The organism is Sediminibacterium ginsengisoli (assembly GCF_900167075.1).
Classification (GTDB): domain Bacteria; phylum Bacteroidota; class Bacteroidia; order Chitinophagales; family Chitinophagaceae; genus Sediminibacterium; species Sediminibacterium ginsengisoli.
Genome location: NZ_FUWH01000003.1, coordinates 1 through 57,671 on the forward strand (window position 1 = coordinate 1; position 57,671 = coordinate 57,671).

General features: G+C 47.2%; 49 protein-coding genes (1 of these 49 running past the window's edge). 27 read left to right on the plus strand and 22 right to left on the minus strand.

Translation table 11 applies throughout. The features are described from left to right. Together B5D42_RS05715 and B5D42_RS05720 are read left to right on the plus strand one after the other, a co-directional pair. A partial coding sequence (locus B5D42_RS05715; RefSeq protein ID WP_078830516.1) for a DUF8696 domain-containing protein occupies positions 1-3,520 on the plus strand: 3,520 nt, incomplete at its 5' end. Then, on the plus strand, positions 3,517-4,551 hold the full coding sequence (locus tag B5D42_RS05720) for a PorP/SprF family type IX secretion system membrane protein (RefSeq protein WP_078830517.1): 1,035 nt from the start codon (positions 3,517-3,519) through the stop codon (positions 4,549-4,551). The genes B5D42_RS05715 and B5D42_RS05720, both read left to right, overlap by 4 nt. Positions 4,552-4,557: 6 nt before the next feature. Here B5D42_RS05720 and B5D42_RS05725 read toward each other — a convergent pair whose 3' ends face one another. Beyond that, positions 4,558-5,208: a hypothetical protein gene (locus tag B5D42_RS05725; RefSeq protein WP_139367007.1), complete on the minus strand. Its 651-nt coding sequence runs from the start codon at positions 5,206-5,208 to the stop codon at positions 4,558-4,560. 10 nt (positions 5,209-5,218) lie between these two features. Then, positions 5,219-6,709, minus strand: coding sequence for an RNA polymerase factor sigma-54 (rpoN, locus tag B5D42_RS05730; protein WP_078830519.1), 1,491 nt, complete (start codon positions 6,707-6,709; stop codon positions 5,219-5,221). A gap of 140 nt (positions 6,710-6,849) precedes the next feature. Here rpoN and B5D42_RS05735 point away from each other — a divergent pair, with 140 nt between their 5' ends. Beyond that, a complete protein-coding gene (locus B5D42_RS05735; protein ID WP_139367008.1) occupies positions 6,850-7,104 on the plus strand; it encodes a hypothetical protein in 255 nt (84 codons plus the stop codon). A gap of 2 nt (positions 7,105-7,106) precedes the next feature. Here the strand turns inward: B5D42_RS05735 and B5D42_RS05740 are convergent, their stop codons facing one another. Continuing rightward, the gene (locus B5D42_RS05740) at positions 7,107-8,309 is read right to left on the minus strand and encodes a DegT/DnrJ/EryC1/StrS family aminotransferase (protein WP_078830521.1); all 1,203 of its coding nucleotides are present in this window, start codon (positions 8,307-8,309) and stop codon (positions 7,107-7,109) included. 2 nt (positions 8,310-8,311) lie between these two features. On the opposite strand from B5D42_RS05740, the gene B5D42_RS05745 reads away from it, so the two are divergent. The 8 genes from B5D42_RS05745 to B5D42_RS05780 all read left to right on the plus strand — a co-directional run bounded on the left by B5D42_RS05745 (position 8,312) and on the right by B5D42_RS05780 (position 17,905). Continuing rightward, positions 8,312-9,100 (plus strand): DsbA family protein, encoded by a 789-nt coding sequence (locus B5D42_RS05745; protein ID WP_245825581.1) that lies wholly within the window; start codon positions 8,312-8,314, stop codon positions 9,098-9,100. A 74-nt stretch (positions 9,101-9,174) separates the two neighbouring features. Then, a complete protein-coding gene (locus B5D42_RS05750; RefSeq protein WP_139367009.1) occupies positions 9,175-9,813 on the plus strand; it encodes a DUF1579 domain-containing protein in 639 nt (212 codons plus the stop codon). 107 nt (positions 9,814-9,920) lie between these two features. After that, a complete protein-coding gene (locus B5D42_RS05755; protein WP_176112916.1) occupies positions 9,921-10,334 on the plus strand; it encodes a DUF5606 family protein in 414 nt (137 codons plus the stop codon). A 182-nt stretch (positions 10,335-10,516) separates the two neighbouring features. Beyond that, a complete protein-coding gene (locus B5D42_RS05760; RefSeq protein ID WP_078830522.1) occupies positions 10,517-13,414 on the plus strand; it encodes a serine hydrolase domain-containing protein in 2,898 nt (965 codons plus the stop codon). A 39-nt stretch (positions 13,415-13,453) separates the two neighbouring features. After that, on the plus strand, positions 13,454-15,187 hold the full coding sequence (locus B5D42_RS05765; protein WP_176112917.1) for a DUF4836 family protein: 1,734 nt from the start codon (positions 13,454-13,456) through the stop codon (positions 15,185-15,187). A gap of 96 nt (positions 15,188-15,283) precedes the next feature. Continuing rightward, complete coding sequence (locus B5D42_RS05770) at positions 15,284-15,931, plus strand: ATP-binding cassette domain-containing protein (RefSeq protein WP_176112918.1); 648 nt, start codon at positions 15,284-15,286, stop codon at positions 15,929-15,931. Positions 15,932-15,941: 10 nt separating this feature from the next. Beyond that, positions 15,942-17,123, plus strand: coding sequence for a transporter (locus tag B5D42_RS05775; RefSeq protein WP_176112919.1), 1,182 nt, complete (start codon positions 15,942-15,944; stop codon positions 17,121-17,123). Between the two features lie 287 nt (positions 17,124-17,410). Next, positions 17,411-17,905: a hypothetical protein gene (locus tag B5D42_RS05780; protein ID WP_078830526.1), complete on the plus strand. Its 495-nt coding sequence runs from the start codon at positions 17,411-17,413 to the stop codon at positions 17,903-17,905. Positions 17,906-18,023: 118 nt separating this feature from the next. Here B5D42_RS05780 and B5D42_RS05785 read toward each other — a convergent pair whose 3' ends face one another. Continuing rightward, a complete protein-coding gene (locus tag B5D42_RS05785; protein WP_139367010.1) occupies positions 18,024-18,251 on the minus strand; it encodes a hypothetical protein in 228 nt (75 codons plus the stop codon). Positions 18,252-18,673: 422 nt separating this feature from the next. On the opposite strand from B5D42_RS05785, the gene B5D42_RS05790 reads away from it, so the two are divergent. Both B5D42_RS05790 and B5D42_RS05795 read left to right on the plus strand, forming a co-directional pair. Further along, complete coding sequence (locus tag B5D42_RS05790) at positions 18,674-19,315, plus strand: sensor histidine kinase (RefSeq protein WP_176112920.1); 642 nt, start codon at positions 18,674-18,676, stop codon at positions 19,313-19,315. A gap of 8 nt (positions 19,316-19,323) precedes the next feature. Beyond that, positions 19,324-19,974: a response regulator transcription factor gene (locus B5D42_RS05795; protein ID WP_078830529.1), complete on the plus strand. Its 651-nt coding sequence runs from the start codon at positions 19,324-19,326 to the stop codon at positions 19,972-19,974. Between the two features lie 165 nt (positions 19,975-20,139). On the opposite strand, the gene B5D42_RS05800 is transcribed toward B5D42_RS05795, so the two are convergent. After that, positions 20,140-20,421: a hypothetical protein gene (locus B5D42_RS05800; RefSeq protein ID WP_078830530.1), complete on the minus strand. Its 282-nt coding sequence runs from the start codon at positions 20,419-20,421 to the stop codon at positions 20,140-20,142. 126 nt (positions 20,422-20,547) lie between these two features. Between B5D42_RS05800 and porZ the strand changes: the two genes are divergently transcribed. Beyond that, a complete protein-coding gene (porZ, locus tag B5D42_RS05805; protein WP_176112921.1) occupies positions 20,548-22,884 on the plus strand; it encodes a type IX secretion system anionic LPS delivery protein PorZ in 2,337 nt (778 codons plus the stop codon). Position 22,885: 1 nt separating this feature from the next. Here the strand turns inward: porZ and B5D42_RS05810 are convergent, their stop codons facing one another. The 3 genes from B5D42_RS05810 to B5D42_RS05820 form a co-directional block, all read right to left on the minus strand. Continuing rightward, positions 22,886-23,431 carry a hypothetical protein gene (locus B5D42_RS05810; RefSeq protein WP_217698792.1) on the minus strand — a complete coding sequence of 182 codons (546 nt, stop codon included), beginning with the start codon at positions 23,429-23,431 and terminating at the stop codon, positions 22,886-22,888. A 136-nt stretch (positions 23,432-23,567) separates the two neighbouring features. Beyond that, the gene (locus tag B5D42_RS05815) at positions 23,568-26,912 is read right to left on the minus strand and encodes a methylmalonyl-CoA mutase family protein (RefSeq protein ID WP_078830533.1); all 3,345 of its coding nucleotides are present in this window, start codon (positions 26,910-26,912) and stop codon (positions 23,568-23,570) included. Positions 26,913-27,097: 185 nt separating this feature from the next. Then, positions 27,098-27,484 carry a RidA family protein gene (locus B5D42_RS05820; protein WP_078830534.1) on the minus strand — a complete coding sequence of 129 codons (387 nt, stop codon included), beginning with the start codon at positions 27,482-27,484 and terminating at the stop codon, positions 27,098-27,100. 82 nt (positions 27,485-27,566) lie between these two features. On the opposite strand from B5D42_RS05820, the gene B5D42_RS05825 reads away from it, so the two are divergent. From B5D42_RS05825 to B5D42_RS05840, 4 genes are all read left to right on the plus strand, one after another. Next, positions 27,567-28,193, plus strand: a complete 627-nt coding sequence (locus tag B5D42_RS05825; protein ID WP_078830535.1) for a 3-hydroxyacyl-CoA dehydrogenase family protein — start codon at positions 27,567-27,569, stop codon at positions 28,191-28,193. An 8-nt stretch (positions 28,194-28,201) separates the two neighbouring features. Next, entirely contained in the window at positions 28,202-28,888 is a 687-nt protein-coding gene (tsaB, locus tag B5D42_RS05830) for a tRNA (adenosine(37)-N6)-threonylcarbamoyltransferase complex dimerization subunit type 1 TsaB (RefSeq protein WP_078830536.1), read from the plus strand. 111 nt (positions 28,889-28,999) lie between these two features. Next, on the plus strand, positions 29,000-29,335 hold the full coding sequence (locus tag B5D42_RS05835; protein WP_078830537.1) for an ArsR/SmtB family transcription factor: 336 nt from the start codon (positions 29,000-29,002) through the stop codon (positions 29,333-29,335). 98 nt (positions 29,336-29,433) lie between these two features. Then, positions 29,434-30,849 carry an MBL fold metallo-hydrolase gene (locus B5D42_RS05840; RefSeq protein ID WP_078830538.1) on the plus strand — a complete coding sequence of 472 codons (1,416 nt, stop codon included), beginning with the start codon at positions 29,434-29,436 and terminating at the stop codon, positions 30,847-30,849. 61 nt (positions 30,850-30,910) lie between these two features. On the opposite strand, the gene B5D42_RS05845 is transcribed toward B5D42_RS05840, so the two are convergent. The 7 genes from B5D42_RS05845 to B5D42_RS05875 form a co-directional block, all read right to left on the minus strand. Next, complete coding sequence (locus tag B5D42_RS05845; RefSeq protein WP_078830539.1) at positions 30,911-31,795, minus strand: lysophospholipid acyltransferase family protein; 885 nt, start codon at positions 31,793-31,795, stop codon at positions 30,911-30,913. A 10-nt stretch (positions 31,796-31,805) separates the two neighbouring features. After that, on the minus strand, positions 31,806-33,401 hold the full coding sequence (nadB, locus tag B5D42_RS05850; protein WP_078830540.1) for an L-aspartate oxidase: 1,596 nt from the start codon (positions 33,399-33,401) through the stop codon (positions 31,806-31,808). Between the two features lie 33 nt (positions 33,402-33,434). After that, positions 33,435-35,459, minus strand: a complete 2,025-nt coding sequence (gene ispG, locus B5D42_RS05855) for a (E)-4-hydroxy-3-methylbut-2-enyl-diphosphate synthase (RefSeq protein WP_078830541.1) — start codon at positions 35,457-35,459, stop codon at positions 33,435-33,437. 102 nt (positions 35,460-35,561) lie between these two features. Further along, on the minus strand, positions 35,562-36,413 hold the full coding sequence (locus B5D42_RS05860; RefSeq protein ID WP_078830542.1) for a penicillin-binding transpeptidase domain-containing protein: 852 nt from the start codon (positions 36,411-36,413) through the stop codon (positions 35,562-35,564). Between the two features lie 9 nt (positions 36,414-36,422). Further along, the gene (kbl, locus tag B5D42_RS05865) at positions 36,423-37,613 is read right to left on the minus strand and encodes a glycine C-acetyltransferase (RefSeq protein ID WP_078830543.1); all 1,191 of its coding nucleotides are present in this window, start codon (positions 37,611-37,613) and stop codon (positions 36,423-36,425) included. Positions 37,614-37,764: 151 nt separating this feature from the next. Continuing rightward, positions 37,765-38,448, minus strand: coding sequence for a response regulator transcription factor (locus tag B5D42_RS05870; RefSeq protein WP_078830544.1), 684 nt, complete (start codon positions 38,446-38,448; stop codon positions 37,765-37,767). Between the two features lie 14 nt (positions 38,449-38,462). Continuing rightward, a complete protein-coding gene (locus B5D42_RS05875; protein ID WP_078830545.1) occupies positions 38,463-40,436 on the minus strand; it encodes a sensor histidine kinase in 1,974 nt (657 codons plus the stop codon). Between the two features lie 176 nt (positions 40,437-40,612). On the opposite strand from B5D42_RS05875, the gene B5D42_RS05880 reads away from it, so the two are divergent. Next, positions 40,613-41,431, plus strand: coding sequence for a GLPGLI family protein (locus tag B5D42_RS05880; RefSeq protein ID WP_139367012.1), 819 nt, complete (start codon positions 40,613-40,615; stop codon positions 41,429-41,431). A gap of 73 nt (positions 41,432-41,504) precedes the next feature. Here B5D42_RS05880 and B5D42_RS05885 read toward each other — a convergent pair whose 3' ends face one another. From B5D42_RS05885 to B5D42_RS05895, 3 genes are all read right to left on the minus strand, one after another. Beyond that, positions 41,505-42,584 (minus strand): ABC transporter permease, encoded by a 1,080-nt coding sequence (locus tag B5D42_RS05885; protein WP_078830547.1) that lies wholly within the window; start codon positions 42,582-42,584, stop codon positions 41,505-41,507. A 225-nt stretch (positions 42,585-42,809) separates the two neighbouring features. Further along, positions 42,810-43,958 (minus strand): glycosyltransferase family 2 protein, encoded by a 1,149-nt coding sequence (locus B5D42_RS05890; RefSeq protein ID WP_078830548.1) that lies wholly within the window; start codon positions 43,956-43,958, stop codon positions 42,810-42,812. Between the two features lie 27 nt (positions 43,959-43,985). After that, positions 43,986-44,795, minus strand: a complete 810-nt coding sequence (locus B5D42_RS05895) for an alpha/beta hydrolase (protein WP_078830549.1) — start codon at positions 44,793-44,795, stop codon at positions 43,986-43,988. A 78-nt stretch (positions 44,796-44,873) separates the two neighbouring features. Here B5D42_RS05895 and B5D42_RS05900 point away from each other — a divergent pair, with 78 nt between their 5' ends. From B5D42_RS05900 to B5D42_RS05910, 3 genes are all read left to right on the plus strand, one after another. Next, positions 44,874-45,314, plus strand: a complete 441-nt coding sequence (locus tag B5D42_RS05900) for a MarR family winged helix-turn-helix transcriptional regulator (RefSeq protein ID WP_078830550.1) — start codon at positions 44,874-44,876, stop codon at positions 45,312-45,314. Between the two features lie 35 nt (positions 45,315-45,349). After that, positions 45,350-47,128 carry an acyl-CoA dehydrogenase FadE gene (locus tag B5D42_RS05905; protein WP_078830551.1) on the plus strand — a complete coding sequence of 593 codons (1,779 nt, stop codon included), beginning with the start codon at positions 45,350-45,352 and terminating at the stop codon, positions 47,126-47,128. A gap of 218 nt (positions 47,129-47,346) precedes the next feature. Beyond that, the gene (locus tag B5D42_RS05910) at positions 47,347-48,516 is read left to right on the plus strand and encodes an N-acetylmuramoyl-L-alanine amidase family protein (RefSeq protein ID WP_078830552.1); all 1,170 of its coding nucleotides are present in this window, start codon (positions 47,347-47,349) and stop codon (positions 48,514-48,516) included. A gap of 46 nt (positions 48,517-48,562) precedes the next feature. Here the strand turns inward: B5D42_RS05910 and B5D42_RS05915 are convergent, their stop codons facing one another. Beyond that, the gene (locus B5D42_RS05915) at positions 48,563-50,716 is read right to left on the minus strand and encodes a S9 family peptidase (protein ID WP_078830553.1); all 2,154 of its coding nucleotides are present in this window, start codon (positions 50,714-50,716) and stop codon (positions 48,563-48,565) included. 85 nt (positions 50,717-50,801) lie between these two features. On the opposite strand from B5D42_RS05915, the gene B5D42_RS05920 reads away from it, so the two are divergent. Further along, on the plus strand, positions 50,802-51,149 hold the full coding sequence (locus B5D42_RS05920; protein ID WP_078830554.1) for a carboxymuconolactone decarboxylase family protein: 348 nt from the start codon (positions 50,802-50,804) through the stop codon (positions 51,147-51,149). A gap of 43 nt (positions 51,150-51,192) precedes the next feature. After that, complete coding sequence (locus B5D42_RS05925) at positions 51,193-52,236, plus strand: 2-oxoacid:ferredoxin oxidoreductase subunit beta (protein WP_078830555.1); 1,044 nt, start codon at positions 51,193-51,195, stop codon at positions 52,234-52,236. Between the two features lie 26 nt (positions 52,237-52,262). Here the strand turns inward: B5D42_RS05925 and B5D42_RS05930 are convergent, their stop codons facing one another. Beyond that, complete coding sequence (locus B5D42_RS05930; RefSeq protein WP_078830556.1) at positions 52,263-52,910, minus strand: response regulator transcription factor; 648 nt, start codon at positions 52,908-52,910, stop codon at positions 52,263-52,265. A gap of 296 nt (positions 52,911-53,206) precedes the next feature. Further along, entirely contained in the window at positions 53,207-54,091 is an 885-nt protein-coding gene (locus B5D42_RS05935; RefSeq protein WP_078830557.1) for a cupin-like domain-containing protein, read from the minus strand. A 112-nt stretch (positions 54,092-54,203) separates the two neighbouring features. Here B5D42_RS05935 and B5D42_RS05940 point away from each other — a divergent pair, with 112 nt between their 5' ends. Continuing rightward, positions 54,204-54,815, plus strand: a complete 612-nt coding sequence (locus B5D42_RS05940; RefSeq protein WP_078830558.1) for an L-threonylcarbamoyladenylate synthase — start codon at positions 54,204-54,206, stop codon at positions 54,813-54,815. A gap of 5 nt (positions 54,816-54,820) precedes the next feature. Here B5D42_RS05940 and rnhB read toward each other — a convergent pair whose 3' ends face one another. Further along, entirely contained in the window at positions 54,821-55,435 is a 615-nt protein-coding gene (gene rnhB, locus B5D42_RS05945; protein WP_078830559.1) for a ribonuclease HII, read from the minus strand. Positions 55,436-55,536: 101 nt separating this feature from the next. On the opposite strand from rnhB, the gene B5D42_RS05950 reads away from it, so the two are divergent. Both B5D42_RS05950 and B5D42_RS05955 read left to right on the plus strand, forming a co-directional pair. Then, on the plus strand, positions 55,537-56,595 hold the full coding sequence (locus tag B5D42_RS05950; protein WP_078830959.1) for a COX15/CtaA family protein: 1,059 nt from the start codon (positions 55,537-55,539) through the stop codon (positions 56,593-56,595). 55 nt (positions 56,596-56,650) lie between these two features. After that, positions 56,651-57,671 carry the start of a hypothetical protein gene (locus tag B5D42_RS05955; protein WP_078830560.1) on the plus strand. 1,202 nt of this gene lie beyond the right edge of the window, so only the first 1,021 of its 2,223 coding nucleotides appear in the window; it begins with the start codon at positions 56,651-56,653; its stop codon lies beyond the right edge, outside the window.

The window sequence follows — 57,671 nt, forward strand, 5'->3', positions numbered from 1 at the left end:
TAATCCAGTTGTGGGTACAGGTGCATGGACGCAGGTGTCTGGACCAACTACTGCTTCCTTCAACAATGCTGCTCAATACAATACAACTGTTACAGGACTGTCTTCCGGAACTTATCAGTTCAGGTGGACCATCAGCAACAGTCCTTGTGCCAGTTCAAACGATGTGGTTACGGTGAGCATCGATCCGGCTACTGTACCGGGAACACTCTCTTCTAACAACACCGTTTGTGCAACTTCAAACAATGGAACTATTAATCTTTCAGGTTATACAGGCACAATCGTAAGATGGGAATCTTCAACCGACAATGGCAACACCTGGAATACTATCGCAAACACAACTGCAGCTCACACTTACAATAACCTGAACACAACTACCCAGTTCAGGGCCTTTGTGAAAAGCGGCGTTTGTGCAGAAGCTGCTTCCAATATCGTAACCATCACAGTTGACCAGCCTGTTATCCCCGGAACCTTAACCGGCGATAATACGATCTGTGCCGGAACAAACTCGGGCAGCATCAGCCTGTCGGCCAGCAGTGGCAATGTATCACATTGGGAATATTCAACCAATAACGGCAGCAGCTGGAACATCATTGCCAACACCGGCCTATCACTTACTTACCAGAATCTTTCCACAACAACACTTTACAGGGCTTTGATCGTAAACGGAACCTGTGCATCTGTTTATACAAACATTGTAATGATCAACGTTGCGCAACCCGTTACAACTGCCAATGCGGGCCCGGCACAGGTTATCTGTGGCTCTTCTTCTGTTATGCTCGCCGCCAACCAACCAGCTTCAGGAACCGGCACGTGGATATCACTGTTAGGTCCGTCTGCTGTTTCATTCAATAATAATACACTTGCGAATGCAACAGTATCCGGACTGATCCCTGGTCAATACCAGCTGGCCTGGATCGTTTCAAATGGCGTTTGCCCTTCTTCTATCAGCAGCACAGTCATCACCATTGATGCGGCAACTGTGGGCGGGACCGTTGCAGGAAGCACTACCGTTTGTGAAGGTGCTTCAGGTTCAGTTTCTCTCTCTGGCTATACGGGCAATGTTACTGCATGGCAAACATCAACCGATCTGGGACAGACATGGAATACCATTTCAAACAATACATCCGTATTTACTTACACCAACATCACAACAACAACACAGTTCAGGGCCATTGTGCAAAACGGCAGCTGTAACATCGCTTATTCAGGAATCGCTGCCATTACTGTAAACAGCAAACCTGACGCCGGCACTCTGGCTGCCGGCAATACAGTATGTGTAACCGGCAACCAGGGTAAGCTGCAGCTCTCTGGTTATAACGGAATCATCAGCCACTGGGAATCTTCAACGGATAATGGCAATTCCTGGTCTGCGATTCAGCATACAGTTTCTGAATACCAGTTCAATAATCTGACCAATACAACGCAATACCGCGTACAGGTTCAGAATGGAGTTTGTGCACCTGCTTATTCAAATCCTGTTACCATTGCAACGGATGCAGCAACAGTAAGCGGTACGCTTAAAGGAGACGCTGCTGTTTGTGCCGGCAAAAACAATGGCAACATCACACTCTCAGGTAATACCGGCGCTGTGATGCACTGGGAAGTTTCTGAAAACAATGGCGCAACCTGGCGTGTGCTGAATCTTCAGAGTAATGTTTATGCTTATTCAGATCTTTCTGTGACATCCGTATTCAGAGCCCTTGTTCAGAATGGCGTATGTGCTGCGGCTTATTCAAATCCTGTTACCATTACTGTTTCCCAGGTTCCTACACAGGCAAATGCAGGTGCTGATCAGCTGTTTTGTAATGGCACACAGACTGCGCAGCTGATAGCCAATATCCCTGCGGACGGAAACGGAAGATGGTCAATGATCTCCGGTCCTGCGAATGCCTTTATTGTAAACAGGAACCTGTCTGCAACAACTGTTAACGGCCTCAGGGCAGGCACTTACCAGTTTGCATGGACCATCAGCAACGGCAGCTGTGTCGCATCCGTTGATACTGTAAAGATCACGGTGGATACCATCCGTGCCGGCTTCAAACTCACCAGCATTTTCGATTGCGGAAAAACAACATTTAACTTTGCCGATACCACGCAAACCGTATCACGTATCGCATCCTGGAAATGGTCGCTCACTCCGGGTGATACCGTTACTACAAAGAATCACAACGTTTCCTTTACACAGCCAGGCGATCATTCTGTAAGCCTTACAACAACCAGCATCAACGGCTGCAGCAATACCATCAAGGCCGACTTTAAAGTGGACATCTATGAATTCCCTAAAGTAGATATCAATATGATCGGCGATGCATGTAAGGATCAGCTGCTGCAGTTAACGCCTTCTGTTAATTCAAAAGATTCGATCGCCTATATGCTGTGGAAGCTGGGCAACGGTGTAAATGCGAACGACATGGTGGTGAATGCCCAATACACAAGTGAAGGAAGTTACACGGTAAGACTGATCGTTTCAACCATTAACAATTGTTTCGATTCAGCTTACAAAAGCATCAATATTCACCCTACGCCATCCATTACCATCAGCAAAGACCAGCAGATCTGTAAGGGCGATACCGTTCGTTTAACGGCAAGCGGTGCTGTTAATTATATCTGGATGGATCAGAACAACAATGTCGTATGTAACGGTTGCAGCGAAACATCTATTAAACCAGCACTCAGCGGGCAATACAAAGTGGTTGGATATAACCAGTTCGGCTGCAGTGAAGTAAAAACGACCAGCGTTCGTGTGATACAGCCTTTCCGTATGAATGCAATTCAGGGCGATACGATCTGTGTTGGACAGAGCCGGCGTCTTTCCGCAACAGGCGCATCCAATTACAAATGGTATCCGGAAACAGGTCTCAGCAATACCACCATTGCTACGCCGGTTGCACAGCCGCTCGAAACCACCACTTATAAGGTTATCGGAAAAGACAATTACAACTGCTTCACCGATACAGCCGAAGTGAAGATCGTGGTTGGCAGGCCTACACCGTTCAGCCTTGGTAAGGACACAATCGTTACAGCCGGAAATAATTACCAGCTGAAGATCCTGTCCGGCGCAAAGGATATCGTGAAATGGCGCTGGAGCGGTTCCCCGGCCATCACTTGCCCTACCTGCCCCGAACCGCAGATCCGCGTTTCAGAAGATGCATGTATTACCTGTACCGCTATCAACATATATGGCTGCGCAAGTACGGATACCGTTTGTATCAAAACATTCTGTCCTGCCACAGAACTCTTTGTTCCCAATGCCTTCTCTCCGGACGGCGATGGTATCAATGACCTGCTGATCGTTCAGGGTAAAGGTATCAAGATGATCAGGAGCTTCAGGATTTTCAACCGTTGGGGACAAGTCGTTTTTGAAAAGAGTAATTTCTTACCGGGCGATGCGGCCAGTGCCTGGGATGGAAAGATCATGGGCCGTCCGGCTAACGCCGATGTATTTGTATATGTATGTGAGGTGATCTGTGAAAAAGGTCTGCCTTCCATTTTTAAAGGAAACGTAACTATTTTGAAATGATAAAGAACTTTACCCGCAACCTGCTTTTTACTGCACTGATCCTGCTGCCCGCTGCAGTGACCAACGCACAGGATTTCAGTTTCTCGCAGTTCTATGAACAACCATTGCTGCGCAACCCCGCGCTGGCCGGTATTTTTACAGGCGATCTCCGCGTGTCGATGGCTTACCGCGATCAGTGGGGGAGTGTAACCGTTCCTTTCCGTACCACATCGCTTAGTATCGAACACAAAATACCTGTGGGTTCAGGAAATGACGTACTGACCATCGGTTCTCAGATGAGTCTCGACGGCGCAGGTGATCTGCGGCTCAAAAGAACAATGATCCAGCCTGCGATCAATTTTCATAAATCGCTGAGTGATGACAAAGACACTTATTTATCCTTTGCATTTATGGGCGGGCCTGTAAACAGCCAGTTCGATGCCACACAACTGAAAATGGGTGATCAGTACCAGGGTGGTTCTCTCTCGGGCACAACTGCACAACCGATCAGGTCTACCGGTTATTCTTACTGGGATCTCACTGCAGGCGTAAGTTTCAGCAGCACGCTCGGCGATAAGACCAACTTCTATGTGGGCGCGGCACTTGCGCATGTAACCAAACCGGTGATCAAATCCGTAACAGGCAGCAGCACGAATGATGTACTCGCACCAAGGCTTTCACTCAATGTGGGCATCAACGCGCCATCGGGCGACAACGGGCATTTCATTGCTTTTGCAGATTATTTCAAACAGGGTGAACACAAGCAGTTGCTGGGTGGCATCATGTATGGCATGAATCTGCAGCAGTACGATTATGGGTCCCAGCCCGACATCCTGTATATCGGAAGTTTCATGCGCTGGGATGATGCACTGATCCCAACCGTCAAAATGGAGTTTGAACATTTCAGTGTTGGTGTGAGCTACGATATCAATATCTCCAAACTGAAAGTAGTATCCAACTGGCGCGGCGGACTTGAACTGACCGCTACCTACCGTGATTTCTTAAAGATCAGGAATTCAACACTTGATAAAGTAAGATGCGTTAAATTTTAACCGCACTTACATGATAAAGAAATAAGCAGCCACCTGGCAGATAATTCCAACCAGCAAACCGGCGTATACTTCTTTTTCAGAATGATCGCTTACGAGCAAACGGCTGGTGCAGACAAGTCCGGTGAGTAAAATAGCAATGCTGATGGAAAATCCCATCGGCGCCTGGTAATGGAACGCAAACAATATAACTGCAGCAACAGCGCCTCCTACACCCATTCCGTGCATACTGATCTTCATGTAATTGTTAATGATCAGTCCGAATACGGTTGCAGCAAAAATGCCCATATAGAAAAACTTCAGTACTGCAGGCTGGTCTGTAAAATTACGGCTCAGGTAATACATCCACCAGTAAAAGAACATAGTGATCACATAAGGAACGATCCGTTCTTTCTGCGTGCGGAGAAAAATACTTTCACTGAATTTCAGGCGCCATAACAGGAAAACCGCAAAGGCAGGGAAAAATGCGGTGAGCCAGAATACACTGAAAAAGCGCATTTTCAGCTGCCATACAGTGATGCCCGCAAATTCATAAGGGAACTGGAAAACCAGCAGGAGGAAAACATAAGTAGGTATGAACAACGGGTGGAACAGGTAAGAAATAAACTTAGCCGGCCATGTAAGCGCTGCGGGGTACCGAATACTGTTATTTTCCTGCATGTTATTCATTTTATAATTCTTTCCGCAACCTCGCTACCGGGATATTCAGCTGCTCCCTGTATTTGGCAACGGTTCTGCGTGCAATATTGTATCCTTTTTCCTGCAGCATATCAGTGAGCACTTCATCGCTGAGCGGTTTGCGCTTGTCTTCTGCATCGATGATATCATTCAGGATCTTTTTCACTTCCCTCGTACTTACTTCTTCCCCGCTCTCCGTACTCAGCGATTCGCTGAAAAAGAATTTAAGGCGGTATGTTCCGAATTCTGTCTGTACGAATTTGCTGTTGGCAACACGGCTCACCGTAGAGATATCGAGCCCGGTTATTTCAGCCACATCTTTAAGGATCATGGGTTTCATAGTGGTCTCATCGCCCGTAAGGAAAAATTCGCGCTGGTGTTTCATGATGGCACTCATCGTACTGATCAGCGTATCCTGGCGCTGTTTGATCATATCGATGAACCATTTGGCCGCATCTATTTTCTGCTTGATGAACAGCACTGCTTCTTTCTGGCGTTTGTCTTTCTTGCTGCCCTTATCGTAATCTTTCAGCATATCGCGGTAACCTTCGCTGATGCGCAGATCGGGAGCATTCTTGGCATTCAGTGTGAGTTCCAGTTTGCCATTATTATTGATCACAAAAAAATCGGGAACGATATAACTCTCCGCTTTGTTGATCTCACCGATATTACCTCCGGGTTTCGGATTGAGTTTGATGATCTGGCTGATCACATCGCGGATCTGCTCATCGCTAAGGTTCAGGCTCCGCCGGATCTTTTCGTAATGCTTCTTGGTGAACTCGTCGAAATATTTACTAAGGATCTGGATAGCCAGTTCAACGCTTTTTCCTTCCGCCAGCTTACGTTTCAGTTGTATCAGCAGGCATTCCTGCAGGTTGCGGGCGCAGATGCCGGGCGGATCGAACTGCTGTATCTGCTGAATGATCGATTCAATTTCTTTTTCATCTACCGTTAAGCCCTGCCTGAAAGCAAGATCATCCGCAATGGATGATAATTCGCGTCGGAGATAACCATCATCATCCAGGCTACCCACGATCTGCTCTGCAATTTTGAAACGCCGTTCGTCCATTTCCAGCATACCCAGCTGATCGCGCAGCATATCATGAAAACTCGATTCCACTTTGATGGGCATCACTTTCTGATCGTCCATCTCGGGATAGTTATCGTCTTTGAGTTTATAATCAGCGATCTCGCCGTCATCATCCATTACATAATCGCTGATGTCCACGCTGTCGTAATCGTCGGCGCTTCCATCAGGATCCATATCATCATCGCTGCTGTTATCGAATTCGTCTTTCAGATCATCCCCGAATTCATCTTCATGTCCCTCTTCATCCATTTCCAGCGCCGGGTTCTCTTCCAGCTCTTCCTTGATCCGCTCTTCCAGGTTGGCAGTAGGCACCTGCAGCAGTTTCATCAGTTGAATCTGCTGAGGCGAAAGCTTCTGTAATAATTTTTGTTGTAATGACTGACTTAACGACATTTTTTTAAATGCTGTTTACCTTTCTGAAACTCACTCACAAAACCATGCCTGATTTTTCTCAACGCGCTTTCCAAACGGGAATCGGCGTAAATTTACATACAAATGAAAGCATAGTGCATGTGAAAGCAATTTGTTTGTTTGTGAATTTATTCCTAATAACGGCCCTTACAACGTATGGGCAGCAATTCAGACTACCCGGAACATCCGGCCAGGCACAGACGGACAGCCTCAGGAAAAAGCCTCTACAACTAATTCCCGGAAATTATTATTCCAGCCGGCTTGCATTTTTCTGTAAAAAAGAACTGCAGCTGGAAAAGCTCACAAAGGTTTCAATAAAAATACGCCTGGGCAGCACAGATTATGTAGATCGCCTGGAAGGCAAACGTAAGAACTGATCTTACGCCTGCAATGCTTTCCTGATAGCTGCTACCATCTTCTCTCCTTTCTCCCTGATCTGATCTTCTGTCCACAACAGGCTGATCGCAGTAGAGATGCATCGACTCATGATCGCGTCACTTGCAGGAAAGCTGGTGGTACTCAGTTTGAGCAATGCTGCTTTCTGTTCATCTGAAACAGCATGCAGTGTTGTTGCAGTTTTCAGGTGATCCCATTGTTTGATATAATGCCAGTTGTTGGCGTACCAGTAAAAATTACCCGGGAGGACTCCCTGTGCTTTCATTTCTGCAACAAATGCTTTTGTATGTGCTTCCGTTGGCAGGAACCAGCTCAGATGCGTGCAGGTATCTCCCGCCGGATCAGGGATCTGCCTGAAGCTCACTTCCGGAACTTCCGCCAGCATAGAACGCAGCAGTGAATGGTTTTTACGTTGTATTTCCAGGAATTTATCCAGCTTCCTGATCTGCGCCAGGCCCACTGCTGCATGCAGTTCGCTGATCCTGTAATTGTAGCCCAGGAAAGGATGCTGGTCTGCACCGCGGTCGAGATTCAGGTGATCATGACCATGGTCTGTATAACCATCACATTTGGTATACACAGATTCATCGTTCGTTAATACCACACCGCCTTCACCGCAGGTAATGATCTTTACAAAATCGAATGAGAATGTTCCTGCATCGCCGATGGTACCAACATGGCGGCCTTTATAAGTAGCGCCGATACTCTGGCAGGCATCTTCCAGGAAGATCAGTTTATGTTCGTCGCAGATCTGCTTTAATGCATCTATATCGGCCATACTGCCGCACATGTGTACCGGCATGATGCAGCGTGTGCGCGGGGTGATGGCAGCGCGCACTGCAGCGGGATTTAAAGTAAGGGTTTCATCGATATCCACCAGCACAGGTATCGCGCCAACACGCAGTACTGCTTCGAAGCTCGCTACGAATGTGAATGCAGGCATGATCACTTCGTCGCCGAAGCCGATGCCCAGTGCTGCAAACGCAGTGGTAAGGGCAGAGGTTCCGCTGGAAGTAAGTTGTGCATATTTACTGCCAAACACTTCAGTGATGGCTTTTTCCAGTTCTTTGGCTTTCCAGACCCCTTTACGCGGGCCATCGAATCCATAACGCATGATAATACCCGTTTCGAGTACATCGTTTACTTCTTTTCTCTCTTCTGCACCAAAAAATTCAAAGCCTGGCATATATGATCGTATTAAGTATTGATAAAATTGCAGGCAAAAATAACAAGTTCAGTTTAAATGCACATGCCGTTCATCGTGATTCCAGGCAGGGAAGCCTCCGGCCATTCACCGGTTCTTCGTATTTTTACAGTAAATCTCCCAAGATGCGGTTATATTACTGTTACGATGCATACTGCGGCTGGTGTTACGGGTTCAGCACCGTGATCAGGAAAATACAGGAAACAAATCCCGCCCTGCAGATAGAGGTATTGTCGGGCGGCATGATCCTTCCCGAAAAACCGGTACATATTGGCGCTACCGCAGGTTATATCCGCAAAGCATACAAAACGGTGGAAGAATATACCGGTATTCAGTTCGGGGAAGATTATCTCTGGCATATCGAACATCCGGATCTCAGCGACTGGTACCCCAATTCGGAAAAACCAGCCATAGCGCTCTGCATTTTTAAAGAATTGTTCCCCGGAAAACAGCTGGATTTTGCTTCCGATCTTCAGTATGCATTGCATTATGAAGGCCGCGATCTTACAGACGATGAAGCTTATCGTCATATCCTGGAAAAATATGGTATCGATGCTGATGATTTCTACAGCAAGCTGAAAAGCGATCAGTATAAAGACCAGGCGCACTATGAGTTTTCACTGGTAAAGCAATTGCAGGTAACCGGCTACCCTACCGTACTGCTGCAGGTGAGCGATCACAAATTCCATCTTCTCGCACGCGGTTATACAGATTACGATACACTGCAGGCAAGACTGCAGGCCGTCCTCGCCGAACAAGCTCAGCAGCAATAATATTAAAACCGCGCAGAAAACTTGCACCAGCGGGGCAGATTGGTTATTTTCATAGTTAACAAAAATGCTTCGCTATGAAAAAAAACCACCTTTTGCTGGCAGGCTTATTTATGCTTGCAGCAGCCTGCAACAATGAATCCAAAAAAGAAGCGGATACTGCGGCTAAAAAAGATACCACATCGCAGTCCGCAGCCACCCCTGCCCCCGATTCCGCTACCATGATGAAAAACTGGGAAGCCTATATGACGCCCGGTGAAATGCATAAAATGATGGCTTCCTGGAATGGAAAATGGACAGCCGATGTAACCAGCTGGATGGCAGAAGATGCACCGCCCACCAAAAGTACCGGCACCGCTGTGAACAGTATGGCACTCGGAGGCCGCTACCAGGTATCCTCTTTTAAAGGTAATTTCAACGGTATGCCGTTTGAAGGCATGGGAACGCTCGCTTATGATAACGCGAAGAAAACCTTTATCAGCACCTGGCTCGACAATATGGGAACCGGTGTGATGAAACTGGAAGGAACCTGGGATGCAGCTGCCAAAACCATGGATATGAGAGGAAAAATGGTTGATCCGGGAACCGGCAAGGAAGTAGATGCACATGAGACCTTTGTTGTTAAGGATGATAAAACACAGGTAATGACCATGTATGCTCCGGGCGCCAACGGGAAAGAATTCAAGACGATGGAAATCGTTTTTACCCGTAATTAATTTAATAGCTGCCGGGCCTGTAATCGTTAAAAAATAGGGGGATACAGTAAGCCGCACGCTTCGTACTTCATTTTCCCTTTACTTTGCACCTCTTAATTCAGAATTATATGGAGTATAGTAAACTGATCTCTGTTACCGGCATGGGCGGTCTGTTTGAACTGGTAGGCAGCAAAACAGATGGCGCGATCGTTCGTTCACTCGACGATAAAAGCACCAAATTTGTAAGCAGCCGCATTCATAATTTCTCGCACCTCGAAAGCATCGAAGTATACACGGTTCGTGAGAACGTTAACCTCGTGGAAGTTTTCCAGGCGATGAGCAACAGCAAGGAAGCTCTTCCTTCAGACAAAGACGCTGCAGCCGTGAAAGCTTATTTCCAGAAAGTATACCCGGACATGGATTTTGCCCGCGTTTACAGCAGTGATATGAAGAAAATGGTTAAATGGTTCAGCATCCTGGATGCCAATAAGGTAGAACTGAAGATCTCGGAAGCCGAGGAAGAAGCAGAAGAAAACGCCTGATATTACAGGATAATATAATCAAAGCCCCGCATGCATGCGGGGCTTTTTCATGCCCATACATGAATTGTACCGTTTTCGAACTTGTTAAACTCCAAATATCCGCACAAAACCCAGCCCAAAAGCGCAAAAAGCCGCATCTTGATAAGCGGGAATCCTTAACTTGTGGCCCAGAATACTTACATATGAAAAAACTTCTAAGCCTCCTTTTGCTGTCCTGTTGCGTGACCGCCCTCTCCGCCCAGACAGACTTTTATGCCAAAACGAAAGATGCTGAACGCTGGGTAAACAAAAAGTTCAGGAAACTGTCCAAAGACCAGCGTATCGCCCAGCTGATGATCATCAGGGCGCACAGTAATCTGGGCGAAGCACATGTGAAAGAAGTAACGGAGCTGATCAAAAAATACAATGTAGGTGGCCTGTGTTTTTTCCAGGGCGGACCTGTGCGTCAAGCCGTTCTGACCAATTATTACCAGTCTATCGCTAAAACTCCGCTGATGATCGCTATCGACGGAGAATGGGGACTGGGTATGCGTCTCGACAGTGTGATCAACTTCCCCCGCCAGCTCATGATGGGCGCTGTACCGGATGCACAGCTGATCTACCAGTTCGGTAAAGCAGTGGGCGAGCAGTGCAAACGCATTGGTATCCAGGTGAACTATGCACCGGATGTAGACATCAACAATAACCCGATGAACCCTGTGATCAACGACAGGAGTTTTGGTGAAGACAAATACAAAGTAGCATTATATGGTGTTGAATATATGCGCGGTATGCAGGATGTAGGTGTGATGGCAACTGCAAAACACTTCCCCGGTCACGGAGATGTGGCAGTGGATTCGCATAAAGACCTGCCGGTGATCAACAAGAGCATGGCCCAGCTGAACGAACTGGAGCTCTATCCATTCCGTGAGCTGATCAAAGCCGGTGTGGGCAGCATGATGATCGCGCACCTATACATTCCCGCGATCGATACCACCACCAACCTCGCAACTTCACTTTCCTATAAAAACGTAACGGAGCTCCTGCGCAACGAACTTGGCTATAAAGGCATTTCATTTACCGATGCGCTCGAAATGCAGGGTGTTGCGAAATTCTTTCCGAAAGGCGATGCGTCTGTAATGTCGCTCATCGCGGGTAACGATATGCTTTGCCTGCCCGGCGATATTCCCGGAAGCATTACCAAAGTAAGGGAAGCCATCAAGGCAGGTAAATTATCATGGGATGATATCAATGCAAGGGTAAAAAAAGTATTGCTGGCGAAATATCACCTCGGCCTCAACAAAGTGCAGACTATCGATACCGCCAATATCACTGCTGATCTCAACGCGCAGACAGACAAAATCAGGCGCCTGGTAGCAGCAAACGCCATGACCCTGCTGGCAAGATCAAACAGCAATGCACTGCCACTGAAAGCGAAGAAAGTAGCTTTCGTTGGTATCGGCATCAATAAAACCAATGCTTTCGCAGCAAGGGTACAGAAAGATTTCGGCGCCGATGTGTTCCTGGTAGACAGCAGCACAACAGGCGAAGACCTGCTGCGCAAATTATCTGCATATGATATGATCGTAACAGGACTGCATAATTTCAGCAGAAGGCCAGCCAACACATATGGTCTGAATGAAAAAACACGTGCTATCCTGAACAAACTGCAGCAGCAGAACAATATCACTTTTGTATTCGGAAACCCTTATGCCATCAAATATATTAACCAGCCGACCAACCTGGTGGCATGTTATGAAGATGATGATATTACGCAGGAAGCAGCAGCAGACCTGTTACAGGGCAAAACAGAACCTAAAGGAAAACTGCCTGTTACCGTAAGCGAACAGTTTCCTTTCGGTAGCGGCATTATGTACAACAGCTATTTCCCGCTGGTGAAGCCCGAAACCGTAGGTTTAAACAGCACCCTGCTGAACAAGATCGATGTCATTGCTGCAGACGGTATAGAGAAAGGCGGTGCGCCAGGCTGCGTTGTACTGGTTGCCAAAGACGGCAAACTCGTTTACAACAAAGCATTTGGCTATACCAGCACCGACAAGCAGGTGCCAATGACAACCGATATGGTCTTTGACCTGGCTTCAGTTACCAAGATCTCCGCAACCACCGTTGCGATCATGAAACTGTACGAAGAAAACCGCGTAGACCTCAACAAGACCATCGGCGATTACCTGCCATGGACGAGAGGAACCGACAAAGCCCCTATTAAACTGATCGAAATATTATTGCACCAGGCCGGCCTCACGCCATTCATTCCTTTTTACAGGGAAGTGATCGATACGGCTACCGGCAAAGCACTGCCTGCTTATTTTACACAGACAAAGGACGCTGGTCACCAGTACCGGGTAGCAGAAGGCCTTTACCTGCGTAACGACTGGCAGGACAGCATTTATCAGCGTATCCTGCGCAGCAAAGTGACAGGTGCCGGCAAATATGTATACAGTGACAATGATTTCATTTTCCTCGGCAAAATCGTGGAAGCCGTGAGTGGCAAGCCGCTGAATCAGTATGTGCATGATGTATTCTACCAGCCCTTGCACATGACCAGCACAACGTTCAAACCACGTGAGATCATGCCGCTGCAGAACATTGTACCTACAGAAAATGAAAGTACCCATTTCCGCCTCCAGCTGATCCATGGCGATGTACACGATGAAGGTGCTGCCATGTTTGGCGGCGTGGCCGGACATGCTGGCCTGTTCAGCAATGCTTACGACCTTGCCCAGCTTTACCAGATGCTGCTGAACGGCGGTGAGCTGAACGGTGTGAGGATCCTGCAGAAATCGACCGTTGATAAATTTACCGCATACAGCAGCGATATCAGCCGCCGCGGGATTGGGTTCGACAAACCTGAAAAGGACAATGCTACCCGTAAGGAACCCTACCCTTCTGCCAGTGTTTCGCCGCAGACTTTTGGTCATACCGGCTTTACCGGTACTTGTGTGTGGGTAGATCCCAAATACAACCTGGTGTATATCTTCCTGTCAAACCGCGTGAATCCGACCCGGAATAACACCAAATTCGGTCAGTTGGGCATGAGGCCGAACATACAGGAAGCTATTTATCAGTCGATCATTAAATAATGCCCGGCATGTTCTAACTTTATTATATAAAACATGACTATGAAAAAACTCCTACGTTCGGTTCTGACGGTTGTGCTGCTGGGAGCGTTGTTCGCTTCCTGTAAGAACAAAGCGCCTAAAGAAGCCAGGCTGATCCCTAAAAATGCAAGTTTTGTATTTGTGATGGACGCGAAATCCATGCAGGATAAACTCCAGAAGGGAGGCATCAGCGTGGACGCGTTGCTGAAGAAGGTATTCCAGAACGATTCCACAGATCAGAAAGACAGGGAGCTGTTCAACGACCTGAACAATAACGCCGGTATCAACTGGAACAGCCGCATATTCGTGTTCACCACACAGAAGATCGTTGGCTCAGCTCCGGAAACAGCCGTTTCTTTTTTAACAGAACTGACCGATCCTGCCAAATTTGAAGCGTTCCTCAAAAAACAGCCGGATATGGCGGGCAAAGAGTTTAAGAAAGAAGGCACTTATAGTTATGTGATGCCGGAGAAAAGCGTAATGATTTCCTGGAGCGACAAAAACGTACTGACCACCCTCTACACGTCAACGGGCGGCAAACCGGTGTATGATACCACTACCATGACTTTCAAAGCACCTGAGGAAGTGGATGTAACAGCTGCTCTTAAAACGGAAGTAAACGCTTATTTCACGCAGAAAGAAAGTGAGTCGCTTGCCGATAATGACATATTCAATGATATGTTCAAAGAAAAGGCGGACGGGTATATGTTCACCAACAGCAACAGCGCACTGGCGGCATTGACCATGTTACCGATGCAGTTGCCCAAACTGGAAGAACTGCTGAAAGACAATTACAGCACGTCTACCCTCAGTTTCGAGAACGGCCGGATCATAGCAAAAACGACCTCTTATCCCAACAAGCTTGCGGGCAGCCTTCTGAAGCAATATGGCGGCGCTACAGTTAATATGAGTATGCTCGAGCATTATCCGTCGCAAAGCATCAATGGCGTGATGATGGCATCTTTCAACCCTGAAATTATCGGCGGCTTACTGAAGCAGCTGGAAGTGGAAGGTCTTGCGAATGCTGCTTTGCAGAAAAGCGGGCTGACCATGCAGGATATTTACAAGGCACTGAAAGGAGATCTTGCATTCATCGTATCGGATCTGAGCATTGCGCAGCCAGAACCACAGGCCGGACAGGACGAAGTAACCATGACGCGTAAAAAGCCAATAGGTAAAATGATCTTCAATGCAAATATCGGCGACAAAGCCGCATTTGCGAAGCTGATGGATAAAGCAGCAGAACAGGGTTTTGTTACTAAAAACGGAACTACTTACAAAGGCGGAGCACTCTTAACGATGCTTGGCTTCTACCTTCAGGCAGATGACAAGAACTTTATTCTGGCAAGTGATTCACTCACCTATGCGAAATACGTAGCCAATACAGAGAAAGCTGTGCTCAGCAACGATATCATGAAGCAGTTCAAAGACAAATCGATGGTTGCTTACTTTGATATTGCGCGCACTATCGATGGATTCATTGCAGGTGCAGGAAAAACAGGTTTCGACAAATCGATGCGTACTGCTAGGAATACTTTTAAAGATGCGATTGCTACCGGTAATAATTTCGACGGCAAAACGCTGAAAGGAGAATTTGAACTGCGCATGCAGGATGAAAAGCAGAACAGCCTGGTTACACTGATGAGTCTTGTAACCGATGTGGCAACTGATATGCGTGAGCAGGCCAGAAGGCAACGTGAAATGGAAGACAAGATCTTCCCTGCAGGCGTGCCGGCTATTATCCGCACCAATTAATATTGTCCATCTTAATAACCAACAGGATGAGCCCCGCAAAAACCAGGCAGGGCTCATCTTCGTTAGGAACTATCCTTACATAAATCATACATGGTTATGGATATCGAACTGGATCATATCATACCTGTTCCGCTGAAGGATAAAATACTTGCCCGGCAATCGGATATCTGGAATCGCCGGGTAACCTGGAAGCAAGGTTCATACATTAAGATCAAGGCGCCGAGCGGCACAGGCAAAACCACATTCATCCATATCTTATACAAACTGCGTACAGATTTTGAGGGAAATGTAAAGTTTGATGGCGCTTTGCTGGAAAAAACCGATGGCGATGCACTTGCCACCTTACGTCAGCAGCAGCTCTCTGTGATCCTCCAGGATCTCCGCCTTTTTCCGAACCTTACCGCAAGAGAGAATATTGAGCTGAAACGTGTGTTACAAATACCCTTTTATGAATCGGATAAAATAGATGCGATGGCCGCAGCACTCGGCGTACAACATGTACTTAACCAGCAGGCAGGGCTTTGCAGTTACGGGGAGCAGCAGCGGATAGCCATTATCAGGGCGCTGATACAGCCCTTTCAATGGCTGATTATGGACGAACCGTTCAGTCACCTCGATAATCATAATGCAACAAAAGCAGCAGCACTGATTGAAGAAGAGTGTAAAAAAAGAAATGCCGGTCTGCTGATCACCGACCTGGAAGATGACCAGCATTTCGCCTACTCACACCAGTTTAACCTTTAAACCCTGGTACATGCTGGATAAAATATTACAGAAACTCATCCGCACCGCAACAGGCCGTACCCGTTTTATCATGGCAGTTACGGGCTTATCCGTTGCATTGCTGCTGATATTGATGGCGGTACAACTGCAGACCAATTACAACGAACTCCTCAACAGCAAAAGCAACCAGGACAGCATTGCGAATTTTCTTGTGGTTAACAAACAGCTGAATGATCAGAATCTCGGCGCCACGGCATTAACCGAAAGCGAAGTGGCCGAACTACGGAAACAGCCCTTTACGGAATCTGTGGGCCTGCTGAGTCCGAGCCGGTTCAAAGCATCCATTCAAAGCAACAGCGAAATGTTTCCTTTTTATACCGATATCGCTTTCGAAAGTGTACCGGATGAATTTATCGATGTAACAAGCAAAGACTGGAAATGGGATGAACAGCAAAATATGGTCCCTGTGATCGTACCCAATATGTTCCTTGATTTTTACAATTTCCAGTTTTCCTTTTCACAGAACCTGCCGCAGCTGACGCAACAGGTGGTTAAGATGATCGTATTCCGGATCAATATTTATACAAGTACGGGAATACAGACTTTCAATGGCCGTGTGGTAGGTTTCAGCGACCGGATCTCTTCCCTGCTCGTGCCGCAGGGTTTTATGGATTGGGCAAACCGGAAGTTCAGTGGCGAAAACCAGGCAAAACCATCTCGGGTGATCATCAGAACCAACGATCCGGGCAATCCTGAACTGGTCAGTTACCTGAGAAGTAAAGGATTAACCACCGATGCAGACAAAACCAGGTTCAGCCGTTACCGCCAGGTAGTGGATATGGTGGTCAGCATTTCCTGGATAACCGGTGTAATCATGCTGGTTTTTGCAATGTTGATCTTTACCTTATTTATTCAGCTGACCATTTCCTCCTGTCGCCGGGAAATAGAGCTGCTTATAACGCTTGGCGCATCCCCGGGTCAATTGTATAAATTCTTAATGCGGCGATTTTTCCCCATTAATATAGTCATCATAGGCATTACATTAGTATTAATCTCAATATTACAATATTTGCTTCATCACTACCTTATTTCCAGAAATATACATATAGGAAAATATATTTCCTGGCAGACTGCAGTGGCTGGCATGCTTTTATTAGGCCTGATTTGGGTGGTAAACAGGGTAACGATCAAAAAGTATATTAGCGTGAGTTAGGAACATTTCAACGCAAAAACGTGATTTCCACGAAAAATGGGGTATAAAAACGAGGAAAACACCGGGCGAAACTCGGTGAAAAAACCGGGGGTGATAAAGAGTTTCTTTACTTCCATTTGGAAAATAATGTTCATCTTTGCATGTACAAACGTTGAAGTTGCGAGGAAAACCCGCAATTGCAGGCTTTTGTAAGCAATCAGATATTATTCGGTTTCTATATATAGCACCTGAGGATTCATATATTGAACCAAACCCTTGAAAATCAAAACTTTTTAAACATTACATTGATGAAAAAGATTCATTTACTAAGCGGCTTTGTGATGCTTGCTGCAGTTGCTACGCTGTTTGTAGCCTGCCAGAAAGAGCAGAATGGCCTTACGAAAGAGACAGAGACGGCTTCTTCCAACGAAATTGTTAACGGTGTTGCAGTAAATGCAAACGATGTTGCAGGATTGATTTCCAGCGATGCAGCAGACGAAATGCGTGATGAGTTCCTGAAGAAATATGGCAAAAACTCAACTCAATACGTAGCTTTTTCTACGAAAGATCTTGCTAACTATCTCGCAATCCTCACAAAAAAATACAAATCAGACAGTATTTATGTGAACTTTGGCGTGTACAACAAGAAAACTGCTACTTCAAAAGCAAACGAAGGTAAGCTGACTGTTTTCTTCATGGGCAAAAACAAAAACACTAAAACAGGTAATATCAGAACGCAGGCTGTGGATGATAGTGAAGATACTTCTTCCAACTACCTGAATCACGGCGGCATTTACCCATAAGCGTCTTATGCAGTCATTGGCTATTTACTTATATTTCCAGGTATTCAGCTTAATCTGCGCTATCATATTTGTAGGAAAAAGGGATAAAATTCTATCATATTTTATCCCTTTTCTTTTTTTAACGGTAGCGATAGAGGTTGTAGGTACCCTTTTTACCCGTCTGGGAATCCGGAACTACTGGATGTACAACGTATTTACCACTTCGGAATTCCTCTTTTATTCTTTCCTTTTTTATTTCCATTTCCATACTAAAGTATTCAAACGGATCGCACTCTGGTTCATTCCGTTTTATATTCTGGCAGTGACCATTAACCTGCTGTTCATACAGGGAACCAACTATTTTCATACATATACGTTTTTACTGGGTTCATTCTTTATTGTATTCTTCTGCTGTTTCTTCTTTTATGAATCGATCCTTCCGGAGCACATCAACAGTAAGTTGTCCAGGCAACCTTTTTTCTGGGTTTGCACAGGCCTCCTTATTTTTTACCTCGGTTCGGTGATTATCAATGCGCTTTTCGAATATTTGCGCGGAAGCGGTCTTCAAAGAGAGGGGATTAAAATTTATGGTATAATAAACCATAGTTTAAACGTAATTTTATACACCTCATTCAGTATCGCCTTTTTTCTATGCCGAAGCAACAGGAAGACATACTCATCACAATCGTCATAGCATCCGTTTTCCTTGTACTGATCGGATTTTTCCTTCTCCTCACCGTGTTCGTGTTTCTGAGACGGCAGCGAAAATTCCAGCAAGAAAAGGATGAAATGAAGAATAAATTTGATCAGACCATTCTGAAAACCCAACTGGAGATCCAGGAGCAGACCTTTACCCATATCAGCCGTGAGATCCACGATAATATCGGACAGATCCTGAGCCTGGTGAGGCTGAACCTCAGTACTTTCAGTCCTGCCACCCCTGAAGATAAATTCGAACATACAGACCAGTTGCTGGGTAAAGCCATCAAAGATCTGCGTGACCTGAGTCACAGCCTCCAGACCAACCGGATACATGATATCGGGATCATCGAGTCGATCCGTCAGCTCATGATCACCCTGGAAAAGACCGGTCGTTACAAGACCAGCCTGAAAATTGCAGATACGTTTACGGGTATAGATAAGGACACAGACCTGATCCTTTTCAGGATGATCCAGGAAATTGTGAATAATATCCTTAAACATGCCGGCGCCAGCTCTATCGATATGGAGATCAGCGGCGACCAGCACGATGCTGTTGTCAGGGTCTCGGATAACGGCTCGGGCTTTGACACAGAAAAGTTAAAAAATGCAGGAATGGGTATCGGATTACAGAATATTTTCAGCCGTGCCAAGATGATTCACGCAAGTGTTGATATAAAAAGTGCGCCCGGTATGGGAACAGCCATTATCTTGCATATCAAACCCAAATAATTTGCTATATGACCTCAGTAGCATTAGTGGATGACCATGAACTTTTACGTACGGGATTAGCTGCCATTATCAATTCTTTTGATGGGTATAAGGTTATTATGCAGGCAGGGAACGGAAAAGAGTTTATTGATAACCTGAAGAATGTAAAACAGCCGGATATTGTGCTCCTGGATATCACTATGCCGCTGATGGATGGTTTTGAAACAGCAGAATGGATCAAAAACAATCTCTCAGGTACAAGAGTGCTGGTATTAAGCATGCTTGAAAACGACATTGCCATTATCCGGATGCTGAAAAGCGGTGCAAGAGGTTATCTCTTAAAAGACAGCAAACCCAAAACCTTCAAACAGGCACTCGACAATATCCGGGATACCGGTTATTTTGTAAATGACCTGATCAGCGATAAACTGATGCATTATATCAGCAATGAAGATTCATTCCTGAATAAAACATCCCCTGCCGGTGCATTGAATGAAAACGAGATCCAGTTCCTGCAGCTGATCTGTTCAGATAAAACATACAAGGAAATAGCGGAAGAAATGTGTATCAGTCCGCGGACCATCGATACCTACCGCGACAATCTCTTTAAAAAGCTGGACATAAAAACGCGTGTAGGTTTAGCGATTTTTGCCATCAAGCACGGCATCATCGAAATATAGAATTTTAGATGCAGCATTTCCTCTGTTCGGTGCTGTAATCGATGCCGTGTACTTGAAAAAAGTACCGGGATTGAAATAACCAGGTATAATTTTCTTCAGTTTCGCAAACCCAGATCGTCTGCCTTTATTTCACGGAACTCAGAAGTCTGCCTTTTTAACATCCGGTTACGAACTATCGCCTTCCGGTTCTTCGCACATGCTTTCCAGTGCGTTCTCCTCCTGCCGCACGAATGCGATCACAAACCGGCCATATTCCTCATAGCAATAGGATTGCCGCACTTTATCATACGCGATCGGGGCGCCCATGTCTTTCAATAAAGCCAGGTATTCAAAAAGTGTGGTCTGGGATAATTCCATCCGCCTTGCCAGGCTTGTTGGTGAGCCGGTTGCTTTCCGGGCTATCAGGTAATCGATACGTTTGATCTTATCCACGAATTTTCTTCCCATACTGATTAATTGATCGGACCAAATTAGATGGAGTTCGGGACAAGGGGCCTTAGAAAAGTACCTGAAATTCTTTCGGAAAATACCCGTTTACCAATGCAGGTTTCCGTTTAACTTTAATCTATGGGTATGGCGCATCTTGTTATGATTTACCGCAACAGGCTTTGGAAGAAAACGATGCCTGGGTATAAAGCAATATCCCTGCTCACTGCCCTGCTGCATTTCTTTTCATTACAGGCCCAACCTCCGATCGGCCAATGGAGAACGCATCTGCCCTATCAACAGGCTGCACAGGTAGTTAAAGGCGGCAACAGCATTTTCTGTGCAGCGGGAGCCGGGCTTTTTGCAATCGATTCCGCATTGAACGTTACTTTCTTCAGCAAAACCTCCGGACTGAATGATGTGAACGTGCAGAAGATCGCGTGGGACAATAACACCCGCCAGCTGGTTGTAGCTTATGCAAACAGCAATCTCGATATCATCGCAGGTAAACACATCAGTAATATCGGCGATATCCGGCGCAGCACGATCGCTGGTAATAAAACAATCCGGAATATCTTCTGCAGCAACGGTACCGCTTACCTCGCTACCGGGTTGGGCATCGTTACAGCAGACCTTTCCCGCTATGAAATAAAAGACACCTGGATCATTGGCAACAACGGTAACAGTACCGGCATCAGTAATATTACCGAAGACGGGTCAAATTTCTATGCAGCCACTGACGAAGGATTGAAGCGTGTTCCCAAAACAGTATCTCCTGCCGATTACCGTAACTGGATCTCCTTCAGCGGTATCCTGCAGAACCCGGTGCAGAATGTTATTACCACTGACAACCGTATCATCGTTCAGAAAAATGATTCGCTGCTTGTTCTGAACAATAACACACCCGTGCTTTTTTATTATGATGCTGCATGGTCTGTTGTGTCCATCAATGCTTCCGAAAATCGTATCGTGATCTGTCAGCGTAATAATGCAGGCAACGGCCGCGTACTCGTATTACGTTCAGATGGCAGTACCGACAAAACCGTTCCGCAGCAAACCTTTACGCTGATGCCGCGCGCTGCCATTACTGATAATACTTCGGTATGGATTGCAGACAGCACTTCCGGTCTTTTGAAATACAATACTGCTTTTGAAAGCTATGTACCCGATGGCCCCGGCGCTTTTGTGCTGGGCGATCTGCTTGCTGCCACCCATACAATCTATGCCGCTGCCGGAACTGTTTCTGCGGCGTTTACAGCTTCCGGTAATAAAAACGGAGTGTTTGCCTTCCGCGATAATGAATGGCTCAGCAACCAGTTCTTCAATAAATCCATGCCCGACTCACTTGCCGATCTCCATACACTTGCAGCAGATCCGCTTAACGGAACACTCTGGGCCGGCAGCTATGGCGGTGGTCTGCTCCGCTATCTCGACGGCCAGGTATATGTTTATAAAAACTATAACAGCTCATTGCTCCCCGCATTCAATACCACCGGAGATTTCAGGATTGGCGGATTGGCCTTCGACCAGCAGCGGAATCTGTGGGTCAGTAACAGCAATGCTGTTAGAGGACTTCATGTACGCAAGGCCGACAGTTCCTGGCAATCGTTCTCTGTACCGGTACTTGCTGCAGGCAGCAGGCTAGGACAGGTTGTTGCAGATGAAGCCGGGCAATTATGGATCGTTGCACCCGGCGGGAATGGGCTGATCTGTTATAATCCCGGTAGCGATATCAGCAATACCGCCGACGACAGGTGGAAACAATATTTACAGGGAGCCGGTATGGGTAATCTGCCGGGCAATAATGCGTTGTGCCTGCTGAAAGACAAAAATGGTTTTATCTGGGTGGGCACAGACCAGGGAATCGGCATCATCCGCTGCGCATCCGCAGTATTTGATGCGCAGGGTTGCGATGCCATTCTTCCCGTTGTGCAGCAGGACCGTTTTGCCGGCTTGCTTTTCCGCAATGAAACGGTACAATGTATGGCCGCAGATGGTGCCGACCGTAAATGGGTAGGCACCAAAAATGGCGTATGGTTATTATCGCCTGATGGGCTTCGTATTATTTACCGTTTTGATGAAAGCAACAGTCCGCTGCTTGGCAATGATGTGAAACGTATTGCTGTTGATCCCGTAACCGGCGAAGTTTTTATGGCCACCAATAATGGGCTTTGCAGCTTCCGGAGTACTGCAACAGAGGGTGCGGCTGATAATAGAGACCTGCTTGTTTTTCCGAATCCTGTTCCTCCGGGTTATAACGGAACGATTGCGATCAGGGGACTCGTAACAGATGCCCTTGTCAAGATCACCGAACTGAACGGGAAACTTGTTTACCAGGTAAGATCACTTGGCGGACAGGCCACCTGGAACGGACGTAATTACAAAGGTGAGAAGGTTGCCAGCGGTATATATCTGGTACTCGTGCGCGATGACAGCGGCAATGAAAGAATTGCAGGTAAAATCGCTATTACTTCCGGCAGATAATTTATTGCTTTACGTAATCGTAAGAACGTACTACTTTGAATTTCAGCATGCCTCTGTCGCCGGGAACAACCCTGTACTGCACCTGCCTGATCTTTCCTGAGGGAACAAGCCTGCCGCTTGTGCTGTCTGGTGTATATATCGGGAAACGCCTTACCAGCGAACCTTCCATGAGGAAAAATTCGTCCTGGCCGTTATAGCCTTCTTTTAATTTCATGTCATCCACGATATCCGGAAAAACAATCGGCACTACGCTCTGGTTCTTCTCGGAACTGATACCAACCACATTGATCTTATTCAGTGAATCGCCATTGTGAACATAGAGTACAAGATCAGGAAATCCGTCGTTGTTGAGATCGTCTACTTCACCGCTTTTCAGGCGGCCTTTTATTTCGAAACTGAATTCACCGCGGGCTTCGCTTTCAAAACCGATCGGTGAAACGGATACATCATTCTTTTCGGCATACCTGTTATTGCTGTATACCTTATAGCCCGACTTACCGATTTTCATGGTAGTGTCTACTTTTTTGTTCTGTGCCTGCATTGTCAAAACCCCGCAAAAAAGAAAGGTGGTCAACAATAAAATGCTTTTTATACGCATCGGTAAATGATTGATCAGCTGGTAAGATAAAACTTTATTTCCAATGGGAACAGGCAGACCTGTCCCTGTCGATATCATTCAGATCTTACATATTTCTCCTGTACTGTCCTCCTACTTCGTAAAGGGTATGTGTGATCTGGCCCAGCGAACAGTATTTCACTGTATCCATCAGGGTTTCAAAGAGGTTCCCGTTACTGATGGCTACTTTTTTAAGTTCATTCAGTTTCTGCACTGATACAGCTTCGTTGCGTTTCCAGAAAGCTTTCAGGTTCTGGATCTGTTGTTCTTTTTCTTCGGTAGTAGAACGGATCACTTCACCAGGTAATACGGTAGGGCTTCCTTTCTTGTTCAGGAAAGTATTGACGCCGATCAGCGGCAGTTCGCCCGTGTGTTTCAGTGTTTCATAATGCAGGCTTTCTTCCTGGATCTTATTACGCTGGTACATTCTTTCCATGGCACCCAGTACACCACCGCGTTCCGTGATGCGGTCGAATTCTGCGAGTACGGCTTCTTCCACTAAATCCGTCAGCTCTTCTACTGCAAAACTTCCCTGTATGAAGTTCTCGGTATTGGCACTGCCCAGTTCCCTGTTGATGATCAGCTGGATAGCCATGGCACGGCGCACGCTTTCTTCTGTTGGCGTAGTGATGGCCTCATCGTATGCATTGGTATGAAGACTGTTACAGTTATCATAGATCGCATACAATGCCTGGAGGGTTGTGCGGATATCGTTAAAATCGATCTCCTGTGCGTGAAGACTGCGGCCACTTGTCTGGATATGGTATTTCAGTTTCTGCGAACGTTCATTGCCCTTGTACTTGTTCTTCATGGCTTTGGCCCAGATACGTCTTGCCACACGACCGATCACGCTGTATTCAGGATCCATTCCGTTGCTGAAGAAGAAGGAAAGGTTCGGCGCAAAATCATCGATATTCATCCCGCGGCTCAGGTAATATTCAACATAAGTGAAGCCATTCGAAAGTGTAAATGCAAGCTGTGTGATCGGGTTGGCACCTGCTTCTGCAATATGATAACCACTGATGCTCACACTATAGAAATTACGCATTTTACGATCGATGAAATAAGCCTGCACATCGCCCATCAGTTTCAATGCGAACTCGGTTGAGAAAATGCAGGTATTCTGTGCCTGGTCTTCCTTGAGAATATCTGCCTGTACCGTACCGCGTACCTGCGACAATGCTTCTGCCTTGATCTTTTCATATACATCTGCCGGCAGTACTTCATCGCCGCTGAGACCGAGCAAACGCAATCCGAGCCCGTTGTTTCCTTCAGGTAATCTTTCCGGTGAAGCGGGATTATAATAATGAGGCTTCGGCATATGGCGGTACTTCTCTTCCATCACTTTCTCCACATGCGCCCACTGGTTATTTTCTCCGATCCATTTTTCACACAACTGATCTATTGCCGCATTCATGAAAAAAGCCAGCAGGATCGGCGCGGGGCCATTGATGGTCATACTTACCGAAGTTTTCGGATCGCAGAGATCGAAGCCGCTGTATAATTTTTTGGCATCATCCACCGTTGCAATGCTAACACCGCTGTTCCCCACTTTTCCGTAGATATCGGGTCTTGATGCAGGATCTTCGCCATAGAGGGTAACACTGTCGAACGCAGTGGAAAGCCTGATGGCAGGCTGGCCAAGAGACACATAATGGAATCGCTTGTTGGTTCTTTCCGGTCCGCCTTCACCGGCAAACATCCTTGTCGGGTCTTCGCCCTGGCGCTTCAGTTCAAACACACCTGCAGTATAAGGGAACTCTCCCGGCACATTTTCCTGCAGCTGCCAGTGCAATATATCGCCCCAGTCTTTATACTTTGGCAGTACGAGTTTCGGAATCCTTGTTCCGCTAAGTGAAGTAGTGGTAAGCGATTGCCTGATCACTTTATCGCGCACTTTGTATTCAAAAAAATCCGCTTTGTATTTCTCTGTCAGCGCCGGCCATATATTCAGCAGTTTTTTCGCATCTGCATGTAATTGTTCGGCGGTTTCTTCTTTTAATTTTTCAAGTGCAGCTTTCACATCGCCCGTTACATTTTCGAGTACGCCATTCAGCTGGTATAATTTCGATGCGATCGCGCTTTGTTCTTTTACCCAGGCATCGTAAGACCTGTTATTCTCAGCTATCTCTGCCAGGTAACGAACTCTTTTCGGCGGGATGATCTGCGATTTGGTTGATGTGTCATGCGTATGTGCATGTATCTCCACATCACCAAAGGTCTTGCCCGTTTTATCTTTTATGGCTATCATGAGTTTCTCGAACAGTTCATTGACGCCCGGATCATTGAACTGCGCTGCGATTGTACCAACGATCGGCAATTGCGCGTCTTTGGCATCCCATAATCCGTGGTTGCGCTTATACTGTTTGCGCACGTCGTGCAAGGCATCCAGTGCGCCGGCTTTATCGAACTTGTTGATGCAGACCACATCTGCATAATCCAGCATATTGATCTTTTCAAGCTGAGATGCTGCGCCGTATTCAGGCGTCATTACATAAAGGCTTACATCGCAGTAATCAAGGATCGATGCATCACTCTGACCCACACCTGCAGATTCGAGAATGATAAAATCAAACCCTGCAGACCTGCATATATTGATCGCATCCTGCACGTGAACGCTCAGCGCGGTGTTGTCATCTCTTGTGGCAAGACTGCGCATATAGGCCCGTGGATGCGAGATGGAGTTCATCCGGATCCTGTCGCCCAGCAATGCGCCGCCTGTTTTCTTTTTGGAAGGATCTACGGAGATCACCGCAATGGTCTTCTCTTCAAACGTATGCAGGAACCGGCGTACGATCTCATCCGTAACACTGCTCTTTCCTGCGCCGCCGGTACCGGTAATACCTAATACGGGAACCAGTGTTTCGGCTGCAGCAATATCGATATTGATCCCGTTCTCTACATTGGTAATGGCGCGTGCTACCTGGCGTACATCTTTCACTTCGCCAAGGGTCATTGCTTCAGGGTAAACGCCATTGCCGTTCAGGTTGAAATCGCATTGTCTGATCACATCCTCGATCATACCTTCCAGGCCCATCTGGCGACCGTCATCAGGGCTGTATATTCTTGTAACGCCATACTGCTGCAGTTCCCTGATCTCTTCCGGCAGGATGGTACCGCCGCCACCGCCGAAGATCCTGATATGGCCGCAACCATTCTGGTCGAGCAGGTCTTTCATGTATTTGAAGAACTCCACGTGACCGCCCTGGTAGCTGGTAATGGCAATTCCCTGTGCATCTTCCTCGATAGCGCATTCCACAATTTCATGCACGCTGCGGTTATGTCCGAGGTGGATGATCTCGGCTCCTTTTGCCTGGAGTATACGCCGCATGATATTAATGGCTGCGTCATGGCCATCGAACAGACTTGCTGCGGTTACGATCCTGATCTTATGTTGCGGTGTATAGGGCATATCTATTGTTTAAACTGAACCGCAAATTTAAATGATTACATGCAATTGTTAACGACTGTTAGTTTTTTAATTGGCGGAGATTTTGTGTGTGGGTCAACCCGATGAAAAAAGCGGGGAATAAAAAAGCCGTAAACAGGTAGTTGGTAACCACTTGTTTACGGCTGTATAACCGGTCGTTTTATTTTTTACAGTTCGGCCACTGCGGTAACGCTGATCTCAACGTTTACGCCACGTGGAAGTCCTTTTACAGCAACTGTTTCGCGGGCAGGGTAATCGCCGTTGAAGAAAGAGCCGTACACTTCGTTCACCTGGGAGAACAGGCTCATATCGCTGAGGAAAATAGTTGTTTTGATGATATGTCCGAATGTGATGTGTGCTTCATTCAAAACAGCCTGGATATTTTTCATAACCTGCGTTGTTTCTGCTTTGATATCGGAGGTTTGCAGCTCACCGGTATGGGGGTCCATAGCCACCTGCCCGCTGATGAATACCAATCCGCCTGCTTTTACTGCCTGGCTGTACGGGCCGATAGGAGAAGGCGCGTTTTCTGTCTGAATGATTTGTTTTGCCATAAGAGTTATTTTAAATCAGCGGCAAATTGATGCATTTCTATCAACAAGCCAACCTAAATTTGCCCTTTAATACCCACATGTCATGCACATTGTTGTGAATGCAGATCAGGCGCAGCAGCAAATATTGCTTGCAAAAGGTTTTACCGGCAACCATTCTGTTACCTGGTACCAGGATGGTATGGAAATACCTGAAGCTGATGTTTATTTTGATCTCGCTTATACAGACCATCGTTTTACCGGCATCCGCAACCGCCCGGTGTTTGTGAATGCAGTTACAGCAACCTGTGCCTCTTTTCCCGATAACCATATCCGCTTCAATGGCTGGAACAGCTTTCTCGAAAGAAATACACTGGAACTCGCTGCAGCAGCGGATCAGCGCCAGGCGGCGGAAGGAGTACTGGCCGCAATGGGCTGGTCTTACCGCTGGGTAGCCGATGAACCGGGAATGATCTCTGCAAGGATTGTTGCCATGATCATCAATGAAGCCTACTTCGCTATCGGCGATGAGATCAGCAGCCGTGCAGATATCGACACTGCCATGAAACTGGGCACCAACTATCCTTATGGTCCTTTTGAATGGGCCGGAAAGATCGGGATTGAACATGTGTACGGCTTACTGAAACAATTATCCGCCTCAGACGCACGATACCTTCCCGCCCCGGTACTGGAGCAGGAAGCAAAGCAACTAATTTCAGCACCACAACAATAAAAATACTTATGGCCCTGCTCTTACATATCGATACAGCAACTTCTTATGCCGGCGTTTGCATCAGCAGGGACCAGGATGTGATTGCAATCCGCGAAAGTGCAGAGCAAAAGAACCATGCGGCCTTTCTGCAACCTGCCATTGAACAGATGCTGCAGGAAACGGGTATTGTAATGCAGGATCTGGACGCTGTTTCCGTGGCTGCAGGACCAGGCAGTTATACAGGCTTACGTGTAGGACTCGCATCCGCCAAAGGCATCTGTTATGCTGCAGGAAAACCACTGATCCCGGTAAATACACTGCAGATCATTGCTGCCGCAGCCATGCACTCACCCGAGGCAGCCGGGAGAGAGGAGCAGTTACTGTATTGCCCCATGATCGATGCCAGGCGTATGGAAGTGTTTGCAGCCGTTTACAACCATTTGCTTGAAGAAGTTGTTCCGCCCGCGGCTTTTATACTCAATAACGAATCTTTCAGCAGTCTGCTGGCTGAAAAACAGGTTCTTTTCAGCGGCGACGGTCATTTCAAGTTCAAAGAGATCTCAGGCAGTTCAAATGCCATTTTCACGGATATTACCCATTCCGTGCGCAACCTTGCCCTGATAGCGGGTAATAGGTTCGGATTACAGCAATTTGCAGATCTCGCCTACAGTGAGCCCTTCTATATCAAGGAGTTCTTCGATCCGGCGGCACGATAGAAGCCGGGGGGTATTGTATTCACAAAATTTATACTATTACAATTAAACATTATCCGTACCTTCACAGGTGCAATTTTAGTTTTTTAACCCCCCCTAACAACTTTTATTGTCATGAGTCAATCTTTACAGGCCGTGGTATTAGCCAACGGCAAAACCCAGATTAAAGTTGATTTCCTGCACGCTAAGAAAGCTGCTTTAATTCTACGTTCCATCAATCACAAACTCCGGCAGCAGATCATCAAACTGCTGGATGAACACCAGAAAATGACGGTTACCGAGATCTATGTAAAACTCCGTTTGGAGCAGTCGGTGGCGTCGCAACACCTGGCCATTCTCAGAAGGGCAGGTATTGTTTCCACTACCCGTGACGGGAAGTTTATCTTCTATTCAGTGAATTACACCAGGCTGGCAGAAGTAGTTGGCTTTGTAGAGTCGTTGGTAGGATAAGATGTGCCGGTATGGCAGCCTTAAGCTAAGTTTGGGTGTTAAGTTTCAGTTTGGCCTGTTGCTTGCATTATCTTTGCGTACCCAAAACTCAGATGAGTATGTTCATAAAACAATTATATACCGGCTGCCTGAGCGAGGCAGCTTATTATATTGAAAGTGATGGTGAGGCCGCGGTTATCGATCCGCTGCGGGATATCGAAGCATACCTGCAGCTGGCGAATGAACGCAAGGCAGTTATCAAATATATATTTGAAACTCATTTTCACGCTGATTTCGTGAGCGGCCACTTAGATCTGGCTGCCTCTACCGGCGCAACTATCGTTTATGGTCCGGGCACCGTTACCGGTTTCCCTGTGCATGTGGCAGCGGATAATGAAAGCTTTACAATAGGCAAGCTTTCCGTTACCGTACTGCATACACCGGGTCATACCCTTGAAAGCAGCTGTTACCTGCTGAAAGATGAAGCTGGTAAAGACCATGCCGTGTTTACCGGCGACACCCTGTTCGTTGGCGACGTAGGCCGCCCCGATCTTGCCCAGAAAGGCAATGAAATAACAATGGATGATCTTGCAGGCATGCTGTACAACAGCCTGCAATCCAAAATAGTTCCTCTGGCAGACGATGTGATCGTTTACCCTGCTCATGGCGCCGGCAGCAGCTGCGGTAAAAACCTCGGCCCTGAAACCCATAGCACCATCGGCGATCAGAAAGCCTCCAATTATGCATTGCAGGCCCAGTCGCGGGAAGATTTTGTAAAGGCCGTTACAGACGGACTCAATGAACCGCCACAGTATTTCCCGATCAACGCGCGCATTAACCGCGAAGGATATGAAAGCCTGGATTCTGTTCTCGAAAAAGGATTACAGGCCCTCGCTCCGGCTGATTTCAAAGCGAAAAGCCAGGAAGAAGATGTGATCCTGCTGGATACCCGCCAGGCGGATGTGTTTACACAAGGCTTCGTTCCCGGTTCCATTTTTATCGGGCTCGAAGGCCGCTTCGCTGAATGGGCCGGCAGCCTGTTGCCGTTCGACAAACAGCTCCTGCTGGTCACCGAACCCGGTAAGGAAAAAGAAAGTATTGTTCGTCTTGCACGCGTTGGCTTCGATAAATTTGCCGGTCATTTAGCCGGCGGGTACGATGCATGGGTTGCTGCGGGCGAAAGAACGGATATGGTGATCGATGTGGAAGCCGATGAGCTGGCGATGGACCTGCCGTTCGATCAGAACCTCGTGATCGTTGATGTGAGAAAACCAACCGAATATGCCAATGGCCATATCCGCGAAGCACTCAACATCCCGCTCGATGATCTTACAGATCCGGGAAGCATGGCCAATTTCGACGATAACCACAATCTTTATATCCATTGTGCCGGCGGTTACCGTAGTGTGATCGCTGCTTCCATGATCAAAAGACAGGGTATTCATAATCTCCGCAATGTGCTCGGTGGCTGGAACAGTATTAAAACACTGACAGATAAATTCAAGATCGAGAAAGATGCAGAAGTATTGAACTGATCAAGCTGTTCAACATAACATAAATAAAAACGGAGACCGAGGTCTCCGTTTTTATTTATGTTTAATCAATTTTCAGATGTCCGAATTTCTCCTGGTCGTACTCAAACTTCCAGCGGCGGTGGCTCCATAAATAATTGTCGGGACGTTTTCTTACAGATGCTTCCACTTTCTTAACCAGCAAATGGGTCAGCTTCCCGTCTTCATAACTTTTCGGATCCGTTGTTACCAGTTCCAGTTCTGCGCGATAATAACCGCGTTTCACTTTATAAAAGTCCGCATAGAGAATCGCTGCATTATTCTTCTTGGCACCCGTTTCAGGACCTCGCACAAATGGTGCCGGCTTGCTGAAAAAATCTACCCAGTAAGCTTTCTCTGGCCCGCCCGGATTCTGGTCCGCAACAAGGATCAGCGCATAATTACCAGTGATGTGTTTGTGAAAATTATTTTTGAATTCGGTTGCCGGCACAAGCAGCGTACCGAAACGGGCTCGCATTTTATAGATGATCCTGTCCATCACCTTACTTGATAATGGCATATACACCACAACGAAGGGATATGCAGAGTTCATTCCTACGGCCAGGTTTGCCATTTCCCAGTTGAAAAAATGTCCTGTTACCACTTCCACATTCTGTCCTGTTGCATAGAGATCGTTCAGCACTTCAATATTGGTCGTAAATCTTTTCTGCATTTCCTTTTTGCTGATGGAAATGAGCTTGATCATTTCAAGGAATGTATCCATCAGATTACGGTAGAACCTTTTAGCGATCTGTTCCCTTTCGGCATCCGTTTTTTCGGGGAATGCGATACGCAGATTTCCGAATACCACTTTCTTGCGGTAACCGGCAATATGATAAACAATCACATAAACAAGATCGCTGAGCAGGTAAATAACCCACCAGGGCAATAATGAAAGCAGGTAAAGAAAACCGTAAACGATATAATACATGTGATCCTGTTTAAAGAATGATATTTTGCAGCAGCGGACTTTTCTCTGTATGATCCGTATTGTAATGCAACCCACGGCTTTCCTTGCGGAACTGCGCTCCTTTTACAATGAGATAACCTACAGAGATGAGGTTACGCAGTTCGCATAACTGCGGCGATACTTTTGCCGAACGATATAACTCTTCCGTTTCTGTAAAAAGCAGATCGAGTCTTTTCATGGCCCGCTCCAGGCGCACATCCGTTCTTACAATCCCTACATAATCGCTCATGATCTGCTGCAGCTCTTTCTGACTCTGCGTGATCAGGATCATTTCGCGCGGCTCCATCGTGCTGAGCGCTATCCAGTCCGGGATATTTTTTTCAAAACTGATCTTTGCTATTTTACCAATCGCATCCAGGTAACAGCGGTGGCCGAATACCATCGCTTCCAGCAGGCTGTTGCTCGCGAGCCGGTTGGCGCCGTGCAATCCCGTGCTCGCACATTCGCCGCAGGCATATAAATGCTGTATCGATGTACGTCCCCATTCATCGGTTTTGATTCCGCCGCAGCTGTAGTGCGCAGCCGGCGCAACCGGTATCATCTGCTGCATTACATCGATACCGATAGAAAGACATTTGTTGTAGATATTGGGAAAATGATGGATGAACTTTTCCTTGTCCATATGCCTGCAGTCCAGGTAAACATATTCTGTACCTGTACGCTTCATTTCATTATCGATGGCCCTTGCCACAATATCCCGCGGAGCCAGATCTTTACGCGGATCGTATCGTTCCATGAAAGCCTCGCCATCCTTGTTGCGCAATATACCACCATCGCCACGCACAGCTTCCGTGATCAGAAACGAAGGTGATACACCCGGCTCGAACAATGCGGTTGGATGGAACTGGATAAATTCCATATTCTCGATACGGCCTTTGGCGCGATACACCATCGCTACGCCATCACCGGTAGCTATACGCGGGTTGGTTGTAGTACGATAAGCCTGGCCACAGCCTCCCGTTGCCAGCAGTGTGATCTTTGCCAGTACTTTTTCTATCTGGTTGGTCTGCCGGTTCAGCACATATACGCCATAACAGGTAATATCAGTGGTTGATTTGGTTACGAGATAACCCATATGGTGCTGGGTGATGATATCCACTACAAAGCAATGGTTCACCAGCCTGATATTGGGGATCGTTTTGAGTTCTTCCAGCAGTGCCCTTTCAATCTCTTTACCTGTAACATCTTTATGATGAAGGATCCTGTTCTCGCTATGGCCGCCTTCTTTTCCAAGGCTGTATTCACCCTGTTCATTCTTATCGAACTGTGCTCCGTACCCGATGATCTCGCGGATGCGTTCCGGTCCTTCCTTTACTACGATCTCCACGATCTCCCTGTTGCAGAGACCATCACCTGCAATCAGCGTATCTTCAATATGTTTGTCATAGCTGTCTTTCTCTTCATCCCATACACCGGCAACTCCGCCCTGTGCATATTTGGTATTCGTTTCGTCGGCCTGCGTTTTGGTGATGACCATTACGCTCATATCCGGATGCTGTTTCGCTGTTTTCAGCGCATACGTCAATCCTGCTATCCCCGATCCGATTACTAAAAAATCTGTCTCCATGCTATTGACTCTTTTTGAAATTTTATTCTAAGGTTATGATGGCAGCGGTTCTACCCATGCATCATTCTCTTTCAGCAGGCTGATCAGTTCATCCACCGCTATCTCACTGTTCACATTCCGCTTCACTACTTCTTTTCCTTTATACAGGGTGATCTTGCCAACACCACTGCCTACGTAGCCGAAGTCTGCATCAGCCATTTCTCCCGGTCCGTTCACGATGCAACCCATGATCGCAATTTTCACACCTTTGAGATGATTGGTCACTGCACGGATCTTGGCGGTCGTTTCCTGCAGGTCGAATAAAGTGCGGCCGCAACTGGGACAGGAAATATATTCCGTTTTGGAGATCCTCGTCCTGGTAGCCTGCAATATGCTGAATGCCGTTGCATTGATGAACTGTTCAACGGAATTGTTGTTGCCATAATTACGCCCGCTGGTTTCTTTTGAACCTGCATCCTGCAACTGGTAAGCATCGGCACTCATACCAAAGCAGACCCCATCGCCAAAACCGTCCAGCAGCAGCGCTCCGGCTTCTGTGGCATAATGGATCAGGTGTTCATCTGCGGCTATGCCGTTGCTGTCTGTGACGAGGATAACCGGGTTTTGTATTTTTCTTTCCAGCAGTTCCATGAACATGCGCCTTACAGAAGGCATCGCGTTGCGGTTGGTGCTGCTCAGGCAAAGCACGGCCAGGGGGTCGTTTGCAAGTTCATCGAGCCAGGTGAAATCATTGATCGTGGTTTCGTCGCTGAAACAGTCGATCATCACAAAATTGAGTATCGCATTCGCCGTTTTTTCAGCTTTTGCCTGTAAATATCCTGCCGCATCATAAATGGGAAAACATTTCTGATGATCTGCCGCCTGTGCTGCGGTTGCAGGATAGCTGATCACTTTCAGCGTTCCGGGTAACGCAAAGGCCGGCAGCTGATGCCCGGTAAAAATATAATCCGCGGCGGTATCACTGATATTCCATTTATCGAGTGCTTCATCGTACCTGTACCCGACACCTGCGAGTTTATCATAAGTAATCTCGCTGACCTTGCTCAGGTCTGCAATCACAACCGGCACCTGTTTGCCTCCCATATTGCTTACCTCAAAAGTCTGTCGGCGCTGGTAGTTGAAGGGATCGTAAGGAACTTTATTTACAGGAGGCACGTGCTGCGGTGCGGCAGCTGCGTTAGTGTATCTTTTTACAAGATCGCGGCAAACGGGAATTTCAAATTCGGGGTCTTCGGTCAGACTCACGCGGATCGTATCGCCGATGCCATCTTCCAGCAAGGTGCCGATACCTGCAGCGCTTTTCACACGCCCGTCTTCGCCATCGCCGGCTTCCGTTACACCGAGATGCAGCGGATAGCATTCGCCGAATTCCGCATCCATGGTCTGGATCAGTAAACGGTAGGCCTGCACCATCACCTGCGGGTTACTGGATTTCATGCTGAGCACAATATTGTGATAGCTTTCGCCTCGCGCGATCCTTAAAAATTCCATTGCACTTTCCACCATACCCATCGGCGTATCGCCGTAACGGCTCATGATGCGGTCGCTGAGTGAGCCATGGTTGGTACCGATCCGCATGGCTGTTCCGTATTCTTTACAGATCTTAACGAGCGGGGTAAACCGCTCCCGGATACGATCTATCTCTTCGAGGTATTCCGGATCGGTATATTCGAGCAGCTCAAACTTTTTCTTGTCTACATAATTGCCCGGATTCACCCTTACTTTTTCTATGATCCTTGCTGCAATTTCCGCGGCATTCGGGGTGAAATGAATATCGGCGATGAGTGGTGTACGATACCCTCTTTTCAATAGTTCATTTTTGATCGCGAGCAGGTTCTCGGCTTCTTTTTTACTGGGTGCGGTAATGCGTACCAGTTCAGCGCCGGCTTCTATGCAACGGATGCTCTGTTCCACAGTTGCCATGGTATCCATGGTGTCTGTGGTGGTCATCGTTTGCAGGCGGATCGGGTGGCCATTGCCCAGCAGCAGATCTCCTACCTTTACCTCTTTTGTCTTTAACCTTTTATACTGTGTTAATGAATTACAATACAATTGCATAGCGCGTGAATGTAGCTGCAAAATTAACGGTTCAGCCCCAGATGAGGGCAAAAGAAAACCGGAACAATGCCGCCCCGGTTCAAAGATTTAACAGTGCTGGTATTATCTTTTGCCTTCGAAGAATCCCTGTTGTTTGAGAATTCCTTTCAGGATATTCATCCTGACGGTACTGGTATTGAGATTATGTGGTCCTTCTAAATTCAGTGCAAAGAAGTAAGGATGCCTGTTTTCCTCGATCCAGCCTACTACCCAGCCGATCGCATTACCGTTTTCCGCATAACCGGCACCGGTTTTATAGCTGAGCTTGTAATTGGCATTATCCTCCTGCAACATCACTTTTTTCACGATGTCCTGTGTGCGTTTCTGGAATGGAAGCTGACTGAAATACAACCTTTTAACCAGTCCCAATTGCTCATCAGCCGTTACCTTCAGGGAATTGTTCAGCCAGAACATATCGATGGGTCCGGAAATCAGGTGATTCCCGTATTTAAGGCTGTCGAGCCATAACTGCATGGTATCTTTCCCGATCCTTCTTGCCACTTCCTGGTAATAGGGTACTGCAGATACTTTAAACGCTTCGGCCATGGTAAGATCCTTGTTCCAGTTGAAAGCGGTATCGCCGTTAGGGAATGTCCGCACTTTTCCATCCCATTTGATCTCCATTTTTTCGCCTGAGATCCTTCCGGTCTCGATACCGATCAGTGAATTCACGATCTTGAACGTAGATGCAGGCAAATAGGATGAATCTTTAAACCGCTGCAGGTTATAGATCGTAAACTGTCCTGTTCCGTTATCCGAAATACCGAATGTGCCTCGAACGCCTGCTGAATCGAAATACTTACCCAGACTGTTGTCGATCGTAACATTATTCGGACTGCACGCAGTGAACACCAGCATAATGCAAATGAACATGCTGCCGGATATTTTACTTCTTGTATCAAACATATTTTTCATCTCTCTCCTTTAGTTTTTCAGCACGCCCAGTTCACGGCCGGTTTTGGTAAACGCTTCAATTGCTTTATCGAGGTGGTGTTGTTCATGCGCGGCACTGAGCTGAACACGGATACGCGCCAGACCTTTTGCCACTACCGGGTAGAAGAACCCGATCACATATACGCCTTCTTCCAGCAGTTTGGCCGCAAAATTCTGGGCTACCACTGCGTCATAGAGCATAATGGGAACGATCGGGTGATCGCCTGGTTTGATATCGAAACCTGCTTCTGTCATTTTCGTTCTGAAATAACGGGTATTGTATTCCAGTTTATCGCGCAACTCTGTTGTTTCTGTAAGCATATCGAGCACGGCAATGGATGCGCCTACAATGGATGGTGCAACTGTATTCGAGAAGAGATAAGGCCTGCTTCGCTGGCGCAGCATTTCGATGATCTCTTTTCTTCCTGAAGTGAATCCGCCGCTCGCACCACCAAGGGCTTTGCCTAATGTTCCCGTGATGATATCGATCCTGCCCATCACATTCCTGTATTCATGTGTACCACGGCCTGTTTTGCCCAGGAAGCCGGAAGAATGACATTCGTCGATCATTACGATGGCATCGTATTGATCTGCAAGATCACAGATCTTATCCAGCTGTGCAATGGTACCATCCATGCTGAAGGAACCATCGGTTACGATAATGCGGCTTCTGCAACCGGCGCTTTCTTTTAATTTGGCTTCCAGATCTTCCATGTTATTGTGCTCATAACGGAAGCGCTGCGCCTTGCATAATCTTACGCCATCAATGATGGATGCATGGTTCAGCGCGTCGCTGATGATGGCGTCTTCCTCATTGAAGAGCGGCTCAAACACACCACCGTTCGCATCAAAAGCTGCGGCATACAGAATGGTATCTTCCGTGCCGAGGAATGCAGCTATTTTCTGCTCCAGCTCCTTATGAATATCCTGTGTTCCACAGATAAAACGTACGCTGCTCATGCCATAACCATGTGTATCGATGGCTTTATGGGCCGCTTCGATCACTTTGGGATGTGATGAAAGTCCGAGGTAGTTGTTGGCGCAGAAATTCAGTACGGTCTTACCGTTCACTACTATTTCCGGTCCCTGTTCGCTGGTAATGATGCGTTCTTTTTTGAACAGACCTGCGGTTTCAATTTCGGTCAGTTCTGCCTTGATGCGGCTTACAAATTTTTCATTCATAATGGAAGCTTTAGCCGCGCGAAGTTAACACAAAGGGCTTAATAATGCAGGATTTGCAGTTTAACCTGTCAATGGGGCCGATGGCAGGAAGATTCCATTATTTGTATCCCTGCAAAACCCAAAGCCCTGATCATAAATGCCTTAAAAGCAGTTACACCACAAACCGGTATCCAACCCCTTTAATGGTAATGATCTCGATGGCAGGATCTTCCCTGAGATAACCGCGGATTTTGGTCACATATACATCGAGGTTCCTGCTGTTGAAAAAGGAGTCGTTACCCCAGATATGATTCAGCAGTTCGCGGCGGTCGATGACCATATTACGGTTCTGGTATAGGTATTTCAGCAGTTCACTTTCGCGGTAAGACAAACGGCGCTCTTCTTTGCCATTGCCCAGTACCTGTTTGTTCAGGTGGAACTGGTATTTTCCGATTGTGATTGCATCACCGGAAATAGGAGTTACTTCTTCTTTTTTTACCTTCAATGCATTCTCAATACGCACAATCAGTTCTTCCATGCTGAAGGGTTTCCGGATATAATCATTGGCGCCGAGCCTGAAGCCATGCACCACGTCATCTGTTTGTGTTTTGGCGGTAAGAAAAATGATCGGCACATCATCGTTCTGCTTGCGGATATCTTCTGCCAGTTCAAATCCGCTCCTGTTAGGGAGCATTACATCGAGTATGCAGATATCAGGTTGCTCATCTTCAAAACTGCGTACCACATCGGCACCGTCCGATTCCATGATCACTTCAAATCCTCTTGTTTCAAGCGTTTCCTTTACGATCTTTCCCAAAAACAATTCGTCTTCTACATAAAGCACTTTAATATTCATGGCTGCCTTTATTATCAGTTTGTGGTAGGTTCTGAATGATTGTTGGCCGGTAATTTCACAATGAACGCACTTCCCTTGCCCAGCACGCTTTCCACATGAATGGAGCCTTCGTGCTTCTTCACAATCTCGGCTACATAACTTAAACCTAACCCATATCCTTTGATGTTATGTTTATCGCCCATCGGTACCCTGAAAAACTTATCAAACACTTTTCCCTGGTACTGGTGTGCAATGCCGATGCCGTTATCACTTACCTTCAGTTCAAGCATTCCGTTCTCATCCACAGCCAGCGCCACAGCGATCACGGCTTTGGTCTGACTGTATTTCAACGCATTGTCCAGCAGGTTAAATATAACACTTGTTATGTGTAATTTATCGGCTACAATGGTAAATGGCCCGCCTTCAGTAGTGAATGATACTTCCGCTTTCTGTTTCTCGAACTGCAGCCTCATGGTAAGCATGGTCTCTTCAACCAGTTCCTTCAGATCGAAAGTTTCTTTTTTCAGTTCTACTTTTTTGTTTTCGAACATGGACAGTTTCAGCACTTTGTCAACCAGCAGGCTCAGCCGCTGAAGTTCCGAAGCAGAAATATCCAGGTATTCCCTGGTTCTTTCCGGGCTTTGTATCGCATTGAAGTTACGCAGTGCTTCTATCGCCACGGTTACAGTAGCGATAGGCGTTTTCAGCTCATGTGTGATATTGCTGATGAAATCGTTTTTGATCCCGGCGAGCTTTTGTTGTGCCAGCAGGTTGCGGTACATGATAATGAACGAACCAAGCACCAGTACAAGCAACAGCACAGACCCGCCGATCTGCAGCTTCATCTGCTGCAGCAGGTACATACGCACATCGCCGAAAGATGCCTGGTAAGAATAAGGCGTATTGTAACCTGCATATACCTTTGAAGTGATCACCTGCCTTGAGCTGTCGATAGCAAGTGTATCTTTTTTTCGTAATGAATCCTTTGCATATTGCCTGAATACGATCCGGTAGGAAGGGTACCTGGTCATGGTCTTCGACAACTCTGTCTTATAAGCTGAATCGATCGTTTTAACAGGAATGGAATCGTTTACTGTTTTGTTCTCGATCAGGAAACGGATCATAGGGGAAAGATCGCGTTTAACCATAGGCATATCAACCACCATTCCCTTCACATTAAATTCCGGCTGTGATTTTCCCGACCTGAAAGAATCCGTATTTTTTCCACGCACACCATAGCCGATCACGTTTACGACTTCCGTTCCCTGATCTGCCTTTACGGTGCCATGAATACTTGCGGCACCAGGTTTTTCATGAACGCTGATCGCCGTAATGCCACGTTTGACACTATCCCTTCCGTGACGACGTTTTAAACTATCCAGACGCAGATTCAGCCTTGTTCTGAACGCAAATGAAGCTGAATCCGTAAACTGATGCAGTTTCATACTATCGGAATCCTTCATTCGTACCGCAATGGTAGTTGTTGCTTCGCCCTCTCTATCCATCGCCACCACCCTGTTGCTCGCAGAATCATACCGCAGGAAGAAACGGCGGCGGACTGAATCGGCGGCAGTATTGATCCTGATCTTCTGTTTGGCCATGGTTTCCAGCAGCTCAACCGGCAGTTCGGGTCTTTGCGTTGCAGCATCTCCCGAATAAATGGTGATTGACTTTATCTTTTCAGGATCAATATTCCTCAATTGATCAGCAGCCTTCGGTGATAATGTTTGAAGCGGGAACTTATGGATATTTTTGACAGAATCGACCCGTTCAAAGGGCACACTGTTTGCCGTGATCATGGTAGGGCCACTATGCGCAGACAATGCAGTGTCCTTCTCGAAACGCTGGCGCTGCAGTTTGCTGATGGCACTTCTGAACGCAACATCCGAAGCGCTTGAAAAGGTTTTATATTCATCCTTATACAACTTCACAAGCCAGTAGCATTCAAATGCAGCCAGCAGGATAATGGTAGCAACCATCAATATGCGGGAAAGTTGTAGTTTATTCATAATTCGGTCTGTTCGTCTGCAAATGTAAAAAGCCTGCCCGCTTCGCTGTTCTTTTCATTAACCTAAATTAACCTTTATACAAGAATGCTTAACACAGGCCGGATTTAGCTTTGATCCTGTTCCGGCACCGTAAAAGGCCGGGGATATTTTATCATCAAAGGACTAAAACCACTTACATGAAAAAAGCATTTTTACTGCTTATCACTACAGCCTCTTTTTCCTGCATAAAGGCTCAGATCAAGGAAGGAACCATTGTGTATGAGCGTAAGATCAATCAGCACAGAGCCATTTCAGATGAGCAGATGAAAGCCATGCTTCCGGAATTCAGAACTTCCAGGCACCAGCTGATCTTCAGCGACAGCGTTTCTCTCTTTAAAATGCTGCCTGAAGATGAAGCGCCGGATCCATTTGCGGGTAGCGGCGGAACACGTGTGATCATGCGGATGTCGGGCAGCGATGGCGGCGATCTGTATAAGAATTTCAAAACAGCGCAGTCGGTTTCCAGCCAGGAAATGGGCGGCAAAGCATATCTCATCACCGACAGTATCAAACAGCAACCGTGGAAGATCGGTACCGAAACCAGGCAGATCCTCGGTTATACCTGTATCAAAGCGACCCGGAAATTGACCATGCAGACAGCAGGTGTAAGAAGAATGAGCTTTACCAGCGGCGGCGGTGCACCGCAGGTAGACACTACTGCCGCACAGGCCAAACCAAGGGAAATAGAGATCGTGGCCTGGTACGCTGAAAGCCTGGTAAGCCCGGCAGGACCTGACAGTTACGGATTATTACCCGGTGTAATACTTGAACTGAACATGGATAATGGCGCAACTGTTTACACCGCAACGGAAGTTAAAAAAACAGCAGATGCCAAAGACCTGAAAGAACCGAAAAAAGGTAAAGTGATCACCGCAGCTGAATTCAATAAACTGAGGCTGGAAATGATCAGCAACCAGTTGCCTGTGGGAGCTGGTACTTTCAGGATCGGTGGTTGATCCCTTTGTAGTATATCGGTTTAGCAAAAGCCCCGGGATTCCGGGGCTTTTATTTTATGAATATTCAGATCGTTTATTTACCCCTTACATTCAATGCATCACGCAGGCCATTGCCCAGTAGGTTAAAGGCCAGTACAAGCAGCATGATCGCAAAGCCCGGTACAAGGGCCAGCATGGGATTATGTGTGATGATGAAATTGTAATTCTCCTTGATCATCAATCCCCAGCTCGGTTGCGGCGGCTGTACACCAACACCCAGGAAACTCAGACCTGCTTCTATTACGATAGCCGATGCGAAGTTGCTCGCAGCGATCACCATCACCGGGCCTAATATATTGGGAAGGATATGCCTGAAAATAGCACGCAGGTGAGAATAGCCGAGTGCGCGTGTTGCCTCGATATATTCCAGCTCCCGGATGGCAAGCACCTGGCCGCGCACCAGCCTGGCAACGTTCACCCACATGGTAAGCCCTACGGCAATGAACACCTGCCAGAAACCTTTACCCAGCACGAGTGTAATGGCAAATACCAGCAGCAGCGTGGGTATGCTCCAGATGACGTTGATGAACCACATGATCACATCGTCCGTACGGCCACGGAAATAACCAGCCAGTGCACCCAACAGGATACCGATGGTAAGCGAGATCAGAACTGCGATCAAACCTACACCGAGGCTTACACGCACTCCGATCAGAAGGCGGCTGAGGATATCGCGGCCAAACTTATCCGTACCCAGGTAATAAGTAACGCGTGAAACGGGTTGTTCGGGGTTCACTTCACTGAACGGGATGGATTTTCTTTCGGTAATGCCTTCGTCTACATATTTCTGGTAGATCAGGCTGTCTGCCCGGATGGTATAATCAGTAACGGGAATATATTGCCATTTGTCTTCCCGCCCGCCGATCATCCTGGCCATTATACCCGGAACTGCAATGGTTTTATCACGCTTTACCTGCATCAGGTTTACGCTGAAGCCCGGTTTTTTACTGCCGATCTCCGGGATCATGCGGTTGGCATTGGGTGATGGATCGGGTACAATGAAATAGCAGAATACGGCAAGCAGCGAACTGATCAGGATCAGTATCATACCAAAGATTGCACCTTTATTCTTGAATAGTCTCCTGGTAAACAGTGATGAGTTACGGGTTGCCACGGGGGGAAATTAAGAAAAGATCAGCATTCTCGCTAAAAGGAAAACTCAATTAAACTTTTGCGTCCGGCGCTGGTCTATTTATTGCAGTCCGTATCCATGAGATAAAAACACTTCTATGAAAAACGTAGTAACATTTGTGCTTTCCCTCTTCGCCCTGGTTTCCCTGATGATCTATGCATGGTGGCCTGAAAGCGGCAGCAAGGCAGGACATGCGGAATAAAATCATCACCGAACCGATCTTCCCTTCCACTGATAAGATCCGAATTTACCCAGCCAGCCGGCTATAACCGTATAGGTAATATGAAAAGGCTGCATCACCGGGAACAGGTATAAGGCTCCCAGCTGGTTGTAAAAACGGGCAACAGGTATCATGAAACTCAGTTCTACTCCTGTTTTTACCGCCACGAAAAGCAGCCAGTTAACCAGGCCGCCTTCCACAAAAAAACTGAACGGGAACAGTAACAGCAACGCTGCATTCAGCGCATACACAAGCGCAAGCGTCCAGAAGATTCCTTTATCATCATATTGATCTGCTTTACTCGCCCAGCGGATCCGCTGGTTAAAAAAATCTTTCCAGGTATGCATCGGTTCTGTGGTAACGATCATACCGGGAGAAAAAAGATAGGCCATCCGGTCCGGATACAAGGCTTTGATCTTATGCATCAGCAGCATATCATCGCCACTCGCCACATGATCGATGCCGCTGAATTTTCCCGCCTCATAAAACACATCTTTCCGGTAAGCCAGGTTAGCGCCATTACACATGCTGTGATACCCGGCCGATACCGCCGCAGCTGTAATACCCTGCAGACTAATAAAATCCAGCAACTGAAACGCGGAAAGGAATGAACCGTTATGTGTGAACATCACCGGCGCTGCAATGAATACAGGCGAATTGCCGGAAATGCATGCATTCAGTGTAGATAACCAGTTTGGGGGAGCGTAACAGTCGGCATCGGTTGTAACGATCCAGTCGCCCATGCTTTCCGCTATCGCCATTTCAATCGCCATTTTCTTATACGCATTCAGCTGTTTATTTGCCAGGCGTTCCTGTAAGTTGATAAGACGCAGGTTAGGATATTCCGCCTGCAGTTTCCGGATAACGGCTTCCGTATTGTCGGTAGAGTGATCATTGATCACAATCACTTCAAACAGATCTGCAGGATATTGCTGCTGCAGGATGCTGTGCAGGCAGGCCGCTATGCCATTGCCTTCATTACGTGCCGGTATGATCACGCTGAACTTTGTCTTTGGCTCAGGCATTACAGCAGTGCTGAACGGCTTCAGTCGCAGGAACCATTTCCTGTATTGCAGGATCAGGAAACTGTATACAGCCAGTAGAAAAGTGGTAACAATAATTGCAGCGATATACATGGAACAAAGATAAATGGTTGTGCCGCGTTAATCGTTCAACAAAGGCGCAGCAATTACAGAAGCATATTTTTCCCGCAGCAACTGATGACCCGCCGTAAGTTCTTTCACATGGATCAGGCTTTCGGCTCCTTCGGCAAAACGGTGGCCGTGACTGGCAACGATCACTTTATCGAACAACCCGAAAAACAACCATACCGGGATCCGGCGGATTTCTGCATTTTTTTTAACCAGTTGCGGATCGGGGTTGAAATACCGCATGGCTGTCCAGCGCTGATACAGCAGTTTGCGCTGCTCAGCATCATCCAGGTAATAATGAACAAATTTGACAAGACTCTTATGATAAAGTTTCAGCCACCCTGCCAGGTCGATCACTTTAAAGAACCAGCCCGGCTGACGCATCACATACCCGAACAAACGGTTGCCCAGCCTGTTCTGTGTGGCAAAGCGCTGCCAGGGGTTTTTATGCAGTCCGTCAGGTGCAGCCAGTACAACCCGCCTGATCCTGTCAGGGATCTGCTGCAATAACTGCAGGGAAACCCTGCCACCCATACTGAACCCGCAGAGACTCACCGGAACGTTGGCAGGCACCAGCATCTCCATCAGTTCAACCAGCTGATCCGGCATAAATTCCTTTCCTTCTTCCCAGCGTGTCTGCCCGTGGAAAGGCATATCAAACGCGATCAGCGTATACTTTTCACCCAGTAATGATTCCAACACACTGAATGTACAGCCGTCTTCTCCATAGCCATGAAAACAGAACAGCCATTCCGGCCCGTTGCCGAAACGGTGATAATGGATCACCGAGCGCCGATATGTAAGCCATAGATTTCCCGCCACAACCGGAAATTTAAGAGTTTATTCTTGGAGATGTCAAAGAAACGGATTTACTTTGAAATTAGTTGCATAACTAACTATATGTCAAACAACCAATTCAGGCGGGGCGAATTATACAGTGTCATCAACGGGATGGCATCAACTGCCGTTGCGAGGCGCCTGCAGAAGAATTTCCGTAATGCGGGGCTCGAGATCACCATCGAGCAATGGAGCGTTCTTTATCACTTATGGAAGCAGGATTGCCAGAGCCAGCAGGAATTGTGCAACCGCACATTCCGCGACAAACCGAGCATTACCAGGCTGATCGATAACCTTGAAAAACAGAAACTGGTAAAACGGGTGGCATCCAAGGAAGACAGGCGTATCAACATGGTTTGTCTTACAGATGCCGCACGTGCATTGCAGGATGTTACCATCGACCTGGCCAACCAGACCATGAGTGAAGCGCTGACGGGGGTGAACAAAGACGAGATCGAAACCGTGAAATCCGTTTTTCAGCGCGTGTACGATAACCTGACCTGAAACCAATAAACGAATAACCATAAAACAATTCTTCCATGGAAACGACTAACAAAACTGCAATTCACGGCGGCGAATGGCTGATCAGGGAGAGCAATCCCGCAGACACTTTCATCGCCGAGGATTTTAACGAGGAACAAAGGATGGTAATGGACATGTGCGCACAGTTCCTCGATGCAGATATCCTGCCTGTGATTGACCGTATCGATAAAATGGAAACCGGCCTCATGCCTTCCCTGCTGGAAAAAGCCGGCGAACAGGGCCTGCTCTCTACCTCTTTCCCGGAGCAATATGGCGGACTGGGCAAAGACTTTATCACATCAACCATTGTGAATGAAGGATTAGGCGGCGGACATTCATTTTCCGTTGCCGTTGCGGCGCATACCGGTATCGGTTCTTTACCGATCCTGTATTTCGGAACCGAGGAGCAGAAACAGAAATACATCCCCAAACTCGCCAGCGGCGAATGGAAAGGAGCTTACGGTCTTACAGAGCCCAACAGCGGCAGTGATGCGCTGGGAGCCAAGACCACCGCAAAGCTGAGCGATGACGGAAAATATTATATACTGAACGGCCAGAAATGCTGGATCACCAATGGTGGTTTTGCTGATGTGTACACCGTATTCGCTAAGATCGACGGCGATAAGTTCACCGGTTTTATCGTGGAACGCGGGTTTGAAGGTTTTACGCAGGGTCCGGAAGAGCATAAAATGGGTATCAAAGGTTCCTCCACCGTACAGCTGTATTTCCAGGATTGTAAAGTGCCGGTGGAAAATGTGCTGGGCGAGATCGGCAGGGGACATATCATTGCATTCAACATCCTCAACATCGGCAGGCTGAAACTCTGTGCAGCTGCGCTCGGAGGTTCAAAACGAGCTGCAACCATTTCGGTTCAGTACGCGAAAACAAGAGAACAGTTTAAATTGCCGATTGCCAAGTTCGGTGCTATCCGTCATAAGCTGGCGGAGATGGCCATCCGCATGTGGGTGGCAGAAAGTGCGCTTTACCGTACATCCAACTGGATCGATCATAAAGAACAGGAACTGGCAGCCGATGGAAAATCATTTGCAGAAGCCCTGTTAGGCGCTGCCGAAGAGTACGCCATCGAATGTGCGATGCTGAAAGTATACGGAAGTGAAGTGCTGGATTATGTAGTGGATGAAGGTGTGCAGATACACGGGGGTAACGGCTTCAGCGATGAATATATTATTTCGAAGGCTTACCGCGACAGCCGTATCAATCGCATTTACGAGGGTACAAACGAAATCAACCGTTTGCTCAGCGTGGATATGGTGCTGAAACGTGCCATGAAAGGCAAGCTCGATCTGATGGGTCCTGCTATGGCCGTGCAGAAAGAGCTGATGAGCATTCCTGATTTCGGATCGGAAGATGATGCGCCGTTTGCGAAAGAGCGTAAATACATCGCCAACTTTAAAAAAGCCATCCTGGTAGTGGCAGGTGCTGCCGTTCAGAAACTGATGATGCAGCTGGATAAGGAACAGGAAGTGCTGATGAACATTGCCGACATGGCCATCGAAACTTTCAACGCGGAAAGCGCGCTGCTGCGTACCATGAAACTTGCAGAGAAAGGTGATGCTGCATTGCAGACAGATATTATGCAGACTTATTTATATGATGCGGCTGACCGTATCAATAAGGCCGGCAAAGACGCACTGAACAGTTTTGCTGAAGGTGACGAACTTCGCATGATGCATATCGGTCTGAAACGCTTTACCAAAGTAGATCCTTTTAACGCCAAAGATGCCCGTCGCCGGATCTGCGACAGGTTGCTGGCAGACAATGGCTACCATCTCTGATAAAAAAATTAACCTAAATATTCTTTTTTTCACATTTTTTTATCATATTTGATACCTGTTTTACGGTTGCTTGCTCAAAAAGCCTCATCGCTTAAAAGTGATGAGGCTTTTTACTTTTTACTCCTGCCTGATCTCTCATAAAAACGCACGTTTAATTGCAAAAACTGATTAATTTTTGCATGTTTTTGCCGGTATCGTAAAAACATTAACTTCAACGCATGAAAAGACTACGCTTTGCCTGCCTTCTTTTATTTGCCCTCAAAATGGAAGCGCAGACGATTACCCCGCACTACCTGCTTGCCAGGTCTAAAGGAAAATTACCCGCGATCGCTTACGGCCAGGGTGCCGACAGGCTCGGAGGCGCGAAGATGGGTTATATCGATACGAACGTTGTGTTCCGGATCATAGACTCCACCACCGACCTTTACAATGTGCAGTTGTCCAAATATCATACTGCCTTCATAGAAAAACAGTTTCTGAAGATCGATAACAGTATTCCTGTTAAACCTTTCTATCTCACGGGGTCCTTTAGTGCCAAGGGCGATACTACTTACGATGTGGTGAGCATTGGTATGGAAGAAAAGCTGCCTTATAAAAGCTGGATGGAAATCAACCCGTCCCGCATCATGGTTGATATCTACGGTGTGCAGAGCAACACCAACTGGATCACGCAGCTGCGCACGCTGAAGGAAGTAAAAGATGTTTATTACGAACAGGTGGAAGATGATGTGGTACGTGTGACCATTCAGTTGCAGCATAAACAGCACTGGGGTTACAGCATCGGCTACAAAGGAAAATCGCTGCAGGTTAAAGTGAGAAGGCAGCCCAAAAGCCTGGATATCAGGAACCTCAAAATCGCGATCGACGCCGGACATGGCGGTACCAATATGGGTGCCTCGGGTGTTACGGCCAATGGTCTTGAAAAAGACTATACCCTTCTTTTTGCAAAACAGCTTCAGAAGTACCTGAAGAGCAGGGGTGTGAAAAAAATTGTAATGACACGTACTATAGATACTACGTTCGACAATAAAGACCGCGTTGTATTCATGCAGCAGGAAATGCCGGATCTGCTGATCAGCCTGCACCTGAATTCCAGCGGCAATAAAGATGTGAAAGGCGTAAGTACTTATTATAAGCATATCGGTTTCAAACCGCTTACAGCAGCGATCTTAAAACAGATGCTAACCCTGGATCTGGCCGAGTTTGGCAATGTGGGCAGCTTTAACTTCATGTTCAACGCTCCTACCGATTTCCCGAACTGCCTGGTGGAAATTGCCTTCCTCAGTAATGTGCAGGACGAAAAGAAGATCATGAGTCCGAAGTTCCACGCCGACGTAGCAAAGAAAATATATCTCGGTATCAACAACTGGCTTACCCAATTAAAATAGGCCTTACATACATATTTGAAAAGAGCCGGCAGATTGCCGGTTCTTTTTATTTGGTGGATATGAATCTTTCGAAGAATTCAATCGTCCGCAACATCTGGTCTATACGCTGCCGGTTGTTACCACTGCGGGTCAGCTCATGCGTGCCGCCCGGATGTCTTACATATTCAACGGTACGGCCCAGTACTTTCAGACTACGGTATAACATTTCGCTTTGTATCACACCGGTGCGCAGGTCATTTTCGCCATGAAAAATCAGGTATGGTGTGTGGATCTGCTCTACATAATTGATCGGTGACTCGCGTTTGATCAGCTCTCTTGTTTTTTCTTCCCAGGGATAGCCGCCGAAATAATTCGGCACAAGCCGCCATGCATTTCCTTCCCCGAAAAAAGTAGCCAGATCATATACTCCCCGCTGAGAACAGGCTGCTTTGAAACGCTGGTCGTGCGCAATGATCCACGCCACAAGATAACCCGCATAGGAACCGCCGGTCACTGCCAGTCGCGAAGTATCGATGAATCCGCCTGCAGTTGCACGGTCGAGCGCCGTCAGCACATCCGATGCAGGGCCTGCTCCCCAGTCGCCCAAATTCGCCTGTAAAAACGATGCCCCGTAACCACCCGAACCGCGCGGGTTACAGTACACCACGGCAAAACCCCGTGCAGTATAATACTGGAATTCATGCCACATGGAACTTTCTCCCGGCCCCCACATCGCGGTTGGTCCGCCGTGGATATTAACGATAGCCGGGTACTTTTTACCTGGCTGGTAATTGGCGGGCTTCATCACCCAGTATTCGATGGTTTGTCCTTTATTGTTTACAAAACTCCCTTTCTCCGGCATGCTCAGTGTTTTTCCTTCCAGCCAGCCTGTGTTAAGATTGCTGATACGAACAGGGTTTTTCATCGCCGCATCGGAAGTGTATACTTCAAAAGGATTGGCTACTTCGGTTTTAACAAAGACCAGTTTCCCGTTGCGGTAATCGAAGCTGCTGATACCTGCATTGGTGCCGGACAAAGCATCTACCTGCCTGCTTTTTATGTCGGCGCGGTAAACCGGTGCGCCACCGTTGCTCTGTGCTGTAAAATAGAGATACTTCTCATCTTCGCTCCAGCTGAGCCCACCCTTGGAGCGGTCGAACGGAATGGTAACAATGTCTTTGGCACTTCCATTTACCGGGATGATCCCCAAAGCGGGAACATCTACAAAACCTACACTTCCGTATTGGAATGCGATCCATTTCCCGGAAGGCGAGATCCGTGCAGAATTGAATGTTTTCCCGGCTTCGCCAAGTAGTTTGCGGATATTACTCCCATCGGCATCGGCGAGGTATAATTCACTTTCAAGCACCCTGTCCGGATGCCTGAGCGGGTCCATATTTCCGCTGATCAGCAGCTGCCGGCCATCTGGCGTGAACTCCGCTCCTGTAAACCGGTAAAATCCTTTTGTCACCGGTACGGGTTGCGAGCCCGGGCTTGTATTGATGGTAAAAAAATGGGTGAATGACAGATCTCCTGAAGTGGTCGCTTCTTCCTGGAAGTTCAGTTTAGTGATCACTTTTGCTTTGCGGTCGGCCACGTTGTTATCGAGATAGGCCCTGATCTCATCCATGTTTCCATCCGGATCGGGACGGGCGGCATTAGACCTGAGCTGCTCATTCTGTGCAAAACCCGGTTTTTCGAACGGCCAGGCGGGAACAGCACGAGCAGGGTTAAGGGCCGAATCTTTCAGCAGTTCCTTTAAAGGGACCGAGGCGGCAAAGAGGATTTTTTTGCCATCAGGACTCCATTTCGGCGCACTGGCACCATAGCGGAAAAAAGTAAGTTGAGCCGGTTCACCGCCATCGAGCGGGAGCAGGAATACCTGTGTTTTGCCGTCTACCGGTCTTACAAAAGCCAGTTGACGGCCGTCGGGACTCCAGGCGGGCTGCATGGCATTGTCCCTGAAAGTGAGCTGGCGCGGTGCAGAACTGCCATCGGCCGGTGCTATGAAGAGTTGGTTACTGTACTTATATTCCCAGCGGTTGTCGCCATCAGGTTCAATGGAGGTGGCCATAAATACCACCTGCCGGGCATCGCTGCTGAAGCTGACAGATCCGGCCTGCCTGATCCGGAGCATATCGGTTACTTTAACAGGTTCTTTTTTCTGGGCAATAGCTGTTGTGAAGCAGGCGCAGAGTAACAAAACTGATAAATATCTCATGTGTGCTTGTTGAAGCGTTAAAATACAAATAAATGACAGGAAACCTTGTTCCCCTTTTGTACTTTTGCACGCTAAACAGGAAATTATGAGCGAGCTGGTAAAAGAGTTCAACGACTACAGGGAAAAGATGAATGAAGTGATTCTGAGCAAGAATAATCTTGTGATGAAGCGACTCTGGAACCTGGATACCAACACTTATGAGGACGGCGCGCTGGATAAGAAGACCAAGGAAATGCTGGGTCTGGTGGCAAGCATGGTGCTGCGTTGCGATGATTGCATCAAGTACCACCTGGGTAAAGCGCATGAGCTGGGTGTGAACACAGATGAGATGTACGAGATCTTTGCCGTAGCGAATATAGTAGGCGGCACCATCGTGATCCCGCATACCCGCCGTGCGGCAGAATACTGGGAAGAACTGGAAACAAGCAAATAAGCCTGGGGAAGACTTAGATCAACAACTTTTAACGGGAGAACACATGTCAACAACCATACAAACACCATTACCCACATTAACTGCAAAGGATTTCGCAACCGACCAGGAAGTACGCTGGTGTCCGGGCTGCGGCGATTATTCCATTCTTGCACAGGTTCAGAAGATCATGCCCGGCATTGGTGTTCCCAAAGAAAATATTGTAATCATCAGCGGTATCGGCTGCAGCAGCCGTTTCCCTTATTATATGAACACTTACGGCATGCACTCGATCCACGGCCGCGCTACCGCTATTGCAAGCGGACTGAAAGCAACACGACCGGAACTCAGTGTATGGATCGTAACCGGCGACGGCGACAGCCTGAGCATCGGAGGTAATCATACCATTCACCTGCTGCGCCGCAACTTCGATGTGAACATACTCATGTTCAACAACCAGATCTACGGACTTACCAAAGGTCAGTACTCACCCACTTCGGAAGAGAATAAGGTTACGAAGAGTACGCCTTTCGGCAGTATCGATCATCCGTTCAACCCGCTGGCGCTGGCCATGGGTGCGGATGCGAGCTTTGTGGGCCGCAGCATGGACCGGGATCCGAAACACCTGCAATACATGCTTACCAGGTCTCATCAGCATAAAGGTTCATCTTTCCTGGAGATCTACCAGAACTGTAACATCTTTAACGATGGCGCTTTTGAAATATTCACGGAAAAATCTACTAAACCTGAAGAAACTTTATTCCTGGAACATGGCAAGCCCCTGGTTTTCGGCGCTTCACAGAATAAAGGGATCAGGCTCGATGGTCTGAAGCCTGTGGTGGTTGAGCTTGGCGAAAACTATACGGCAGACGATCTGTGGATCCATGATGAACGGGATTTCTTCAAAGGCCAGATGCTGGTTCGCCTGTTCGACGATCCGAATAAAGCGGGCCTGCATTATCCCCGTCCGTTCGGTGTATTCTTCGAAACAGACAGACCATGTTATGAAGATGTGATGGCTATGCAGCTTGAAGAAGCCATTGCGCTGAAAGGCAAGGGTGATCTCGACAAACTGCTTCGCGGCCGTGAAGTATGGGAGATCGCAGGCTGATCATCCGTCAACACAATTATAATACATTAAGGCTTGGCAATATCATTACGGATGGCAAACAATGCAAGGCCAACGCGTGAAGAGATGCTCAGCTTCTGATAAAGCAGGTCGCGGAATTCATTGATGATGCGCAATGGTTTTTCCATTACTTCCGCGATCTCACGGTAAGATTTCTCCGAGCAGCACCATGCAAGAAACTCACGCTCATCCTGGTTCAGTGCGCTGATCTTATCGAACTCATCCTGCTCCGGATGTTGTTTAAAAGAATGAATGATATTATCGCAGATGGCTTTGTTAAGATAAACGCCTTTATGTACAACCCCGTCCAGCGCAGCTTTCAGCTCCTGCGGCCTGCTGTCTTTAAGCAGGAAGCCCTTGGCCCCGTTCTTGAACATGCGTATGATCGCACGCTCATCGTTAAGCATGGTCAGCGCCAGTATTTTGATCTGTGGATAATAAGTCGTTAACCATAATGCAGTCTCATACCCGTTCATTTCAGGCATGGTAATATCAAGCATTACAACGGCCGGCAGGTTATCAGGATCAAGCATTTCGATGAACTGCTTTCCATTGTTGGCTTCAAAGAGAATGGTATAATCAGAAAAAGAATTTATGAGCGATACAAGTCCGCTGCGCAGCAATACATGGTCGTCAACCAGGGCTATTTTGGTCATAAGAAATGGATTAACAGCAAGATCCATACTGCTTACTTCCTATAAGCCAGGGTTTAGATATGGATTCCTACACTACAAATCTCTGACATCTGTAGGAGAAATACTACGTTGTTTTCACGGAATTTATACCGGGAAAAACACCCTAATAAATAGGGTGTTTTCCACGTTGTTTAGTATGATGGACTCACCTAATTTTACACTGTTATGCGAGATCAATCCAACAGGTTGATTTTCTCATAAGCAGTTTTCTTGGGGGTTACAAAAACAGATAAGAGGCAGCCTAGCGCTGCCTTTTATTATTTTGTTCTTTCCAGTTCTTTTTCTGCGAGTCTGAATATTTTCTTCTTCTTCCAGTTGTACCAGGGATGCGGCATTGTTTTCTTCATCAGTGTATCTATGCCGCGCATACCAAAGAGATTCCATACACCATGGAGCTTCCCGTTCAGTGACGATTGCATGGCCCGAAGGCTCATTGCAAAACCGCTGTCGAGGTATTCCATGTGATGCCAGTATCCTGCAGGCATGAATAAAGTATCGCCATGTTCCAGTATTACTTCATATCCTTTGGCCAGCTTCAATGCAGGGAAAGCTTCGTAATCGGGCTTGCCGTTATTGAGATGGTAATTGCTGAAGTCGGCAAGACTGAGCACTTCAAATGGTTTGCGGTAAAGTTTATGTCCTTCCTCGTAAGGGAATAGCAGTACGCGTTTGCGGCCTGCGAACTGCGTATGCAGGATATGACTGAGATCTATATCGAAATGCATATGCGTAATACTGCTGGCGCCGCCCACGAATAACATGGGATAGCGTTTTACAAAACCTTTCATCAGTTCTTCCGGCCAGGTGAAATCCTGCGTAAGCTGCGGTGCGTGATCGAAAATATTAAAAAGGAAAATTCGCCAGCCGGCCGGCCCCTGGCTGATCATGTCGATATAGTCGCCGAATGTTTTGTAATCATCCGCCGTATTGATCGGCGTATAGGCATCGCTCTTCACGTTATTGTACAGGCCTACATGCTGATCTCCCACCAGTTCTTTGAAATGAGCCCAGTTCCACTTGCTGTAAGCGGGCCAGTTTTTGGCAAGGTCTTTAATGATAAGGGGTCGTTTGGGCTGGTAGTAGTTCTTCTGAAAATCCTGCCCGCTGATGGAATCAACAACGTCAATTGCCTGTAATTGCATATAGGGAATTTGAGTGCAAAAATACGAAATGTATGAATAGATATACGTCAAACACGTTGTCCGTTGTTTGTCATCTCTTTGCTGGTCTGCTTTTTGCTGCTATATTTAAACTATGTTGTTGCATGTACATCCTGACAATCCCAATCCCAGGCACCTGAAAACCATCAGGGATTGCCTGCTTTCCGGTGGTGTGATCATTTATCCTACCGATACCATTTATGGTCTTGGCTGCGATATTTTTCAGCACAAAGCCATCGAGCGTATTGCAAGGATCAAACAGGTTGACCCGGCCAAGGCCCAGCTCAGCTTTGTATGTTATGACCTGAGTGATCTGAGTAAATACACAAAAAGCATTTCTACTCCCTTATACCGGATACTCAAGAACAGGTTACCCGGACCCTATACTTTTATCCTGCCGGCCAGCAAGGAAGTACCGAAGATCCTGCAGAGTAAAAAGAATACCATCGGCCTGCGTGTTCCGGATAATAATATTGCACGCAGCATTGTGCAGGAACTGGAACACCCCATCCTCTCTGCTTCACTCCCGGGTGATATGGTGGAAGAATATACCGATCCTGAAGTGATGTATGAAAATTTTAAAAACCTGGTGGATATTGTTGTAGATGGCGGCAATGGCGGCATGATCCCTTCTACAGTGATCGATTGTACCAAAGAACCTTATGAAGTGATCCGCGAGGGTGCCGGAGAATGGTCGGATGAATAAAATTATCAGCTTTCGTTTCCATCATCATAAAGGTCCAGCTGCATCGCCTGTATATTAAAGCTTTTGCGATGGTACCTGCACAGGCCGTGTATTTCTATTGCATCACGGTGAGCTTTGGTACCGTATCCTTTATTCTTATCCCAGGAATAGTGCGGAAATGATATATGCAATCCCTGCATGTATTCATCGCGGTGTGTTTTCGCAAGGATGCTGGCGGCGGCGATGCTTGCAAATTTTCCATCGCCTTTTACAATGCAGTGATGTGGGATTTTTTTATAGGCCGAAAAGCGATTGCCGTCGATCAGTAACAGCTCCGGTTGCACCTGCAGCTGGTCGAGGCTGAGGTGCATTGCCTTATAAGATGCTTTCAGGATATTGATCCGGTCTATCTCATCATTATCAACGCTGGCTACCGCCCATGCAATGGCACTTGCTTCTATCACGAGCCGGAGTTCATTGCGTTGTTCTGCTTTCAGTTGTTTACTGTCGTTCAGCAAAGGATGCCTGAAATCCCTGGGCAGGATCACGGCAGCCGCAAAAACAGGGCCTGCATAACAGCCCCGGCCGGCTTCATCGCAGCCGGCTTCCGTAAATTCTGTCTGATAAAAAGCCGGAAGCATGGGCAAATTTCCAGATACCGGCCTGATCTGCCAAATTCACTTTGTTAAAAGCCAGCCGTGCCTGTTATACCAGTACCTTTGTGCTCAATTCTGAACGGCATATGAATACAACTGAAAGGTCTTCCCGGCTCGTCGCTTCCTGGCTTTTACTGGGCGTGGGCATGACGGTGATACAGATTGCACTGGGTGGTATTACCCGTTTAACAGGCAGTGGCCTGTCTATTACAGAGTGGGATGTGATCACAGGCTCGCTTCCGCCTTTAAATGAACAGCAATGGCTTGCCGAATTCAACAAATACAGGCAGACCCCGCAATTTCACCTGCTGAATTTCGATTTTACACTTTCCGATTTCAAATTCATATTTTTCTGGGAATGGTTCCACCGGTTATGGGCCAGGCTCATCGGGCTGGTATTTGCCGCAGGCTTTATCTGGTTCATCGTGAAGAAACATTTCAAAAAAGACATGATCAATCCGCTGATCATTCTCTTCCTGCTGGGCGCATTGCAGGGTCTTGTTGGCTGGATCATGGTAGCAAGCGGACTCACCGGTGATGCGATCTACGTTAAACCCACAAGGCTTGCCCTGCATTTTATTTTTGCACTGGGACTGCTTTGTTATACTTTCTGGTTTGCATTGCAGCTGCTTGTTCCTTCAGCGAATATTTTCAAAGACCGCCGCATTCACAAATGGAACGTTGCATTATTGGTACTGCTGGTAATACAACTGATCTATGGTGCACTGATGGCGGGGCACAAAGCTGCAACAGCCGCACCAACCTGGCCTGATATCAACGGGCAATGGATACCGGAACGGTTGTTCCATCACCAGCCGCTTCTCCTCAATTTTATCGATAACACGATCCTTATTCATTTCATACACCGCGGCCTGGCTTACCTGCTGCTGATCATCATCATTTACTGGTCTGTGCTATTGTTTAAAACAGCAGGCACTGCCTTATTCAGGAAAACGAGATGGGTTCCGCTGGCCGTTACCCTGCTGCAGGTATTACTGGGCATATTCAGTGTGCTAACCAGTACCGGTATTATTCCGGGCAAATGGGGTACATTTGAATGGCTGGCACAGCTGCACCAGTTAACAGGCATGCTGCTGCTTTTATCACTGACATGGATGTTATTTATTGTAAGAGGGCGTAAATAATCGGCTGTATTCTTCCGGAAAGCAGCAGCTCTTGCTTAAAAACGGTCTTGCTATTATGAAGAAATACTTCATCGGCCTGTGGTTCTCTTTGCCTTTGCAGCTTTTCCTGCTTCACTTCCGCAGGTACCAGGTATTCCTGTTATTCTGGTATATCCTGTTCTCGACCGTAGCAGGCGGCTTCATGCATACGTTTGGCGCCAACTCTCTTTTTCTTGCACCCGAATATTTTGGCGAGATCAATATGCTGAGCACCGCTATCGTAGGCTTCACGATCGGTATTTTTATCATGAGCTGGAATATTACCACGTTCATATTGCACAGCAGGCATATCAAATTCCTTGTCACAACTGCGCAGCCTTTTCTCAAATACTGTATTAACAATGCACTACTGCCGCTGATCTTCCTGGCTTTTTATTTTACCAAAGCGGTGAACTATGCACGCTACCAGGAATTATTCGGTACGCAGGAAATCCTGCTGATGGTAGCCGGCTTTGCCTGTGGCATCATGCTTTCCGTACTGATCTCTTTTATTTATTTTTTCGGTGCCGACAAAACCATCTATCGCAGCATGGCTTCCGTAATTACTTCGGCCAACAAAGAATATGCCCTCGCCGCAGAAAAAAATATTTTACCGAAGGAAAGACCGGAACTGAGGGTCGACTGGTTCCTCAGCGCAAGACTTCATTTACGCAAGCCACGCGATGTAAGACATTACAGCCAGGATTTCCTCGATTCTGTTTTTAAACGGCACCATTTCTCTGCAGTGATCGCCATTGTGCTGGCATTTGTTTTCCTGATCCTGGTTGGCTATACTTCCGATGCCCGGCTCTTTCAGCTGCCTGCCGCAGCAAGCATCACCATCTTTTTCGCTATCCTGATCGCTGTATCGGGTGCCATTTCATTATTCCTGCACAGCTGGAGCATTCCCATTGTTGTATTACTCTATTTAGGCGTCAATTACCTCTACCAGCATAAATTCATCGATCCCAGGAATAAAGCTTACGGGCTAAACTACAATGGCACAGCTCCGCGGCCTGTTTATAATCGTGAAAACATCATGGAACTCGCGAGCGACA

What these genes read in the sequence shown, in the direction of transcription:
- B5D42_RS05815 (WP_078830533.1), bottom strand. Translation starts at nt 26,912, where the DNA reads ATGCCCTATACACCGCAACATAAGATCAGGATCGTAACCGCAGCAAGT.
- B5D42_RS05770 (WP_176112918.1), top strand. Translation starts at nt 15,284, where the DNA reads ATGGATATCGAACTGGATCATATCATACCTGTTCCGCTGAAGGATAAA.
- B5D42_RS05840 (WP_078830538.1), top strand. Translation starts at nt 29,434, where the DNA reads ATGTTCATAAAACAATTATATACCGGCTGCCTGAGCGAGGCAGCTTAT.
- B5D42_RS05920 (WP_078830554.1), top strand. Translation starts at nt 50,802, where the DNA reads ATGAGCGAGCTGGTAAAAGAGTTCAACGACTACAGGGAAAAGATGAAT.
- ispG (WP_078830541.1), bottom strand. Translation starts at nt 35,459, where the DNA reads ATGCAATTGTATTGTAATTCATTAACACAGTATAAAAGGTTAAAGACA.
- B5D42_RS05765 (WP_176112917.1), top strand. Translation starts at nt 13,454, where the DNA reads ATGAAAAAACTCCTACGTTCGGTTCTGACGGTTGTGCTGCTGGGAGCG.
- B5D42_RS05725 (WP_139367007.1), bottom strand. Translation starts at nt 5,208, where the DNA reads ATGCAGGAAAATAACAGTATTCGGTACCCCGCAGCGCTTACATGGCCG.
- B5D42_RS05720 (WP_078830517.1), top strand. Translation starts at nt 3,517, where the DNA reads ATGATAAAGAACTTTACCCGCAACCTGCTTTTTACTGCACTGATCCTG.
- B5D42_RS05870 (WP_078830544.1), bottom strand. Translation starts at nt 38,448, where the DNA reads ATGAATATTAAAGTGCTTTATGTAGAAGACGAATTGTTTTTGGGAAAG.
- B5D42_RS05940 (WP_078830558.1), top strand. Translation starts at nt 54,204, where the DNA reads ATGTTGTTGCATGTACATCCTGACAATCCCAATCCCAGGCACCTGAAA.
- nadB (WP_078830540.1), bottom strand. Translation starts at nt 33,401, where the DNA reads ATGGAGACAGATTTTTTAGTAATCGGATCGGGGATAGCAGGATTGACG.
- B5D42_RS05750 (WP_139367009.1), top strand. Translation starts at nt 9,175, where the DNA reads ATGAAAAAAAACCACCTTTTGCTGGCAGGCTTATTTATGCTTGCAGCA.
- rpoN (WP_078830519.1), bottom strand. Translation starts at nt 6,709, where the DNA reads ATGTCGTTAAGTCAGTCATTACAACAAAAATTATTACAGAAGCTTTCG.
- B5D42_RS05835 (WP_078830537.1), top strand. Translation starts at nt 29,000, where the DNA reads ATGAGTCAATCTTTACAGGCCGTGGTATTAGCCAACGGCAAAACCCAG.
- kbl (WP_078830543.1), bottom strand. Translation starts at nt 37,613, where the DNA reads ATGAATGAAAAATTTGTAAGCCGCATCAAGGCAGAACTGACCGAAATT.
- B5D42_RS05800 (WP_078830530.1), bottom strand. Translation starts at nt 20,421, where the DNA reads ATGGGAAGAAAATTCGTGGATAAGATCAAACGTATCGATTACCTGATA.
- B5D42_RS05890 (WP_078830548.1), bottom strand. Translation starts at nt 43,958, where the DNA reads ATGTATATCGCTGCAATTATTGTTACCACTTTTCTACTGGCTGTATAC.
- B5D42_RS05925 (WP_078830555.1), top strand. Translation starts at nt 51,193, where the DNA reads ATGTCAACAACCATACAAACACCATTACCCACATTAACTGCAAAGGAT.
- B5D42_RS05900 (WP_078830550.1), top strand. Translation starts at nt 44,874, where the DNA reads ATGTCAAACAACCAATTCAGGCGGGGCGAATTATACAGTGTCATCAAC.
- B5D42_RS05845 (WP_078830539.1), bottom strand. Translation starts at nt 31,795, where the DNA reads ATGTATTATATCGTTTACGGTTTTCTTTACCTGCTTTCATTATTGCCC.
- B5D42_RS05880 (WP_139367012.1), top strand. Translation starts at nt 40,613, where the DNA reads ATGAAAAAAGCATTTTTACTGCTTATCACTACAGCCTCTTTTTCCTGC.
- B5D42_RS05875 (WP_078830545.1), bottom strand. Translation starts at nt 40,436, where the DNA reads ATGAATAAACTACAACTTTCCCGCATATTGATGGTTGCTACCATTATC.
- B5D42_RS05820 (WP_078830534.1), bottom strand. Translation starts at nt 27,484, where the DNA reads ATGGCAAAACAAATCATTCAGACAGAAAACGCGCCTTCTCCTATCGGC.
- B5D42_RS05860 (WP_078830542.1), bottom strand. Translation starts at nt 36,413, where the DNA reads ATGAAAAATATGTTTGATACAAGAAGTAAAATATCCGGCAGCATGTTC.
- B5D42_RS05790 (WP_176112920.1), top strand. Translation starts at nt 18,674, where the DNA reads ATGAAGAATAAATTTGATCAGACCATTCTGAAAACCCAACTGGAGATC.
- tsaB (WP_078830536.1), top strand. Translation starts at nt 28,202, where the DNA reads ATGGCCCTGCTCTTACATATCGATACAGCAACTTCTTATGCCGGCGTT.
- B5D42_RS05745 (WP_245825581.1), top strand. Translation starts at nt 8,312, where the DNA reads ATGATCGTATTAAGTATTGATAAAATTGCAGGCAAAAATAACAAGTTC.
- B5D42_RS05775 (WP_176112919.1), top strand. Translation starts at nt 15,942, where the DNA reads ATGCTGGATAAAATATTACAGAAACTCATCCGCACCGCAACAGGCCGT.
- B5D42_RS05930 (WP_078830556.1), bottom strand. Translation starts at nt 52,910, where the DNA reads ATGACCAAAATAGCCCTGGTTGACGACCATGTATTGCTGCGCAGCGGA.
- B5D42_RS05760 (WP_078830522.1), top strand. Translation starts at nt 10,517, where the DNA reads ATGAAAAAACTTCTAAGCCTCCTTTTGCTGTCCTGTTGCGTGACCGCC.
- rnhB (WP_078830559.1), bottom strand. Translation starts at nt 55,435, where the DNA reads ATGCTTCCGGCTTTTTATCAGACAGAATTTACGGAAGCCGGCTGCGAT.
- B5D42_RS05785 (WP_139367010.1), bottom strand. Translation starts at nt 18,251, where the DNA reads ATGAAAATAGTTGGTTCCCTGTATGAACAGCAGGTTAATGGTCACTGC.
- B5D42_RS05755 (WP_176112916.1), top strand. Translation starts at nt 9,921, where the DNA reads ATGGAGTATAGTAAACTGATCTCTGTTACCGGCATGGGCGGTCTGTTT.
- B5D42_RS05795 (WP_078830529.1), top strand. Translation starts at nt 19,324, where the DNA reads ATGACCTCAGTAGCATTAGTGGATGACCATGAACTTTTACGTACGGGA.
- B5D42_RS05825 (WP_078830535.1), top strand. Translation starts at nt 27,567, where the DNA reads ATGCACATTGTTGTGAATGCAGATCAGGCGCAGCAGCAAATATTGCTT.
- B5D42_RS05780 (WP_078830526.1), top strand. Translation starts at nt 17,411, where the DNA reads ATGAAAAAGATTCATTTACTAAGCGGCTTTGTGATGCTTGCTGCAGTT.
- porZ (WP_176112921.1), top strand. Translation starts at nt 20,548, where the DNA reads ATGGCGCATCTTGTTATGATTTACCGCAACAGGCTTTGGAAGAAAACG.
- B5D42_RS05905 (WP_078830551.1), top strand. Translation starts at nt 45,350, where the DNA reads ATGGAAACGACTAACAAAACTGCAATTCACGGCGGCGAATGGCTGATC.
- B5D42_RS05740 (WP_078830521.1), bottom strand. Translation starts at nt 8,309, where the DNA reads ATGCCAGGCTTTGAATTTTTTGGTGCAGAAGAGAGAAAAGAAGTAAAC.
- B5D42_RS05910 (WP_078830552.1), top strand. Translation starts at nt 47,347, where the DNA reads ATGAAAAGACTACGCTTTGCCTGCCTTCTTTTATTTGCCCTCAAAATG.
- B5D42_RS05915 (WP_078830553.1), bottom strand. Translation starts at nt 50,716, where the DNA reads ATGAGATATTTATCAGTTTTGTTACTCTGCGCCTGCTTCACAACAGCT.
- B5D42_RS05935 (WP_078830557.1), bottom strand. Translation starts at nt 54,091, where the DNA reads ATGCAATTACAGGCAATTGACGTTGTTGATTCCATCAGCGGGCAGGAT.
- B5D42_RS05950 (WP_078830959.1), top strand. Translation starts at nt 55,537, where the DNA reads ATGAATACAACTGAAAGGTCTTCCCGGCTCGTCGCTTCCTGGCTTTTA.